The organism is Microbacterium sp. TS-1 (genome assembly GCF_000509385.1).
Taxonomy (GTDB): Bacteria; Actinomycetota; Actinomycetes; order Actinomycetales; family Microbacteriaceae; genus Microbacterium; species Microbacterium arborescens.
Genome location: NZ_BASQ01000001.1, coordinates 2,160,419 through 2,218,089 on the forward strand (window position 1 = coordinate 2,160,419; position 57,671 = coordinate 2,218,089).

47 protein-coding genes (2 of these 47 running past the window's edge) are annotated in these 57,671 nt (G+C 69.7%); 28 read left to right on the forward strand and 19 right to left on the reverse strand.

Annotation, left to right across the window (positions count from 1 at the left end; translation table 11 throughout):
- Positions 1–894, forward strand: the 3' portion of a protein-coding gene (locus MTS1_RS10065; RefSeq protein ID WP_023953569.1) for an LLM class flavin-dependent oxidoreductase. 135 nt of this gene lie to the left of the window's left edge; the window shows 894 of its 1,029 coding nt (coding positions 136–1,029); its start codon lies off the left edge, out of view; its stop codon occupies positions 892–894.
- 9 nt (positions 895–903) lie between these two features.
- On the opposite strand, the gene MTS1_RS10070 is transcribed toward MTS1_RS10065, so the two are convergent.
- A complete protein-coding gene (locus MTS1_RS10070) occupies positions 904–1,566 on the reverse strand; it encodes a peroxiredoxin-like family protein (protein ID WP_023953570.1) in 663 nt (220 codons plus the stop codon).
- Positions 1,567–1,747: 181 nt separating this feature from the next.
- The gene (locus tag MTS1_RS10075; RefSeq protein ID WP_023953571.1) at positions 1,748–4,966 is read right to left on the reverse strand and encodes a chitobiase/beta-hexosaminidase C-terminal domain-containing protein; all 3,219 of its coding nucleotides are present in this window, start codon (positions 4,964–4,966) and stop codon (positions 1,748–1,750) included.
- Between the two features lie 254 nt (positions 4,967–5,220).
- Here MTS1_RS10075 and MTS1_RS10080 point away from each other — a divergent pair, with 254 nt between their 5' ends.
- From MTS1_RS10080 to MTS1_RS10110, 7 genes are read left to right on the forward strand one after another with little or no spacing between them, the layout of a single operon-like run.
- Positions 5,221–6,891 (forward strand): ABC transporter substrate-binding protein, encoded by a 1,671-nt coding sequence (locus MTS1_RS10080; RefSeq protein ID WP_023953572.1) that lies wholly within the window; start codon positions 5,221–5,223, stop codon positions 6,889–6,891.
- 42 nt (positions 6,892–6,933) lie between these two features.
- Complete coding sequence (locus tag MTS1_RS10085; protein WP_023953573.1) at positions 6,934–7,923, forward strand: ABC transporter permease; 990 nt, start codon at positions 6,934–6,936, stop codon at positions 7,921–7,923.
- A 3-nt stretch (positions 7,924–7,926) separates the two neighbouring features.
- Positions 7,927–8,835, forward strand: a complete 909-nt coding sequence (locus MTS1_RS16475) for an ABC transporter permease (protein WP_023953574.1) — start codon at positions 7,927–7,929, stop codon at positions 8,833–8,835.
- Positions 8,832–9,683 carry an ABC transporter ATP-binding protein gene (locus tag MTS1_RS16480; RefSeq protein WP_023953575.1) on the forward strand — a complete coding sequence of 284 codons (852 nt, stop codon included), beginning with the start codon at positions 8,832–8,834 and terminating at the stop codon, positions 9,681–9,683. The genes MTS1_RS16475 and MTS1_RS16480 overlap by 4 nt, the downstream gene beginning before the upstream one ends.
- Entirely contained in the window at positions 9,680–10,468 is a 789-nt protein-coding gene (locus MTS1_RS10100; RefSeq protein WP_023953576.1) for an ABC transporter ATP-binding protein, read from the forward strand. Before MTS1_RS16480 ends, MTS1_RS10100 begins: the two co-directional genes overlap by 4 nt.
- On the forward strand, positions 10,465–11,757 hold the full coding sequence (locus tag MTS1_RS10105) for an ATP-grasp enzyme (RefSeq protein WP_023953577.1): 1,293 nt from the start codon (positions 10,465–10,467) through the stop codon (positions 11,755–11,757). Before MTS1_RS10100 ends, MTS1_RS10105 begins: the two co-directional genes overlap by 4 nt.
- Positions 11,741–12,928 carry an ROK family transcriptional regulator gene (locus tag MTS1_RS10110; RefSeq protein ID WP_023953578.1) on the forward strand — a complete coding sequence of 396 codons (1,188 nt, stop codon included), beginning with the start codon at positions 11,741–11,743 and terminating at the stop codon, positions 12,926–12,928. Before MTS1_RS10105 ends, MTS1_RS10110 begins: the two co-directional genes overlap by 17 nt.
- Here MTS1_RS10110 and eda read toward each other — a convergent pair.
- Genes eda through MTS1_RS10140 form a run of 6 tightly spaced genes read right to left on the reverse strand, consistent with a single transcriptional unit; the run spans position 12,919 to position 18,066 of the window.
- On the reverse strand, positions 12,919–13,545 hold the full coding sequence (gene eda, locus MTS1_RS10115) for a bifunctional 4-hydroxy-2-oxoglutarate aldolase/2-dehydro-3-deoxy-phosphogluconate aldolase (RefSeq protein WP_023953579.1): 627 nt from the start codon (positions 13,543–13,545) through the stop codon (positions 12,919–12,921). The two genes, MTS1_RS10110 and eda, sit on opposite strands and share 10 nt — an antisense overlap.
- A complete protein-coding gene (locus MTS1_RS10120) occupies positions 13,545–14,270 on the reverse strand; it encodes an SDR family oxidoreductase (protein ID WP_023953580.1) in 726 nt (241 codons plus the stop codon). Before MTS1_RS10120 ends, eda begins: the two co-directional genes overlap by 1 nt.
- Entirely contained in the window at positions 14,267–15,778 is a 1,512-nt protein-coding gene (locus MTS1_RS10125) for an FGGY-family carbohydrate kinase (protein ID WP_023953581.1), read from the reverse strand. Before MTS1_RS10125 ends, MTS1_RS10120 begins: the two co-directional genes overlap by 4 nt.
- 2 nt (positions 15,779–15,780) lie before the next feature.
- Complete coding sequence (locus tag MTS1_RS10130; protein WP_023953582.1) at positions 15,781–16,752, reverse strand: shikimate dehydrogenase; 972 nt, start codon at positions 16,750–16,752, stop codon at positions 15,781–15,783.
- Positions 16,749–17,468 (reverse strand): deoxyribose-phosphate aldolase, encoded by a 720-nt coding sequence (gene deoC, locus MTS1_RS10135; RefSeq protein ID WP_023953583.1) that lies wholly within the window; start codon positions 17,466–17,468, stop codon positions 16,749–16,751. The genes MTS1_RS10130 and deoC overlap by 4 nt, the downstream gene beginning before the upstream one ends.
- Positions 17,461–18,066, reverse strand: a complete 606-nt coding sequence (locus MTS1_RS10140) for a glucose-6-phosphate isomerase family protein (protein WP_023953584.1) — start codon at positions 18,064–18,066, stop codon at positions 17,461–17,463. Before MTS1_RS10140 ends, deoC begins: the two co-directional genes overlap by 8 nt.
- A gap of 133 nt (positions 18,067–18,199) precedes the next feature.
- Between MTS1_RS10140 and MTS1_RS10145 the strand changes: the two genes are divergently transcribed.
- Positions 18,200–20,662, forward strand: a complete 2,463-nt coding sequence (locus MTS1_RS10145) for a glycoside hydrolase family 2 protein (protein WP_023953585.1) — start codon at positions 18,200–18,202, stop codon at positions 20,660–20,662.
- Positions 20,663–20,692: 30 nt separating this feature from the next.
- Here the strand turns inward: MTS1_RS10145 and MTS1_RS10150 are convergent, their stop codons facing one another.
- The 3 genes from MTS1_RS10150 to MTS1_RS10160 are packed head-to-tail and all read right to left on the reverse strand — an operon-like array spanning position 20,693 to position 23,576.
- Entirely contained in the window at positions 20,693–21,670 is a 978-nt protein-coding gene (locus tag MTS1_RS10150; RefSeq protein WP_023953586.1) for a phosphotriesterase, read from the reverse strand.
- Complete coding sequence (locus tag MTS1_RS10155; protein ID WP_023953587.1) at positions 21,667–22,635, reverse strand: NAD(P)-dependent oxidoreductase; 969 nt, start codon at positions 22,633–22,635, stop codon at positions 21,667–21,669. The genes MTS1_RS10150 and MTS1_RS10155 overlap by 4 nt, the downstream gene beginning before the upstream one ends.
- On the reverse strand, positions 22,632–23,576 hold the full coding sequence (locus MTS1_RS10160) for an SIS domain-containing protein (RefSeq protein ID WP_233494918.1): 945 nt from the start codon (positions 23,574–23,576) through the stop codon (positions 22,632–22,634). The genes MTS1_RS10155 and MTS1_RS10160 overlap by 4 nt, the downstream gene beginning before the upstream one ends.
- A 62-nt stretch (positions 23,577–23,638) precedes the next feature.
- Between MTS1_RS10160 and MTS1_RS10165 the strand changes: the two genes are divergently transcribed.
- Positions 23,639–24,391 (forward strand): SDR family NAD(P)-dependent oxidoreductase, encoded by a 753-nt coding sequence (locus tag MTS1_RS10165; protein ID WP_023953589.1) that lies wholly within the window; start codon positions 23,639–23,641, stop codon positions 24,389–24,391.
- Positions 24,392–24,404: 13 nt separating this feature from the next.
- Here the strand turns inward: MTS1_RS10165 and MTS1_RS10170 are convergent, their stop codons facing one another.
- Positions 24,405–26,939, reverse strand: a complete 2,535-nt coding sequence (locus tag MTS1_RS10170; RefSeq protein WP_023953590.1) for an alpha-L-rhamnosidase — start codon at positions 26,937–26,939, stop codon at positions 24,405–24,407.
- Positions 26,936–28,252 carry a DUF3863 domain-containing protein gene (locus tag MTS1_RS10175; protein ID WP_023953591.1) on the reverse strand — a complete coding sequence of 439 codons (1,317 nt, stop codon included), beginning with the start codon at positions 28,250–28,252 and terminating at the stop codon, positions 26,936–26,938. Before MTS1_RS10175 ends, MTS1_RS10170 begins: the two co-directional genes overlap by 4 nt.
- Positions 28,253–28,433: 181 nt before the next feature.
- Here MTS1_RS10175 and MTS1_RS16090 point away from each other — a divergent pair, with 181 nt between their 5' ends.
- From MTS1_RS16090 to MTS1_RS10220, 9 genes are all read left to right on the forward strand, one after another.
- Positions 28,434–29,693, forward strand: a complete 1,260-nt coding sequence (locus MTS1_RS16090; protein WP_023953592.1) for an ABC transporter substrate-binding protein — start codon at positions 28,434–28,436, stop codon at positions 29,691–29,693.
- Positions 29,690–30,952: an ABC transporter substrate-binding protein gene (locus MTS1_RS10185; RefSeq protein WP_023953593.1), complete on the forward strand. Its 1,263-nt coding sequence runs from the start codon at positions 29,690–29,692 to the stop codon at positions 30,950–30,952. Before MTS1_RS16090 ends, MTS1_RS10185 begins: the two co-directional genes overlap by 4 nt.
- 118 nt (positions 30,953–31,070) lie before the next feature.
- Positions 31,071–33,170: a DUF6259 domain-containing protein gene (locus MTS1_RS10190; protein ID WP_023953594.1), complete on the forward strand. Its 2,100-nt coding sequence runs from the start codon at positions 31,071–31,073 to the stop codon at positions 33,168–33,170.
- Positions 33,167–34,159 carry a carbohydrate ABC transporter permease gene (locus MTS1_RS10195; protein ID WP_023953595.1) on the forward strand — a complete coding sequence of 331 codons (993 nt, stop codon included), beginning with the start codon at positions 33,167–33,169 and terminating at the stop codon, positions 34,157–34,159. Before MTS1_RS10190 ends, MTS1_RS10195 begins: the two co-directional genes overlap by 4 nt.
- Positions 34,156–34,992, forward strand: coding sequence for a carbohydrate ABC transporter permease (locus MTS1_RS10200; protein ID WP_023953596.1), 837 nt, complete (start codon positions 34,156–34,158; stop codon positions 34,990–34,992). The genes MTS1_RS10195 and MTS1_RS10200 overlap by 4 nt, the downstream gene beginning before the upstream one ends.
- Positions 34,993–34,995: 3 nt before the next feature.
- Complete coding sequence (locus MTS1_RS10205; protein ID WP_023953597.1) at positions 34,996–37,761, forward strand: sugar-binding domain-containing protein; 2,766 nt, start codon at positions 34,996–34,998, stop codon at positions 37,759–37,761.
- Complete coding sequence (locus MTS1_RS10210; protein ID WP_023953598.1) at positions 37,758–38,477, forward strand: peptidase E; 720 nt, start codon at positions 37,758–37,760, stop codon at positions 38,475–38,477. Before MTS1_RS10205 ends, MTS1_RS10210 begins: the two co-directional genes overlap by 4 nt.
- 2,001 nt (positions 38,478–40,478) lie before the next feature.
- Entirely contained in the window at positions 40,479–40,871 is a 393-nt protein-coding gene (locus MTS1_RS10215) for a DUF2256 and DUF3253 domain-containing protein (protein ID WP_023953600.1), read from the forward strand.
- A gap of 32 nt (positions 40,872–40,903) precedes the next feature.
- Positions 40,904–41,185 carry a hypothetical protein gene (locus MTS1_RS10220; RefSeq protein WP_023953601.1) on the forward strand — a complete coding sequence of 94 codons (282 nt, stop codon included), beginning with the start codon at positions 40,904–40,906 and terminating at the stop codon, positions 41,183–41,185.
- On the opposite strand, the gene MTS1_RS10225 is transcribed toward MTS1_RS10220, so the two are convergent.
- The 3 genes from MTS1_RS10225 to MTS1_RS10235 form a co-directional block, all read right to left on the reverse strand.
- Complete coding sequence (locus MTS1_RS10225; RefSeq protein WP_023953602.1) at positions 41,182–42,288, reverse strand: acetamidase/formamidase family protein; 1,107 nt, start codon at positions 42,286–42,288, stop codon at positions 41,182–41,184. The two genes, MTS1_RS10220 and MTS1_RS10225, sit on opposite strands and share 4 nt — an antisense overlap.
- Positions 42,285–43,019 (reverse strand): DUF1275 family protein, encoded by a 735-nt coding sequence (locus MTS1_RS16710; RefSeq protein ID WP_023953603.1) that lies wholly within the window; start codon positions 43,017–43,019, stop codon positions 42,285–42,287. The genes MTS1_RS10225 and MTS1_RS16710 overlap by 4 nt, the downstream gene beginning before the upstream one ends.
- Positions 43,020–43,107: 88 nt before the next feature.
- Complete coding sequence (locus MTS1_RS10235) at positions 43,108–43,842, reverse strand: FadR/GntR family transcriptional regulator (protein ID WP_023953604.1); 735 nt, start codon at positions 43,840–43,842, stop codon at positions 43,108–43,110.
- A 183-nt stretch (positions 43,843–44,025) separates the two neighbouring features.
- On the opposite strand from MTS1_RS10235, the gene MTS1_RS10240 reads away from it, so the two are divergent.
- Genes MTS1_RS10240 through MTS1_RS10250 form a run of 3 tightly spaced genes read left to right on the forward strand, consistent with a single transcriptional unit; the run spans position 44,026 to position 46,670 of the window.
- A complete protein-coding gene (locus MTS1_RS10240; RefSeq protein WP_036304738.1) occupies positions 44,026–45,273 on the forward strand; it encodes a dicarboxylate/amino acid:cation symporter in 1,248 nt (415 codons plus the stop codon).
- A 60-nt stretch (positions 45,274–45,333) separates the two neighbouring features.
- A complete protein-coding gene (locus tag MTS1_RS10245; RefSeq protein WP_233494944.1) occupies positions 45,334–45,726 on the forward strand; it encodes a helix-turn-helix transcriptional regulator in 393 nt (130 codons plus the stop codon).
- On the forward strand, positions 45,726–46,670 hold the full coding sequence (locus MTS1_RS10250; protein ID WP_023953607.1) for a cation diffusion facilitator family transporter: 945 nt from the start codon (positions 45,726–45,728) through the stop codon (positions 46,668–46,670). The genes MTS1_RS10245 and MTS1_RS10250 overlap by 1 nt, the downstream gene beginning before the upstream one ends.
- Before the next feature lie 17 nt (positions 46,671–46,687).
- On the opposite strand, the gene MTS1_RS10255 is transcribed toward MTS1_RS10250, so the two are convergent.
- Positions 46,688–47,434 (reverse strand): EI24 domain-containing protein, encoded by a 747-nt coding sequence (locus tag MTS1_RS10255; protein ID WP_023953608.1) that lies wholly within the window; start codon positions 47,432–47,434, stop codon positions 46,688–46,690.
- Between the two features lie 111 nt (positions 47,435–47,545).
- Between MTS1_RS10255 and MTS1_RS10260 the strand changes: the two genes are divergently transcribed.
- Positions 47,546–48,892, forward strand: a complete 1,347-nt coding sequence (locus tag MTS1_RS10260) for an APC family permease (protein ID WP_023953609.1) — start codon at positions 47,546–47,548, stop codon at positions 48,890–48,892.
- Here the strand turns inward: MTS1_RS10260 and MTS1_RS10265 are convergent.
- Positions 48,877–49,647, reverse strand: coding sequence for an IclR family transcriptional regulator (locus tag MTS1_RS10265; protein WP_023953610.1), 771 nt, complete (start codon positions 49,645–49,647; stop codon positions 48,877–48,879). The genes MTS1_RS10260 and MTS1_RS10265 overlap by 16 nt on opposite strands.
- 161 nt (positions 49,648–49,808) lie before the next feature.
- Between MTS1_RS10265 and MTS1_RS10270 the strand changes: the two genes are divergently transcribed.
- From MTS1_RS10270 to MTS1_RS10295, 5 genes are all read left to right on the forward strand, one after another.
- Complete coding sequence (locus tag MTS1_RS10270; RefSeq protein WP_023953611.1) at positions 49,809–50,744, forward strand: carbohydrate ABC transporter permease; 936 nt, start codon at positions 49,809–49,811, stop codon at positions 50,742–50,744.
- The gene (locus tag MTS1_RS10275) at positions 50,741–51,643 is read left to right on the forward strand and encodes a carbohydrate ABC transporter permease (protein WP_023953612.1); all 903 of its coding nucleotides are present in this window, start codon (positions 50,741–50,743) and stop codon (positions 51,641–51,643) included. The genes MTS1_RS10270 and MTS1_RS10275 overlap by 4 nt, the downstream gene beginning before the upstream one ends.
- A gap of 28 nt (positions 51,644–51,671) precedes the next feature.
- Positions 51,672–52,958 (forward strand): extracellular solute-binding protein, encoded by a 1,287-nt coding sequence (locus tag MTS1_RS10280; RefSeq protein ID WP_023953613.1) that lies wholly within the window; start codon positions 51,672–51,674, stop codon positions 52,956–52,958.
- A gap of 90 nt (positions 52,959–53,048) precedes the next feature.
- The gene (locus MTS1_RS10285) at positions 53,049–55,304 is read left to right on the forward strand and encodes an FAD-dependent oxidoreductase (protein ID WP_023953614.1); all 2,256 of its coding nucleotides are present in this window, start codon (positions 53,049–53,051) and stop codon (positions 55,302–55,304) included.
- Positions 55,305–55,333: 29 nt separating this feature from the next.
- Positions 55,334–57,373, forward strand: coding sequence for an alginate lyase family protein (locus MTS1_RS10295; protein WP_023953615.1), 2,040 nt, complete (start codon positions 55,334–55,336; stop codon positions 57,371–57,373).
- A 45-nt stretch (positions 57,374–57,418) separates the two neighbouring features.
- Here the strand turns inward: MTS1_RS10295 and MTS1_RS10300 are convergent, their stop codons facing one another.
- A protein-coding gene (locus tag MTS1_RS10300) for a zinc-dependent alcohol dehydrogenase family protein (protein WP_023953616.1) crosses the window boundary here: on the reverse strand, positions 57,419–57,671 show its final stretch. It continues 770 nt past the right edge of the window; only the last 253 of its 1,023 coding nucleotides appear in the window; the start codon falls outside the window, past its right edge; it ends in the stop codon at positions 57,419–57,421.

The window sequence follows — 57,671 nt, forward strand, 5'->3', positions numbered from 1 at the left end:
GTCCCCGAGCTGAACCTCAACGACATCAAGGGGCATAACGGCCCCGCCCTCGACGCCTGGGCCATCGCCACCGCGACCGCAGCCGTGACCTCGCGCCTGGAGATCATGGCCGCATTGCGGCCGAGCTACCACCCCGTCGCGCTCGCCGCGAAGCAGGCCGCCACGATCCAGGAGATCGCGCAGGGCCGCTTCACGCTCAACGTCGTCTCGGCGTGGTGGGCCGAGGAGGCGCGGCAGTACGGCATCTCGTTCGCCGACCACGACGACCGCTACGCGCTGACGACCGAGTACGTCGAGGTGCTGCACGGGCTGTGGTCGCAGACGCCGTACAGCCACGAGGGGCGTCACTTCTCGCTCGAGGGCACCCACCTCGAACCCAAGCCTGTGACGGCGCCGCTGATCTACGCGGGCGGTGAGAGCGAGGCGGGCCGGGCGGCGATCGCGGGCTTCGCCGACGCCTACGTCACGCACGGCGGCACGGTTGACGAGCTCCGGACGAAGATCGCCGACATGCGGGCGCGCCGCGAGCGCGTCGGCAAGCCCGCCTTCCGGCACTTCGGCATGGCGGCGTTCGCGATCGTCCGCGACACCGAGGAGGAGGCGCAGGCCGAGCTCGCGCGTATCACCGACGTGCGCTCGGGCGCGGCCTACGAGTCGTACCAGGACTTCGTGACCAAGTCGCAGCTCGACGTCGAGATCAGCCTGCGGGAGTACTCGGTGTCGAACCGCGGCCTGCGCCCAGAGCTCATCGGAACGCCGCAGCAGGTCGCCGACCGCATCCGGGAGTTCCAGGACGTCGGCGTCGACACCCTGCTGCTGCAGTTCTCGCCCGCGCTCGACGAGCTGGAGCGCTTCGCCGAGCAGGTTATCCCGCTCGTCAACGGGCGCGGATAGTCCCGGGCCTCAGCGCGCGTCGACGGCGGCGAGGATGTCGGCAGTCTCCGTGCGCGTCGTGTAGTCGATGTGAATGTCGACGAAGCGCACGACACGGTCGGCGCCGACGACGATCACCGTGGGATACGGGATCGCCGGGGTGTCGTCGGCGTTGCTGTCCTTGACGGCGAAGCCCAGGGCGGTGTGGGCGTCCTGAGCCTCGGCGCTGGGCGCGGTGACGATGCCGAGGGCGCCCGCGAACGCGTTGGCCGGGTCGGACACGACCGTGAAGCCGAGCTCCCCGTTGGTGACGGCGGCGGCCGAGCCGTCGGGTGTCTGTGGGCTGATCGCGATGAGCGAGACGCCGCGCTCGGCGAGTCCGGGGGCCAGCGTCTTGTCGTAGTGCCGGAGCGTGATGTTGCAGTACGGGCACCATGCGCCGCGGTAGAAGACGAGCACGGCGGGCCGGCCCGCGAGCAGCCCGTCGAGTCCGATCGGCGATCCGGACGTGGCGACGAGCTCGGCGGACGGCAGGACGTCGCCGACGGACACGGCGTTCTCCGGCCCTCCGGCGGCGCGCAGGTCGGCCTGCTCGCCGGCGAAGACGGCGCTGAGCTCGGGACCGATCGTCTCGGTGAAACCGACGTTGAACTCGGCGATCTGCGCACCGATGGTGGCGGGGGTGGTCGACATGATGCTCCTCGGATGGCGGGGCCCTGCGGTGGGTAGCGCGAGCATAGGTCGCGCATCGCGGCACCGATGGCGGACCCGTAACGGGGCGACATCCCGCGGCATCCCCCACGATGCGCCCACTCGACACCGCACGAGGCGGGTCCGGACGAAACCGGACCCGCCTCGTGGACGACGACCCGGCTCACCTCAGAGTGAACTCGACCGTCGTGGTGTTGCCGGCGACGTCGTGCACGACGAGCGTGTTCGCCCCCGACACGGCACCGAAGACCCCAGGCTTCACGAAGTTGACGTCCGACCACGCGTTGTTCGTCAGATCCTTCGTCACGCCGTTCAGCACGGCCTTGTCGATCTTGCCCGCGTCGTGCAGCTTGAAGCTCACCAGCGAGTAGTCGTCGCCGTCGCGGGCCGTGAACGACGCCCCGTCCTTCACCGTGACGGTCGGCGCGGTGGCGTCGATCGTCACGTCGAACGTCTTCGTCTGCGCGACATTGCCGGCCAGATCGTGCGCGTTGTAACGGACCGTGTAGGTGCCGTCGGGCAGCGTCACCGAAGCCGCGTGCGTCGCGGCTGCGGCGCCGTCCACGGCGGTCTGCGTGCTCTTGACGAGCGTGCCGTCACGGTAGACATTGGCCACGATGCGCGCGAGCCCGCGGTCGTCGGTCGCGTCGACCTTCAGCTCGAGCGACCGATGCGGACCGGCCGTCGTCGGAGCGGTGAGTGTCACCACCGGCTTGACCGTGTCGGGCTCGGGGTCCGGCGTCCCCGCCGCGATCACCTGGACGTCATCGACGAAACCGGTGTTGTCGCCCTCGGTCGTCGTCGCGACGAACGAGATCGTGTGCTCGCCTTCCGCGACGGTGAACGGTTCGGTCTCGTACGCGGTGTACTTCCCATCGCGCGTCGGCACGAAGTGTCCGAGCTTCTGATCGTCCACGAGAACATCGAACTCCTGCTGGCCGCCGAAGCCCACGCGGTTGGCCGCCGCGAAGGTGATCGCGAACGTGCCGGCCGGGAAGCGCACGGTCTGGTCGATGCGGCTCGCGAGCCCCGAGTCGCTCTTCAGGTACGCCGTGCGCTCTCCTTGCGGGGCAGGGAAAGCGGGCTGGAACACGCTGTTGTTGTGCTGGATGCCGGCACGTGCGCTGAACGTCCATCCGTTGACCATCGGTCCGTTCGACGTCCCGCCGGTGGCGGGCCGCTCGAAGCCGGCGTTGTAGATGGTGACGATCGGCTGCTCCTCGGGAACGTCGGGGTTGACGAAGCACCGGTTGTCGCCGTCCGGGTTCGGGTCGCCTCCGAAGCTCGCCGCGGTGCAGTCGACGCCGCCGGTGAAGGTGCCGTAGCGGAACAGGCCATCCGAGCCGAATGCGACACTCGCCTCGCCCTCGAAGGCGCATACGCCGCGGTCCTGGTACTGGCAGAAGGCGTACCCGTCGGGTGCGTTCTGCACGTCGCGCACCTTGTAGAGACGCGAGGTCACCCCCGAGTCCTCGAGCCCATCGCCGACGGCGATCGCGCGAAGGTACGTGGTCTTGAGCGGCGCGAGCACGATCTGCCCCGTGTAGAGCGTCGAATCCGCCGTCGGAACGCTGCCGTCCGTCGTGTACCGGATCTCGGCGTCGGGCGTCCCGGTCGTGATGCTCACTGCCTCGACCGACTCGTACAGCCCGGGCTCGAGGCTGAACACCGGGGCGTCAGCGACCCCCGGTTCGGACGCCGGTGTCACGAGCACCTGAGCGACGCCGTACACGCCGTCGTCGAGAGTCGCGCGGATCGCGACGGTGCGCTCGGTCGTGACATCCGGTGCCGTGAAGACGCCGTCCGCGTCGACCGCGCCGTTGTCGTCGCCGACGACGGACCAGGTCAGGTCGCCCGAGCCGTCGATGACGCGCGCGTCGAGGTCGAGCTGCTCGCCACCGGCGACGGTCGATTCGACCGGGTCGACGGCCACCTGGGTCGCCGCAGGCGAAGTCGTGTAGATGGCGAAGGTGTTCTCGTCGCCGATCGCGTCGTCGGTGAACGCGTTGCTCGTGGGCGTCAGCGTTCCCGACGAAGCGGGCAGCAGGGCGTTCTTCTCCCGCTCGACGATCGAGTCGGAGTACGCCAGGCGCGTGAACGACTCGGTGACGTCGCCTCCGGTGAATTCCACGCGTACGACCTTCGGCGAACCCGACTGGGTCTCGACGAGAACGGTGAGCTCGCCGTCGCGATCCCGGAACGCGGTGGCGCGGACGTCGTCGTGCGAGGTCTCGGTGCCCAGCACGGTGCTGTGCTCGGGGATGTACCGCATGAGCAGGCCGGCCTCGTAGAACGCGGCTGTCGGCTCGAGACCGAGGACGAGCGAGTCCCACAGGTTGTAGGAGCCGTTCGTGTCACCGGCCGGGTCGTGGGTCATGACGCCGTTGAGCTGCCACACGAGGTTGGAATGGATGCCGTTGTTGGCGCTGCCGATGATGTAGTTCGCATAGCCGGTCTCCCAGACGCTCGTGCCGGGGTTGGTCCACCCCATCTCGGAGAGGTTCAACGGCGCGTCGCCGATCGTCGACCGTCGCTGGTCGATCGCGTTGCCGAGGAACTCGTACGACTCGCCGTAGAGGTGGAACGAGTACTGGTCGAAGACGTCGCCCGCGTTCTCGGCCATGTACTGGGTCCAGTCGGGCGCGTTGACCTCCTCGGGGCCCCAGATCTGCACCTCGTCGCGAAGGCCGTCCGCGATCAGCTGGTCGTGGACCTTGCGTGCCATCTCGGCGTAGTACGCCTTCTGGTCGGCGGGGCCCTCGAAGTCCCAGCTGCCGTTGGGTTCGTTGTAGAAGGTCAGGAAGTCGATGTTGTCGTAGCCGCGCGCGTTGATCAGCTCGTCGAGCAGCGCCGATGCCGAGCGGCCGTAGGCGTCGAGGTCGCCGGGGGCGCTCTCGTAGGGCTTGGTCACACCGGGGTAGAGGAACCAGTCGTGGACGCGCTCGCCGACCTTCCAGCCGAAGTTCAGGAGGACCTCGGTTCCTGCCTGCTCGAACGCGTCGAGGTACCGGTAGAAGGCCCGCATCTCGGGGCTGTCGAAGTCGTACTGGCCCTTCTCCAGCTCCATCCAGTCGATCTGGAACCAGACACGAGCGACCTTCGGCTGCAGCGTCAGGATGCGTTCGACGTCGACCTCCCAGTCAGCGTCGTCGTAACCGAGGCGCGTGGTGCCCTCGAGCAGGCTCCACGGGATGACGTTCACGCCGATGCCGAGGTAGTCCTCCTGCACGGTCTCATCGAGTGCGACGGTGACCGTCCGCTGCTCTGCGGGCGCGGTGTCGTCGGCGGTAGCGGGAGAGACGGGTCCGAGCGCGCCGACGGACACGGAGCCGGCTATCACGGTGGCGGCCGCTGCGACCGCAGCGCCGATTCGTCGTTTCACGGGGGGATCTCCTATCTGCGTCGATGGAGCGCAGTCGCTTGCGGTTCGGGACCGTCGATGGCGACACCAGGTAGTGCGACTACGAACATCTGATGTCGAGCACCGTATATCAGTGCCGTTCGGGGCCACAAGAGCCCGATTGTCCGACATTCTTTGTAGTCGGGCTACCGATCCGAGCTAATTTCAGGTACTTTACTTTTCGCCGGACCACCCGGCCCCGAGCCCGCACATCGACGTGTCGGAAAGGAACGACGATGATCCTCCGTACCCCCTGGTCCCGTGCCGCGACGCCCCTCGCCGCGGGAGCCGTCGCGCTGCTGCTCGTCAGCGGCTGCGCTCCGCAGAGCGGCGACGACCGCGGCATCTCGATCTCGACCGGCGCGATCGGCGACATCACGAAGAACTTCAACCCGTTCTCGCCGAACGTGCTCCAGCCGACGCTCGGGGCCATCTACGAGCCGCTGTTCTTCTACAACAACCTCGCCGTGGGTGAGCCGAAGCCGATGCTCGGCACCGAGTATTCGTGGAACGACGAGGCGACCGAGCTGACGATCCAGGTGCGCGACGGGGTGACCTGGTCGGATGGCGAGGCCCTGACCGCGGAGGACGTCGCGTTCACGTTCGATCTCATCGCCGACACCCCCGAGATCAACACCATCGGATACACCGGCTCGGCCGAGGCGGTCGACGACGACACCGTCGTCGTCACATTCGACGAGCCGTCGCTGCCGATCGGCCCCGAGCTCATCGGCCGCACGGCGATCGTGCCCGAACACCTCTGGTCGACGTTCGACGACGTCGCCAACTTCGTCAACGAGGAGCCCGTCGGCACCGGTCCCTTCACGCTCTCGACCTTCACGCCCCAGAGCTACGTCCTGCAGAAGAACGCCTCGTACTGGCAGGAGGGCAAGCCCGCGCTCGAGACGCTGCGCTACGTCTCCTTCGCGAGCGGCGACGCGGCCACCACCGCGATGGTCAACGGCCAGCTCGACTGGAACACCGGCCTGGTGCCCGACTTCGCCGACGAGGTCGAGTCGCACCCGACGCTCAACCAGATCAACACGCCCATCAACCAGACCGCGTGGATCGCGTGCGCCGATGCCTCGCTGGGATGTTCCGGGCCTCAGACGGATCCCGCCGTCCGACTCGCCATCAGCCTCGGTCTCGACCGCCAGGAGATCATCGACATCGCCTTCGAGGGCCTCGGCGGCGCGGTCTCGCCGGCCATGCTGCTGCCCGAGCGCGACGCCGAGTACATCGCGTCGGACCTCGGCGACACGACCTCCCCGTCCGCCGACCCCGCAGCCGCCGCGGCCGTGCTCCAGGAGGCCGGATGGGCTCCGGGCGCCGACGGCATCTACGAGAAGGACGGCGAGCGACTGAGCGTCACCGTGCAGGTTCCGCAGGAGTGGACCTCCTACGTCACGGCCGTCGAGGTCGCCTCGCAGCAGCTCGCCGACATCGGCATCGATCTGAAGCCCGAGGCACTCCCGGGCGCACAGTGGAACGAGAACCGCTTCTCGGGCAAGTTCTCGTTCACGATGGACGGCGTCTACCAGGGGCCGTCAGCCGATCCGTACTACATCTACGCGAACTACTACACGACCGCTGCCACGGCGCCGGTGGGCGAGCAGGCTCCCACGAGCTACTCGCGCTACACCGACCCCGAGGTCGACGCCCTCGTGGACCAGGCGCGCGTCGAGGTCGACCCGGAGCGACGCCGGGAACTGTACTTCGAGATCCAGCGGATCATCGCGGCGTCGATGCCCTACATCCCCGTGCTCGTCGTGCCGACGGTCACCTACTACAACACCGACGACGCGACCGGCTGGCCGACCGAGGACGACTTGTACGCGTTCCCCGCCGCCTGGTCGATCTGGAACCTGGGCGTCGTGGCGGCGAACCTTCAGCCGGTCGGGGAGTGAGCCGGTGGGGATGAGGCGCCGGGTCGCGCGGGAGGCGCGGAGATGAAGTACTACGGAAAGAAGCTCGCGTTCTACGGCATCGCGCTGTGGGCCGCCGTGACCCTGAACTTCTTCATCCCGCGCCTGCTGCCGGGCAACCCGGTCGACATCATGCTCGCCAAGCTCGCGCAGAAGGGTCCGGTCAGCCCGGCGGCGCGGCAGAGCCTCGAGCTGCTGCTGGGAACCGGCACCGACGTGCCGGTCTGGGAGGCCTACCTCGGGTACCTCCGCAACGTGCTGACGTTCGACTTCGGGCCCTCGATCACCTACTACCCGACGCCGGTCGTCGACGTCATCTCGCAAGCGCTGCCGTGGACGATCGTGCTCGTGGGGGTGTCGACCGTGCTCTCGTTCGTGCTCGGCATCACCCTCGGCACGATCGCCGGGTGGCGCCGCGGCGGCTGGCTCGACAACCTCATCCCCATCACGACGATGCTGCAGGCGGTGCCGTACTTCTGGATGGCCATCATCCTGGTGTACCTGCTGGCGGTGATCTGGCCGATCTTCCCCGCCTTCGGCGGGTACGACATCTACAGCACGATGCCGGGCTGGTCGGCCGACTTCGTCGGCAGCGCCGTGTACTACGCCTTCCTGCCGGCCCTCACGATCGTCATCAGCTCGGTCGGCGGCTGGATGCTGGGCATGCGCAACATGATGGTCGCGACGCTGTCGGAGGACTACATCACCACGGCTGAGGCGAAGGGCCTCTCGCCGGTGCGGGTGCGGCAGCGGTACGCCGCGCGGAACGCGATCCTCCCCTCCGTCGCCGGCTTCGCCCTGTCGCTCGGTTTCGTCGTCTCGGGCTCGCTCGTCACCGAGCAGGTCTTCTCGTATCCGGGCATCGGATACGCCCTGCTGCAGTCGGTGAACAACAACGACTACGCGCTCATGCAGGGTCTGTTCCTCGTGATCACGCTGGCCGTGCTCGCCGCCAACCTCATCGTCGATCTCTTCTACGGAGTCATCGACCCCCGTACCCGGATCCGGAGGTAACGGATGTCGTCGCAATCGGTCACCGCCACCCTCGCGCAGCTGTCGCCGCGCCGCCGTCGTCGTCGCCCCGTCAGCACGAAGCTGGTGGTCGGACTGTCGATCACGGGCGCCATCGTGCTGTTCGGCCTCGTCGCCCCGCTCTTCGTCGGCGACCCGTTCCGCATCCGCCCGATCGGGATCACCCCGCCGAGCGCCGAGTTCTGGCTCGGCACGACGCAGAAGGGGCAGGACATCTTCGCGCAGCTCGCCGTGTCGACGACGAACTCGCTGCTCATCGGTGTGGTCGTCGGCGTGCTCAGCCTCGTGCTCTCGGCGTTCTTCGGCATCGTCGGCGCCTACCTGGGACGCTGGTTCGACGAGGGCTTCTCGCTCATCACGAACATCGCCCTGGTCATCCCGGGGCTGCCGCTCATCATCGTCGTGTCGAGCTACGTCGAGAGCCGCGGTCTCGGGGTCGTCGCCCTGATCCTGGCGCTCACGAGCTGGGCCGGCGGCGCGCGCGTGCTGCGCGCGGTCACCTTGAGCCTGCGCAACCGCGACTACGTCGCCGCTGCACGCGTCGCCGGCGAACGCACGTTCCGCATCATCACGGTCGAGATCCTGCCGAACCTGCTGCCCATCCTCGCGTCGTCCTTCATCTTCGGCGTCGTGTCGGCGATCCTCGCCGAGGCGGGGCTGTCGTACCTCGGCCTCGGTGTGACGGGCGACTACACGTGGGGGCGCATGCTCTATGACGCGCAGATGAACTCGGCACTGCGGGCCGGGGCATGGTGGTGGTTCGTGCCGCCGGGCCTGCTCATCGCGACGCTCGGTGCCGCGCTGTCGCTCGTCAACTTCGCCCTCGACGAGATCGTGAACCCCAAGCTGCGTCTGCCCGTCGCGGCGCGTCCCCGTCGGAAGGCCCTCTCGTGAACGACATCGTGCTGAGCATCGAGGACCTGCGCATCGACTACGCCTCGGACCCCGTCGTCCACGCCGTCGCGGGAGTGAGCTTCGAGTTGCGGCGCGGCGAGATCCTCGGCATCGCGGGCGAGTCGGGATGCGGCAAGACCACCCTCGCCTACGGCATCACGCAGCTGTTGAAGCCGCCGGCCGAGGTCGTCGGCGGGGCGGTCCGCTTCCTGGGCGGTGACCAGCCGGTGCGCGTCGACGAGCTCGAGGGCGCGGCACTGCGGGCGTTCCGCTGGGATCGCATCTCGATGGTGTTCCAGGGTGCGATGAATGCGCTCAACCCGGTGCTGCGCGTGCGCGCGCAGCTCGAGGACGTGCTGACGACGCACCGCCCGACGATGACGAAGCAGGAGCGCCGCGACCGCTGCGAGCACCTCATGCGCGTCGTGGGAGTGCCGGCCGAGCGGCTCGACGCGTACGCGCACGAGCTGTCGGGCGGGATGCGCCAGCGCGTCATGATCGCGATGGCGCTGCTGCTCGACCCGCCGGTGATGATCATGGATGAGCCGACGACCGCCCTCGACGTCGTCGTGCAGCGCGAGATCATCGCCGAGATCACCCGGCTGCGCGACGAACTGGGCTTCGCCGTCATCTTCATCACGCACGACCTGCCGCTGCTGCTCGAGATCAGCGACCGGATCGCGGTCATGCGGCGCGGCGAGATCGTCGAGCTCGCCTCGACGCGAGACATCTATCACCGGCCGCGAGACCCGTACACGCGTGAGCTGCTCGCCGCGTTCCCGAGCCTCACGGGCGAACGACTGGGGTATGCCGGCGCGGCGACCTCGACGACGGAGGAGGGCGCATGAGCGCGATCGAGGCCATCGGCCTGCGCAAGACCTACGGCACGGGGCGCGGCGCCGTCGAGGCGGTGAAAGGCGTCGACCTCTCGATCGACTACGGGCAGACCGTCGCGCTGGTGGGTGAGAGCGGCAGCGGCAAGTCGACGATCGCCAAGATGCTCCTGCTGCTCGAGCAGCCCAGCGGCGGCGAGATCCTGCTCGACGGCGAGAAGCCCCCGACGCGCGGCCGCACAGCACGCGAGTACCGCACCGCGGTGCAGATGGTGTTCCAGGATCCGTTCGCCTCGCTCAACCCGTTCCATTCGATCTATCACCACATCGCCCGTCCCCTCGTGATGTCGGGGCGTGCGCGGGGACGGGCCCAGGTGCAGCGGGCCGCCGCCGAGCTGCTCGAACGCGTGCAGCTCGATCCCGACGAGTACCTGCATCGGCGCCCGCACGAGCTGTCGGGCGGGCAGCGACAGCGGGTCGCCATCGCGCGCGCTCTCGCGCCGTCCCCGCGGGTGCTGATCGCCGATGAGCCGGTGTCGATGCTCGACGTCTCCATCCGGCTCGGCGTGCTCCGCCTGCTCGCCGACATCCAGCGCCAGGACGATCTCGCGGTGCTGTACATCACGCACGACCTCGCGACCGCGCGGCACTTCTCCGACGAGATCCTCGTGATGTATCACGGCGAGATCGTCGAGCGCGGGCCGGCCGATGACGTCATCCTGCATCCGCAGCACCCGTATACGCAGCGGCTCGCGGATGCGGCGCCCGACCCGCACCGCCGCTTCGCGGAGACCTCATGACCGGCGAGGCGCGTCGCCCACAGCGGGCGCACACGTGGGTGACTCCGAAGATCTTCGCCGACCTCGCCGATCCGCAGCCCGGAGTCGCGGCGTTCTTCGATCACTACGCCGATTGGTTCGACCGCGTCGACGAGGTCGTCGTCACCTTCTGCGCCGGTAACGGCGATCATGTGCTCGCATACCCGGGCACTGGGCACGGGGCGACGAGATTCGACTGGGGCCGCTACAACTCCTACGTCGGCACCGCCGTCTCGACGCGAGACCACAACGGCCACTGGCTGCGCGTCGCGCGGGAGGACCGGGTCATCGCGGGGAATCCGTACCACGCCGGTCCGGCGTTCGTGCTGAGCGAGCAGCCCATGGACTACGCGACGCTCGCCGCGATCTACCGATCATTCCGCGACGAGGCGCGGCGGCGCGGCATCCCGCTCGTGCTGCTCGAGTACCTCGAGCCGGGCTCGGAGTTCTGCGCGTGCGTGTGGAAGACCGAGCGGCACCCCGAGGCGGCGTCCGGATGGGTGGATGCCGGCGGCAACATCGCCCCGGGTCTCCTCGATGTCGCCGCGGTGCTCGACGCCGACTCCGAGGCGTACGCGGCGTATCCGAGCGGCATCCCGGCGGGCGAGCCGGTCGAGCGTTTCGCCGCACGCCAGATCGCGGCGTTCGTCGCCGACTTCGGGCTCGATGGCATCACGCTCGGGAATCAGTTCGGCCTCATCGGAATCTGGCATCCCGAGCACGCTGTGGAGTCGACTCCCGAACGGCGCGCGTCGGTCACGCGGTTCTTCACGCGGCTGCGCGAGTTGCTCGACGCTGGTGTGGGTGCGGGCACCGGTGCGGGTGCAGGTGCCGGCGCGCGGATCTACTGGCAGGACTCGTTCTGGCCCGTCGAGGTGGAGCAGGACGTCTGGGGCATGACCGACGAGGCGTATGCGGCGCTGAGCGGCATCGTCGTGTCGAACTTCGCCGTCCTCGCGCGCGAAGACAACATCGCCGAATCGGCTCGCAGCAAGATCGCGCTGCGCGATCGCCTCGGGGGCGAGCTCGAGATCATCTACTCGCTCGACTTCGTCGACCCCTGGTACTGGTATCGGGTCTACCTCGACTCGCCGCACTTCTGGCATCGCCAGCGGGCCGTCTACGGCGAGCTGAGTGGGATGCTGGACGGCGTCATGTTCTTCGCCAACGACACGTTCGGGCACTTCGTGATGCCCGACCCGCTCGGTACGACCCTCGCCCTGCTGCCGCGACGGGCCGCCGACAGGCACGCCGATGCGTCCCGGCCCTGAGCCGGATGCCGCGCCCGCGCGGCGCCCCACCCGCGCGGTCGTGCTCGAGCTCATCCGGGTGGCGGGCCCGATCAGCCGCACCGAGCTCGCGGAGGCGACCGCGCTGACACCCGCGACCATGACCACCGTCGTCCGCGACCTCATCGCCGACGGTCTCGTCGTCGAAACCGGCGTCGGGGAGCCGACCGGCGGCAAACGGCGGACGCTCCTCGAGGCGCGGCCCGACTCGCGCTACGCGATCGGCATCGTGCTGGGGTTCGCCGCGACCTCGTACGTCGTGGTCAACGTGTGGGGCGAGCTCGTCGCCGAGCGCTCCGGGCCGGGGGCCGACCGTCTCGAGCCGGCCGAGGTCGTCCGGCGCATCGCGGACGAGGTCGACTCGATCATCGCCGAGGCGGGCATCGAGCGCGAGATCGTCGCGGGTGTGGGCATGGTCGTGCCGGGGCCGATCGACATCCTGAGTGGAGCCGCCGTGCAGCTGCCGTCATCGCTGCCCTGGTCGGACTTCAGCATTCGCGACGCGCTCGCCGAGGCTCTCGCCCTGCCGGTCGTCATGGAGAACGACGCGACCGCCGCTGCCGCGGGGGAGTACTGGTCGCGCGCGACGAACGGCCAAGGGACGTTCGCCACGATCCACATGGGCATCGGTATCGGGGCCGGCATCATGATCGCGGGCGAGCTGCTTCGCGGCATCAGCGGTAACGCGGGGGAGATCGGTCACGTGTCGATCGACCTCGACGGACCGCGCTGCCACTGCGGCAACCGCGGCTGTCTCGAGCTGTTCGCCGCACCGCCCGCGGCGGAGGAACGCTACTTCGCCGTGTCGGGCGAGCGTCGCGATTGGATCGACATCGCGGCGCGCGCGGGCGGGGGCGACGACCCCCACGCCGTCGACACGGTTGCGCAGTCGGCGGATGCGCTTGCCGTCGCGGTGACGAGCCTCGTGAACCTCCTGGACCTCGACCTCGTCGTGCTCACAGGGGCCGGGTTCGCGGGCGCCGGGCCCGTGTTCGCCGAACGGATCGGCTCGGTCCTGGACGACACCTTCTTCGCGCGCCGTTCTCACCCCGTGCGGGTCGTGGCCTCGGCCGACCCGAGCCGCTCGGCCGCCCTCGGCGGTGCCGCGATCGTGCTGCGCGAGGCGCTGGCGGGTCCGCGGGCTCAGGTCTGAGCGGCGCGCGAGAGGCGCTCGACGGCATCCCAATCGCCGGCGCGGAGCGCGTCGGCCGGCACCATCCACGAGCCGCTGACGGCGAACACGGCGGGGTCGGCGAGGTACTCCGCGGCGTTGGCGGCCGAGACCCCGCCCGACGGCAGGAACCGCACGTCGGGGAACGGGCCGGCGAACGCCCGGACCGCGGCGAGGCCGCCGACGAGTCCCGCGGGGAAGAGCTTCAGATAGCGGAGGCCGCGGCGCAGCGCCGCCTGGATGTCGCTGGCCGTGGCGACGCCGGGCACGATCGGCAGGCCGCGCTCGGTGCAGCGGTCGACGACGTCCGCGTCGAAGCCCGGCGAGACGGCGAATGCGGCTCCCGCCTCGACGACCGCGTCGACCTGGTCGGGGTCGACGACGGTGCCGGCGCCCACGAGGATGTCGCCACGATCGCGCAGCGCGCGGATGGCGTCGATGCCCGCTGCGGTCCGCAGCGTGATCTCAGCGCACCGGATGCCGCCGGCCACGAGCGCGTCGGCGAGAGGGTGCGCGTCATCCGCATCGTGCAGCACCACGACCGGCACGATCGGTTCGCCGCGCAGCGGTCCGGCGTCGGGGATGCCCCCACGCTTCATCAGGCGTCCTGCGACGTCGGGGCGACCACGATCTCGCGGAAGCTGATGTGCTGGGGCAGCTGGTAGGCGGTCAGGATCGCCTGCGCGATGTCGCCGGGACGCAGGCCGCCGCCGATGCTGCTCTTGTAGTCGAGGTAGCCGTCGAGGACGGCGCCCTCGCCGGTGTTGCCGAGCAGACCGGTGTCGACCATCCCCGGGGCGACGAGCAGCACCCGCACGCCGTGAGCGGCGTTCTCGCGGCGAAGCCCCTCGGTCATGGCGTGGACGGCGTACTTCGTGCCGTTGTAGACGGTGTGGTCGGTGTACAGCTGCTTGCCCGCGATCGAGCCGATGTTGACGATCGTGCCGCGGCGGCGCGCCTGCATCCCGGGCAGCACGAGCTGGCTGTTCTTCATGAGCGCGACGCAGTTGACGTCGAACTGCTCCTGGACGAGCGCGGGATCCTGCTCGGCCACCGCCGACAGGGCCATGAGCCCCGCGTTGTTGACCAGCAGGTCGGCGGGGCCGAAGCGCTCCTCGGCGCGGGCGAGCGCGTCGGCCACCGCCGCGGTGTCCGTGACGTCGACGGCGGCGAGCTCGGCGTTCTCGAGGCCGAGCTCGACCATGGGCTCGAGGCGACGGGCGATGAGCAGCAGGGGGTGGCCTGCGGCGGCGAAGGCCCGCGCGGTGGCGGCGCCGATGCCGGAGCTCGCGCCGGTGATGACGACGAGGGGAAGGTCGGTCATGAGGAGTTCTCCTGTGTCGGGGTGAGGGAGGCGAGCGCCGAGACGGCCGCGTCGAATCGATCTCGGGCGCCGGCGTACGACTCGGGTGAGGTCGGCACGATCTCGTCGAGGCCCGTGTGCGCGGCATCCGTTCGCCCGTAGTCGTCCCAGATGCCGAGTCCGACGAGTGCGATGGCGGCCGCGCCGAGCGTCGCGGCCTGCTGGTCCACGGCCGAGCGCTGCAGGGGAGATCGCAGGATGTCGGCATAGATGCCGTTCCACAGAGGAGAACGACTGCCGCCGCCGGTGATGAGCAGCGCCTCGCGCGAGCCGCTGAGCTCGCGCATGAGCGTCAGGCTGCGGTCGAGCGAGAACGCGATGCCTTCGAGGCAGGCGCGTACGAGGTCGGCGGGACCGGCGCCCAGGTGGAGACCCGTGAAGCCGCCCCGGACACCGCTGCCGCCCTCGAGCGGAGTGCCGCCGGCGAGGGTGGGGACGAAGCTCACGCCGCGGGCCCCGGGGACGCTGCCGGCCGCGAGATCGATGAACGCCGCGGTGTCGGTGCCCGGCGCGAGGGTCGCGTGCAGCCACTCGAGGCTCGTGCCGCTGCTGAAGGTCGACAGGGCGCTGACGAACATGCCGGGGATCGCGTGCGCGAAGACGTAGGGACGCGCGTGCTCATCGATGACCGGTCGCGCCGAGGTGACGGTGATCCAGCTCGACGACCCCAGCGCGGCGTAGATGCGCCCTTCGGCGGTGCCGCGCGAGCCGAGTGCCATGGCCGCGTTGTCGACGGCGCCGGCGAACACGGGGATGCCGGTCGGCAGGTCGAGCGCTGTGGCGGCCGCCCGGGTGAGCGAGCCCACCCGCTCCGACGACGGCGCGATGCGCGGAAGAACGTCGCGATGGAGGTCGGCGGCGGCGAGTAGTTCGTCGTCGTAGTCGCCCGTCGCGAGGTCGTAGGCTCCGCTGCCCGACGCCATCGAGGGGTCGGTCGCGAGCTGGCCGGTCAGGCGCAGGTTGATCCAGTCCTTCGATCCGACGAGGTGCCGCGTGCGCGCCCAGGAGCCGGGGTCTTCCGCGCGGAACGCGGCGGCCTTCGTCAGCGGGTACAGCGCGGCCCCGAACCCGTTGCCGGTGCGCCGGTACCACTCGGCCTCGGACAGGTCGCCGAAGACGGCATCCGGGCGCCCGCGGGTGTCGGACCAGATCGGGGTCGTGGGAGCGACGAGCTCGCCGTCGTCGTCGATCTGGACGGCGCCGAGACTCTGACCCGACAGGGCGATGCCGGCGATGCGCTCGCGTGCTCCGGGGGAGCGTTCCAGCAGCTGCCGGGTCGACGCGGCGACGGCATCCCACCAGTCGGCCGGTCTCTGCTCGTTGCGTCCGGGCGCGGGATGGCTCGTCGGGTAGGGCACGACGGTCTCGGCGAGCATCGTCGCCGCGGGCGTCCACAACGAGGCCTTGCAGCCCCCGGTGCCGAGGTCGTAGGCCAGGACGAGGTCTGGCGCCGCGCCGAGGTCGGTCATCGTCAGCGCGTCGAGCCGGCGAGCTCGCCGAGCCGGTCGAACGACGCTCCCGAGGTGGGGATGTCGACGTCGAACACCTCGGCGATCACCTGCGTCCAGCCGTGCACGAAGTAGATCCATCCGTCTTCGACCTGTAGTGCGCGGGACTGCTCCTGCGCACGTGCCTGGTCGAGGAACACGAGGTCGCCGCGGTAGTTGAGGTCCCACGCGACGCCGTGCTCGGGGAAGACACCGGCGGCGGTGAGCGGCGAGCCGGGCGCGTCCTTGCCGAGACCGGTCGCGTTGACCACGAGCGAGCGCGGCGCGAGACCGGCGAGCACGCGATCGTTGTCTTCGGGCGTCGGAGTCAGGACGTACTCGAAGACGGTGTCGGTATCGAGCTCGGCATGGATCGCGCGGATGTGGTCGAGGCGCTGCGCCGACCGGTTGGTGACGATGATGCGCCGGGGGCGGTCGGCGCCCGACTCACGACGCGAGAGGTACCAGCTGATGGCGATCGTCGAGCCACCGGCACCCATGCAGAGGGCGTCGGCACCCGAGCCGTCCCAGTACCCGCGGGGCAGGAACGCGTCGAGGGCGAGGCCGCTCGAGATCGGGTCCTTCGCGTGGCAGATGAGCCGCCCGCCGCGCTTGGAGATGCAGCTCGTCTCGCCCATGAGGCGCGCGAACGGGTCGATCTCGTCGAACATGTCGGCGCAGGCGGCGTAGAGGTCGATCTTGTGGGTGGTGACGAGGGCGCCGAGGCTCAACGGGTCGTTCGCGATGAACTCGACGACCCGGCGGTAGTCCTCACGCGGTGCATGGAGGGGCAGGTCGATGCCCTGCAGCACGGCGCCGTCGAGCCCGAGCTCGTCGGCCCAGCGTGGGAACACCTGCTGGATCGACGATCGGCCGGTCGTCACGCCGATGAAGTAGAGCGTCGGGGTCTGCGCCGGCCGCAGCTCGGCCGCGTTCATGGTCTGGATGATGCTCATGCGTCGTCTCCCCGTTCGCCTGCCGCCGCCGCGACCGCCGCGACGGCCGAGTCGGCGTTCATGCCGAACCGGGTGACCCCCAGGGCCGCCATGGTCCGGATCGTCTCGATGTCGCGGATGCCGCCGGCGGCCTTCATGGCGGCGCGGCCGTCGACCTGGTCGGCGATGATCCGGATGTGATCGATCGTCGTGGGGCGGCCCGACCACCCGGTGCCCGTCTTGATCCACGGGATTCCGGCCGCGACGGCGGCATCCACGCCACGGCGGATCGCGGCCTCGTCGAGGTGCCCGACCTCGAGGATCGCGCGCAGCGGCACCCGTCCGCCGACCACGTCCGCGACCGCGGCGAGCTCGTCGGTCACGTAGTCGGTCTCGCCCGAGCGCAGGCGGCCGATCGCCACGACGACGTCGAGCTCCTGCGCGCCGAGATCGAGCAGCTCGCGCGCCTCGGCGACCTTCGTCGCGGTGGTCGCACCGCCGCTGGGGAAGCCGACGGGCGATCCGGCGAGGACGCGAGACCCGGTGAGCAGCTCGCGGATGACGGGGAGCCACCCCGGAAGGACATGCGCGCTGACGAAGCCTCCCGCGACGGCGCGCCGCGCGAGCTCCTCGACGTCGGCGCGCGCGTGCTGCGCCTGGACGCAGCTGATGTCGATATGCGCGGCGAGGTCGGCCAGGACGCTCTCGGCGCCGGGTGCGATGGTGGTGTCAGGCACGGTAGCCTCCGTGGTCCGGATTGGGGCGGGTGGTCCAGCCGCCGGTGTCGTCGGCGACCACGAGCTGGCTCATCCCGCCCGCGCGTTCGATGATGCCGTAGTCCTGCCCCGCCTCGGTCGCGTACGCGAACAGTGTCACGAGCAGCTCGTCGCCGACGTTGACGCTGCGGTGCACCCATCCGCCCGGCACGTGGACGGCGACGCCGGGTGCGATCGGCAGGGCCCGAGACTCTCCGTCGACGCTGTCGAGGAGCATGACGCCCGACCCCGAGATGCCGAAGTACAGCTCCGCGAATTCGGCCTGTGCGTGCAGGTGGCCGCGCGTCATCGCCCATTCGTCGCCGACTCGGCCGGGGCGCAGCACGCTGAGCCCGATCGTGAGGGCTCCGCGGCCGGTGTCGGGTGTGCTGCTGTCGACCCAGTACACGGGAGTCCCGTCATCGGCCGCGACGGCGGTCTCGAAGGCTTCGGCATCGCGGTAGAGGCCGCGCAGGTCGGCGAGGTGCTTCTCGTACCGTTCGGTGGGACCCGCGAGAGCTCCGGCGAGGGCCTCGACGGTGAGGGCGGCGGGTTCAGCCGGTCGTGCAGCGGCGCACATGCTCACATCCATTCATCACGACCCGGGTCTCGGATCGGTAGTGATACTACGTGAATAGGCGTGCGAGGTGCAACGAACGCGCGTAAGCGCGGCAGGAGGCGCGGTATTCCGGTAGTTGTGCTACTTCTAGAGGGTGACTTTCCATGCCCTGTATTCCGGCTGGCACCTCACGCACGTCGCTGGAGACGTGCCGGAGACCTTCGCCGAGACCACTCGTTCGAGCATCCCTGCGACGGTGCCCGGAGTCGTGCACACCGATCTGCTGGCCGCCGGCCTGATCCCCGACCCCTACATCGACGACAACGAGTCGGCGCTCGCCTGGATCGGTCACTCCGACTGGGCGTACGAGACGACCTTCGCCTGGTCGGACGACGGCGAGGCGATCCACGACCTCGTCGCGCACGGGCTCGATACCGTCGCTCGCGTGAGTCTGAACGGTCGAGAGCTGGGCCGAACCGTCAATCAGCACCGCACCTACCGGTGGCGGCTCGGCGCGCTGCTCCGCGAGGGCGACAACGTCCTGCGCGTCGAGTTCTCGTCGCCCATCGCCTACGCCCGTGAGCGGGAGGCGGTCCTGGGTGAGCGTCCGCACTCATACGTCCATCCCTTCAACACGATCCGCAAGTCGGCGTGCAACTTCGGGTGGGACTGGGGTCCCGCCGTGGTGACGGCCGGCATCTGGCGTGACATCGGCATCGAGGGCTGGAGCGACGTCCGCATCGCCGCCCTTCGTCCCGTCATCGGCGTCGATGACGACCCGCGGCGGGTCGACGTTCACGTCGAGCTTGAGTGGCAGGCGCTCGACGCGGATGCCGCCGGCACGGGGGCCCGCGAGATCGTGGCCGAGGTCGCGGGCGCGCGTGCTGCCGCATCGGTCGCGCACGGTGACGCTCGCGTGACCCTGTCGCTGCGCGCCGCGGATGCCGAGCTGTGGTGGCCCCGGGGCTACGGCGACCAGCCGCTGTACGACCTGCGGGTCGCGGTCGGCGAGGTCGAGGCCGGTCGTCGCATCGGCTTCCGCTCGGTGAGGCTCGACGTCGAGGCGGACGAGGATGGCAGCCCCTTCGCGCTCGTCGTCAACGGTCGTCCCGTGTACATCAAGGGCGCGAACTGGATTCCCGAGGACACCTTCTTTCCGCGCGTGACGCGCGAGCGTCTCGCCGAGCGATTCGACGACGCCGTCGACGCGAACATGAACCTGCTGCGCGTCTGGGGCGGCGGGATCTACGAGTCGGAGGACTTCTACGACCTCGCCGACGAGCGCGGCATCCTGGTCTGGCAGGACTTCCTGCTCGCGTGCGCGGCCTACAGCGAGGACGCCGAGCTGTGGGACGAGTTCGCCGCTGAGGCGCGCGACAACGTCGCCCGCCTGACCGGCCGCGCGAGCCTCGTGATCTGGAACGGCGGGAACGAGAACATCTGGGGTTGGGTCGACTGGAAGTGGCGGCCCCGGCTGCGCGGTGCGACGTGGGGCGACGGCTACTACCAGCGGCTCTTCCCCGAGATCGTGGCCGAGCTCGCGCCCACGACGCCCTACTCGCCCGGAAGCCCGTACGGCTTCAGCTCGTACGTGCACCCCAACGACCCCGCGCACGGCACGACGCACATCTGGGACGTCTGGAATCAGGTCGACTACGACGTCTACCGCACGTACCGCCCGCGGTTCGTATCCGAGTTCGGCTTCCAAGGTCCGCCCGCATGGTCGACGCTGTTCTCCGTCGTCCACGATGAGCCGGCCGACCCGTACGGCCCGCTCATGCTCGTGCACCAGAAGGCGCAGGACGGCAACGGCAAGCTCGAGCGGGGCCTCGGCGCCCATATCGCCGCGCCGCGCTCGATCGAGGACTGGCACTGGGCGACTCAGCTCAATCAGGCGCGCGCTGTGCGCTTCGGGATCGAGCACTTCCGGTCTCTGCATCCCCTCAACCAGGGTGCGATCGTCTGGCAGCTCAACGACTGCTGGCCGGTCATCTCGTGGGCCGCCGTCGATGGGCACGGTCATCGCAAGCCGCTGTGGCACGCGCTGCGCGCCGTGTACGCCGACCGCTTCGTCACCATCCAGCCACGCGGGCGGGGCCTGGCCGTCGTCCTGCACAACGACACGGATGCGGTGTGGGATGCCGCGCTGTCGCTGCGGCGTATCGGGTTCGAGGGTGCGGTCTCGGCCGACGAGCCGGCCACGGTGAGCATCGCACCCCGCCAGGCGGTGACGGTGCCGGTGCCCGACACAGTCGCCACGGCGTCGGATCCGGCCCGCGAGCTGATCGCCGCCGAGCTGTCGACCGAGGAGCGCGCACTCTGGTACTTCGCCGAGGACCCCATGCTCGCGCTCGAGCCCGATGGGTTCGAGGCCTCCGCGGTCGCGACCGATGCGGGCTACGAGGTGCGCATGACGGCTCGATCGCTCGTGAAGGACCTCGTGCTGCAGGTCGACCGCATCGACGCGACGGCGCGAGTGGATCGCGGCCTCGTGACGCTGCTTCCCGGAGAGAGCGAGACGTTCACCATCACGGCCCCTGCCGGGATCGATCCGCACGTCTTCACGGCGCCCGGCATCATCCGCTCGGCCGGCGATCTGAACCCCGTCCGCGTCTGACGGAAAGTCCCCGCCGCCGGCTCGCTCGCGTCAGACGCGCCAGGCTAGCCAGGCGGCGGGGTTCCGTCGCAGGACGCGATCGACGACGTCGTCGCCGGCGGCGTCGCGCAGGCGTGGCACGAAGCGGTCGCCGAGATAGCGCAGGCCCGGGATGCCGCCGTAGGCGCGGTACCGCGTCGCGCGGGCGACGTCGCCCCCGAGCAGCACGCGGTCGGCGCCGCCGCGCCGCGCGGTCTCGGTGAGGCAGTCGATCAGCACCGCGTCGGGCCAGTCGCGCGCCCGCGCAGCGCCGTCGTAACCGAGGAACGCGCCGCGCGCGGCGAGCTCCGCGTGCAGGCCCGGGTCGGGATTGCGGTCGATGTGGGCGAGCGCGACGCGATCGGCTGCGACGCCGACGGACGCGAGGGCGTCGAGGGCCTCGTGGGCGGCCGAGCCGTGCTCGAGGTGCACCATGACCGGGGCGCCGGTGTCGCGATGAGCGGCTCCGACCGCGGCGATCGCCCGGCGGGCGGCGTCATCGATGCGCCAATAGCCGAGGCCGGCCTTGAGCACCCCGGCGCGCGGCGCGGCATCCTGGTCGGGCTCCGAGTCGAGGGACGCCGGCGAGAGCCCCTCGGCGGCACCGACCGTCAGGTCGCGGTGGAATGCGGCCACGAGCTCGTCCTCGGATGCCCGGAGCAGCGGGTGGTCCGCGGCGTAGTGCTCGCGGCGGTGGACGCCGGTGGTCATGACGACGGTGAGGCCCGTGGCGCGCGAGATGCGGCGGATCGCGTCAGGTCGTCGTCCCAGGCCGAGCGGGGTCGCGTCGACGAGCGCGGCGAAGCCCGACTCTCGCAGCTCGGCTGCCTCGCGCCCCGAGGCGTCTTCGTCGTCGAGGTCGTCGCCCGGCAGCAGCGGGGAGCGCTGAAACAGGTGCTCGTGGTAGTTCACGGTGCCGAGGGCGTCGGGCTCGACGTCGCCCGTCACCGTGCGGACCTGCCCGCGCATCCCGGTCATGGCATCGCTCATGGCGCGACCGGGTGCCGCGGCTCACGGCCCTCGAGCACGGCACGCAGATCGGCGGTCGCCATGCGACCCATGCCGTCGACGCCCTCGCGGGTCTGGGCGGCGAGGTGGGGTGTGACGATGACCCGATCGGCGAGGTCGGGGGCGAGGAGGGGTGAGGCGCCCTCGCCATGGTTCTCGGTCGCCAGGGTGTCGGCTGCGTAGGCCCAGACGCGGCCGGAGCGCAGCGCGGCGGCGACGGCATCCTCGTCGATGAGGTCGGCGCGCGCGGTGTTCACCAGCAGCACCGGACGATCGGATGCGCCGAGCCAGGCGTCGTCGACGACGGTCTGGCCCCCGGGGGCGTGCAGGGTGACGACGTCGCACGATCGGGCGAGGTCGTCGGCGGACGCTCGCTCGATCTCGTCGAAGATCGGGTCGTCGGTCGGCACCCAGGGGTCGGCACCGAGCACGCGCGGACGGAATCCGCCGAGGCGCTCGATGACGAGGCGTCCGATGCGCCCGAGGCCGAGCACTCCGACGGTGAGGGCCGACAGCTCGCGTGCCTGCCAGCCCGACCAGTCGCCCGCCCGCACGCGGCGGTCGGCGGCGGGCACGCCCCGGAGGGCGGCCAGGAGGAGGGCGACGGTGTGCTCGGCGACCGCGCTCGAGTTCGCTCCGGGGGTGTTGGTGACGACGACGCCGCGCGCCGCGGCCGCCGCGACGTCCACTTTGTCGATCCCGACGCCGTAGCGTGCGACGACCCGCAGTGCGGGTGCGAGCTCGAGGTGCGCCGCCGTGACCGGGCCGGTGCCGGCGATCCATCCGTCGACGCCGGGCAGGAGCGCCTCGAGCTCCGCGAGGTCGTGAGCGGGGCTCGATCGCACGACTTCGTAGCCGGCGGCGTCCAGCTCGGCGGCGAAGTCGGTGCCGCCGCCGCCGAACGACCGCGAGGTGACCAGCACCCGGCGGCGCGCGGCCGACGTCACGACGCCTGCTCGCCGCCCGCGGCCTGCTCGTCGTCGGCGTCGCGGTGGCGCATCGACGCGAGCTCGCTTTTCATCCGCCGGATGGCTGCGGTGTGCTCGGGGCTGCGGCGCAGCGCGACGCCCGTGGCGAGGATGTCGATGACGACGAGACCGGCGAGGCGGCTGGTCGACGGCGTGTAGACGTCGGTGTCCTCGAAGGTGCGTGCGATCAGCGGCACTGTGGCGATCTCCGACAGCGGGCTCTGGCGTCCGGTGATGGAGATGACGGACGCGCCGGCCTTGCGCGCCGCCTCGGCGACGATCATCGTCTGCTCGGTGTGGCCGGTGTTCGAGATCGCGACGGTGACCGAGCGCGGGCCGCTCATCGTCGCGGCGATGAACTGCTGGTGGAAGTCTTCGGGTGCCTGGCACGGCACGCCGAAGAGGGGGAACTTCTGCTGCGCGTCCTGCGCGATGATGCCGCTCGCGCCGAAGCCGACGAACAGGATGTCGGATGCGTCGAGGATCAGCGCGATGGCGTCTTCGACCGCCGCGGCGTCGAGCGTGCGGCGAGCCCGATCGAGGCTCGAGATCGTGTGGTCGAAGATCTTCTCCGACAGGTCGGCGCTCGAGTCGTCGGGTGTGATCGACGAGTGCGTCACGGGCAGGCCGAGCGCGAGCGTCTGAGCGAGCTGGATGCGGAAGTCCTGGAACCCTTCGCACCCGACCGAGGCGCAGAAGCGCATCACCGTCGGCTCGCTCACCTCGGCGGCTTCGGCCAGCCCGGCCATCGTGAACTGCACCGCCCCGACGGGGTTGTCGAGCACGATGGCTGCGACGCGCTGTTCTGATCGCCGCAGGCTCGGAAGCTGCCGGGTGATGCGCTCCAGCAGCGTGTCGCTCGAGTCCTCCGTGCGTGCTGCCGTGGTGCCGGATGCGCCGGGTGCGGTGTCCGTGGTCACGGATCCCCCCTCCATGTAGTATCGCTACAAACCTTACCCCACCACCCCCGAAGGGCACAGAGATGTACCGCGAACGGCTCGAACTGGACGGCAGAGTGGCCGTCGTCACCGGCGGATCCCGGGGCATCGGACTCGCCTGCGTCACGGCGCTGCGCGAGTTCGGAGCGACCGTCGTCATCGCCGACCTCCTCGACGACGTCGGCCGCGCGGCCGCAGAATCATTCGACGGCGGGGTCGAGTACGTGCACCTCGACGTGACCGACGCGGCGGGGGTCGCCGAGGTGTTCGCCGACGTCGCCGCTCGCCACGGCCGGCTCGACATCCTGGTGACCTCGGCGGGCATCGCCAACCATCAGCCCTCCTCCGAGATCACGCGCGAGGCATGGGATGCGGTGCTCGCGGTCAACGCGACCGGAACCTTCTGGTGCGCCCGCGAGGCCGCCCGGCACATGACCCGTGGTGCGTCGATCGTCGCCATCGGCTCGATGTCGGGCGAGCTCGCGAACGCGCCGCAGAGGCAGGCCGCCTACAACGCGTCGAAGGGCGCGGTCCACCTCGCGGTGAAGTCGCTCGCCGTCGAGTACGTCGATGCCGGCATCCGGGTCAATGCCGTCGCGCCGGGCTACATCGGCACCGACCTGACGAAGGACGGGGTGCCTGGCGAGTGGTGGGACGACTGGATCCGGCGCACCCCGATGCAGCGACTCGGCGCGCCCGAGGAGGTCGCGTCGCTCGTCGCCTTCCTCGCGTCGGATGCCGCCTCGTACCTGACCGGGTCGATCGTGCTCGCTGACGGAGGCTACTCGGCCTGGTGACCGGGCCGGTGGCTCAGGCGTGACCGCGGATCGTGTGCACGCCTGAGCCGACCTCCCGCCGGACGCCGGGCAGCACGACCTCGGCGGTGACCCCGACGGGAACCTCGCAGGTGAGCTCGAGCTCGTCGGGAGCGAGACCTGCGCCTCCGCGTCGCCAGCGCACCGAGAGGTCGCCGTACGGCGTGCGCACGGCACCCTCGGCCTCGGACAGAGCGGTCGCCGTGACGCCCGGCTCGATGCGGGCACGTTGCCACCCGGGTGCGAGCGGGCGCAGACCGGCGACGTCGCCGTAGAGCCAGTCGTCGATGGTGCCGAGGAAGTAGTGTCCGCGCGAGCGCGACTCCGGCTTCCAGTGCTCCCACAGCGACGTGGCCCCGAGCTCGACCCAGTGGCCCCAGCTCGGGAAGGTCGTCTGCGTCGCGATCGCGACAGCGGCATCCGCATGCCCGAACCGCGTCAGCACGGGCAGGATGTGCTTCGTCGCGAGCGCGCCGGTCCACAGGTGGTCGCCTCGGTCGCGTACGTCGGCGGCGAGACGATCGGCGGCGGGCTGCCGGGCATCCTCGGGCAGGACGTCGAAAGCGAGGGCGAGAACCGCATGCGCCTGCCGGTACCCGTCGTCGCCGACGCCTCGCACCTCGGCGCGACCGGCATCCCAGAAGGTCGCGACGAACGCCGCGCGACTGCGCTGCGCCGCCGCGAGCCATTCGTCCGCGGGTTCGCCGAGCTCGACGGCGATCCTGGCGGCGGTGTCGCACATCGCGATGAGGAAGGCGGTCGCGGCGATGCGCGCGTCCTCGGGCGGGTTGCCGCCGCCGGCATCCGTGTCGGGAGCGACCCAGTCGCCGAGCGTCGTCTCGGCGATGCCGCCGGGCGATCGGTCGATCTCGAGGCGGAGGTAGTCGCGGGCGTCGGGCCACACCGCCGCGAGCACGTCTCGGTCGCCTCGCTGCAGGTGCACCTCCCACGGCACGAGGAGCAGCGCGGAGTGCCACGTCGGCGCGGGAGACCAGTCCATGCGCCATCCGCCGTGCGGTGCGATCACCTGCGGGGCGCCCGCACCGTGGCGGGAGTGGGCGATGTCGGCCGACCATTTGGCCAGCAGCTCGTGCGTGTCGAGGTTCTGGAGCATCATCCGCGCGCCGACCATCCCGTCGCCCGTCCACCCGTTCTTCTCGTACTTCGGGGTGTCGGTCGGGATGCCGTGCAGGTTGCTCAGGATCGTGCGCACCGTGAGCTCGTGGATCGTGTTCAGCAGCGGATCGGAGCACGAGAAGCGGCCGATTCGCGGGGCCCGGGTATGCACGATCGCCGCCCGCAATCGGGGAAGGCGGGGCGCGCGCACCTCGACGTAGCGGAATCCGTGCCAGGTGAATCGGGGATGCCAGCGCAGCGGGCCGGTCTCGCGCGTGTCGTCGAGGATGATGCGGTCGGTCTGGAAGCGGCCGTCGAAGTAGCCCTTCTCGTCTTCGTGGTTCGGCGTCCCGTCGGGCTCGAGGGTCTCTCCGAAGCGGAGCTCGATCACGTCACCGGCGGCACCATCGGCCTCGATCTCGACCCAGCCCGCGACGACCCGTTCGAAGCCTACGACCCAGCGGCCCTCGCCGAGCTCGACCACGGACTCCGGCTCGAGGTGCCCCGCGACGACGATGGGCGGCTGTCGCTGCGGCTCCGGTGCGCCGGCCGGGCCGGTCGCCACCCGAACGCGCGGCCAGTCGGAGACGTCGGTGCCGGCGGAGCCCGCTCCGACGACACGACGCCGTGCGTCGAAGTCCTCGCCGGCGTACAGGTCGTCGCTCGTGGTCGCGCCGTCGACGGCGCGCCAGGTGTCGTCCGTCACGACGACCTGTTCACCGTCGGCTCCCCGGATGACGAGCAGCAGCCGGACGCAGGGATCGTCGTGCCAGGGCGCGGTCTCCCAGTTCCAGGTGTTGCGGCCGAGCATCCCGTAGAAGCCGCGGCCGAGCTCCGCCGTCAGCACATGGGTGCCCGCTGCCAGCTGCGCGGTGACGTCGGCAACGGTGTAGTGGGTGACGACATCGTAATCGGTGAACCCCGGTCCGAGCACGGAGTCGTCGACGGGTCGTCCGTCGAGCTCGACGTGCGCGAGGCCGCCCGCGGCGATGACGAGGTAGGCCTCGTCGGGCGCAGCGTCGACCTCGAATGCGCCGCGCACGATCGGAGCCGCGGGGGTGGGCTGGGACGCGCCGATCCAGGAGGCGCCGCGCCAATCGGCATCCACCACTCCGGTGACGAACGTGCCCGCGCTCTCGGCGCGCCCGGCGGTCGTCTCCACCTCGATGGACCATCGATAGCGGGCGAGCGGTCGCAGCGGCGCACCCCCGTAGCCGATGTCGACCGAGTGATCGTCGGTGACGACGCCTGAGTCCCACACGACGCTTCCGGCGAGATCCCGCACCTCGATGCGCCGAGACCGCTGCCGGGTGTCGGGCTGATCGCTCGTGATCTGCCAGCCGAAGACCGGTCGCGCGCCGGTTCCGACGGGGTTCGCGGAGTGGTCGACGGTGAGCTCGCGCAAGGCGGTCATGCATCATCCTTCAGGCGCGACAGCTCGTCGCTGCCGCCGTAGTACTCGTTCAGGGCGGCGTCGACCGTCGGATGCGCGGCCAGGAACCGGAGCAGCGGCACCGGCTCGTCCTGCGGGCGCGTGCGCTTCTGATTGATCTCGCCGAGCAGGCTCCAGCGCCGGTCGCCGAGACCTGACGGTTCGACCGCGTCGCCGTCGTAAGCGGTGTAGTCGAACACCCGGATGCCGTCCGCGTCCGTCACGACCCCCAGGCGGAAGCCGGCCGTCATGAACCAGGTGACCGTCTCGCCCAGGCGCGAGGCCTGCACGCCGCTGCCGCTCTGCTCGAGCAGATAGGCCAGTCCCTCGTTGTCGGGGTGCCGGGTGCGCCACTCCTCGCCGAACTCGGCGATCGTCGGCATCCTCAGGTCGGGCCAGCGCTCCCGCAGGCCGCCGAGCCAGCCGCCCCAGGCCTCGAGCGTCGACGGGTCGGTCTCGAGTCCGCGGGCGACCTCGCTGATCTCGTAGTTCACCGTTAGCCAGCCGAGGCCGTTGCGCTCGACGTTCCGGTCGTTCAGGTGCGCCTCGCTCGTCGCGTCGAGCTCGCGGAGCGCCTCGCCGCGCGGCAGGCGGTGCAGCGTCTCGATGGGGCCGAGCCCGAGACGCGAGTTGTAGTGCGACGACATCCCGGCGGTGCGGGCGGCGACGAGATCGACCGTCCAGCCGTCGAGCTGGACGGCGTCGATGCGCTGGTCGCCTGTCCCCGGCACGAGGAAGTGGGATGACGACGGGTAGTAGGGGTAGGCGATCGAGCCGTCGCCGTCCTGGAGGTCGATGTCGAACTGGCTCCAGATGTTGCCCTGCACCGTCCGCATTCCGCGGGCGCGTGCGTCGGCGATGTTGTGCGCCGAGAGGAAGCCGGCGACGAGCGATCGGGGGGCGCGGCCGAACTCCTGCGCGATGAGGTCGGCGGCGTCGGTGATATCGCGCGAGACGTCCTCGCGTGAGCCGTACAGGTTGGCGAAGAACCCCCCGGGCACGAAGGCGACGTCGTCGCCGTGCGCCTCGGCCGCGCGGCGGACCGCGGCACGCACGTCGCGGTAGCGGGGCGACGCGTCGGTGAGCGCTCCCCATGACAGCGCCCAGGTGACGCGAGCATCCGGAATGGCCGCGCGTACGGTGTCGGAGAACCGCTCGACGAGCGCCGCGGAGTGGAGCTCGGATTCGTCCTCCCACAGTGAGCGGGTGCGGGTGGCCTCGATCTGGTGGCGCCGGACCACGGTGTTGACGGTGATGCGTCGGCCGATGGCGTCGGGCTGCTGGGAGGATTCCATGAGGCATCACCCTAGCCACGATCTCGGTCGAGAAAGTAGTGGCACTAGCGAAATTGTCGTGTTGAACGTCTCATTTCGGTAAACACGAGACGAAACGGCGGCTCGTGTGTAGTATCGCTACCAATACCCGGACGCCGCGCCTCCAGCGGGCGTCGACCATCGATGAAGACAGGGAGAAGCCATGAAGAAGTGGCTCAAGGGGACAGCATTCGTCGGAGTCGCGCTCGCGACCATCGGCACCCTGGCCGGGTGCGCGGGTGACGCCGCCGGCGGGAAGACCGAGATCAGCTTCCTGATGTGGGGCGACGGTGGCGACGCACAACAGGCTTACCAGGACGTCATCGATGCATTCGAGGACGCGAACCCGGACATCGCCGTCAATGCCGAGTTCTTCAACACCAACGACTACGACAACATCCTCAAGACCCGTCTCTCCGGCGGCGCCGGCCCGGACGTCTACGGCTTCGACCTCGGCAACATCGAGACCTTCGTCGCCGACGGCTTTGCGGCCGATCTCTCCGACGGCGGCGAGAGCTACCTGTCTAAGCTCAACCCCGAGGCGGCTGAGGATGCGCAGCGGGAGGGCGGCACCTACAACCTGCCGATCTCGCTCTCGGGGAACGGCATCATCTACAACAAGGCGCTGTTCGATCAGGTCGGCATCACCGAGGAGCCGACGACCTACACCGAGCTGCTGGCCGCCTCGGAAAAGCTGAAGGCCGCCGGCATCACGCCCTTCGCGATGAGCGCTCAGGACAACTTCTGGCCGCAGTTCATCATCTACTACGCCCTCGCGGAGCACGGGGCCAACGAAGAGCTGGGTGCCGAGATGGCGGCCGGCGAGGCCACGTTCTCCGAGAGCAAGGCGTGGGCTGACTCGCTCGACATCGTCCGCGAGCTGACGCCGTATTACATGCCCAACCCGCTCGGCACCAGCCAGACCGCGGCGCAGTCCGCGTTTCTCGCCGGACAGGCCGCGATGTTCCCCGCGACGTGGATCCTCTCCGACGCTCGCGACGCCGACCTCGATGTCGACTACATGAACTTCCCGACCACGGATGAGGGGTCCGACGCGATCTGGGGCACATACCAGGTGCGTTTCGGGCTGAACCCGAACAACGGCGACGCCAAGCTCGACGCGGGCCAGAAGTTCCTCGATTACTTCATGCAGGACGAGGTTTACAGCAGCTTCTTGGACAAGGTGAAGCTCTTCCCGACAACGACGGGCGTCGAGGTCGGCGAGGACGTCGACCCGCTGTTCCCCGACATGCAGGCGTCGTGGGAGGGCAAGCAGTTCATCGCGGCGTTCTCGCCGACCGATCCCAGCATCCAGGACACTCTGCTGGTCGGGCTGCAGAACATCATCGGTGATCGTCAGAGCACCGAGGAAGTGCTGACCGACCTCGACGCTGCCCTGGCGCAGTACGTCGCAAACCGATGACGCACGGTCCCCGTGTCCGTCTCGCGAGCGCGGCCGGTCTGGTCGCGCTCGCGGCGGCGGCACTCACCGGATGCGGCAGCGCGGGCGGTGGCGGCACGCAGCTCAGCTTCTTGATGTGGGGCGACGGCGGCGACAACCAGAAGGCGTACGAGAAGGTGATCGCGGCCTTCGAGGAGGCCAACCCCGACGTCACCGTCAACGCGGAGTTCGTCAACACCAACGACTACGACAACGTTCTGAAGACGCGCCTGTCGGGCGGTGCGGGGCCGGACGTCTACGGCTTCGACCCGAAGAACCTGACCGACTTCATCCAGGACGGCTTCGCCGCCGATCTGTCGTCGACCGACTTCCTCGGAAGGCTGAACGAGGCCGCGGCACTCGAGGCGACGCGCGACTCCGACGGTGAAGGCGCCTACTCCGTGCCGATCTCTCAATCGGGCAACGGGATCATCTACAACGCCGCGCTCTTCGAGCAGGCCGGCATCGACGAGGTCCCGCAGACCTACACCGAGCTGAAGGATGCCGCACAGAAGCTGTCGGACGCGGGCATCGTGCCGTTCGCGATGTCGGCCCAGGACAGTTGGTGGCCGCAGTTCATCGCGTACTACGCGATGGCGGAACACGTGTTCCCGGACAAGCCCGACATCATCGAGGAGCTGCTCGCGGGGGAGACGACGTTCGCCGAGACTCCCGGATACGAGAGTGCTCTGGATGTCGTGGAGGAGCTGGTGCCGTACTACATGCCCGACCCGGTCGGCACGAACCAGTCGGCTGCCAAGACGGCGTTCCTCTCCGGCAACGCCGCGATGTTCCCCGCGACGTGGATCCTCTCCGACGCTCGTGCGGCGGGCGTGGAGCCGGGCTACATGAACTTCCCTACCCTCGACGCCGACGTCGCCGACATGTGGGGGAGCTACCTCGTCGCGTGGGGCATCAACCCGGGCAACGACAAGACCGATGCGGCTGAGCGCTTCATCGACTTCTTCTTCCAGGACGACGTCTACGCCGAGTTCTTGACAGGGGTGAAGGCCTTCCCCGTGACCGAGGGCATCGACGTCTCGTCGGTGGATCCGCTGTTCGCCGATATGGAGGCCGCCTGGCAGGGCAAGACGTTCCGCCCCATGGTGCTGCCCGCCCACCCGCAGCTGCAGGAGAAGCTGCTGGTGGGTATGCAGAACCTCATCGCCGGTCGGACCGACTCGGCGTCGGTTGTCGCGGAGCTCGACGCGACGCTCGACGAGATACGCGCGTCGCGGTGAGCTAGGGGTAGCGCGGCTACCCAAGACCCCCGAAATTCGCTCGAGTCGAGCAATTTCGGGGGCCTTCACCCGTCATTCGTGTAGTCTGGCTACACAACGCAACTCAAGGAAGTGTTCCGTGACCCAGCTCCTCACCCTCGAGGACCCGCATCTGTCGATCGCCTTCGATGCCCGCACCGGTGGGCTCGTGCGATTCGATGATGGCAGGGTCGGTCCGTGGCTGGAAGAGGCGAGCGCCGGTTCGCTGTTCGTCGTCGAGATTCCGCGCGGCGGCGACCGCACCGTCGTCGTCCAGACCGCGCAGCAGTCGCTCTCCGGTCACGAGTTCACCGCCGACGGAAACGCCGTGACGCTGCGCTGGACCGACCCGATCACGTCCGCCGGCGAGACGCTTCACGGCGACATCACGGTCACTGCGGCGATCGACCAGGGCGGTCTCCGGCTCTCGCTCTCGCTCGCCCTCGAGGAAGGCGGCGTCGAAGCGGTACGGTTCCCGTCGATACGAGGCGTGCGTCCGGCGGCGCGCGAGCTCGAGCTTCGGGGGGTCGACTACTCGACCGGCACGCGCGTCGGCCTGCTGCCCGTGTTCGACAGCAACGCACCCTATTGGGGCACGATGTTCCCGGACTATGCCAGCGGCAACCTGCGGCCCGAGCTCGTCGGCAACCCCACCTCACCGTTCGTCGCCCTCGTGACCGATGCCGGCGGCATCACCGTCATGCCCGCGGCGCCGACGCTCGACTTCATCGGCTGGCGTGCATCGCTCGAGCCTGGGTTCGCCGACGGCCTCGCCCGCACCGCCGGGCCCGATGCCGCCGTCACGCTCGACGCCATCCACTTCCCCGCCGCGACCGGCGACCGCATCGAGCTGCCCGCGATGTCGCTCATGCCGTACGCGGGGGACTGGACCGGTTCGCTCGTGCCGTACCGTCGCAACCAGGCGCCCACCCGGCGCTCCCGCGCGGCCTGGCTCGCGGAGCCCCGGCTCTGGCTGCAGGTGCAGCTCATGTCGACCGAGGGCGAGCCCCGCTACGACTTCGACGACCTCGTCGACATCATCGAGGAGTGCGCGTCGACCGGGATCGGCGCGATCCAGATCGTCGGTTGGAACGAGGGCGGACAGGACGGCCTCGTCCCGTGGCACCGCCCGGCGGCGAAGCTCGGCGGAGCCGCCGGCCTGCAGCGGGCGCTCGATCGCGCCCGCGAGCTCGACGTCGCCACCGTGCTCTACGTCAAGTACGTGTGGGTCGAGAAGCCCGGCCCGAACTGGAATGAGCTCGAGCGCTTCGTATCGCGCGATCCCCACGGGCAGCCCTACGCGCAGCCCGGTCCGGTCTACCACTCCTCGCGCAAGCGCTACGGCATCAGCACGCCCTGGTACGTGCCCCTGTGCTTCGGCGTGCGCGAGCTGCGCGACCGCATCGCCGACGAGGTCGCCGAGATGGCATCCTGGGGCGCCGACGGCATCCTGGCCGACGAGTCGCTCTACCACGGTCGCGCTCTGCTGTGCTTCGCCGACGATCACGGCCATCCCGTCGGCGCGAGCGCCTTCACGTGGGACGCGGCGTACATCGACGACATGCGCGCTCGCCTCGGCGACGCGGCCGACACCTTCGTCATCGCTGCCGAGGGCGCTTACGACGCCCAGTTCGAGGACTACGACGTGTCGTACTTCCGCAGCGCATCGCCCCACCATCGGCCCGTCGGCAGGATGCTGCGTCCCGGCGCCCGCATCGTCACGGCGCTGACCGGTTTCGACGAGCGCGGCATGATCGCCCAGAGCCTGCTGGACGCATACGCGATGAGCCTCGAGCCTTTCAACTTCAAGGGACGCCCCCGTGACATGCCGGTCACCGTCGAGCGAGCGCGTCGCGCGGAGGAGGTGCGCGGCCGGTACGCCGACTGGCTGTGGAACGGCGAGCTCGTGGCCGACGCCGCCGTCACGGTGGCGGAGGCCGGTGCCTCCGGTTCGGCCGCGCTGGTTCGCCACACCGTCTGGCGCCGTGGTCAGGGCGACCCCTCGCGCGTCGTGGTCGTCGCCAACTTCGGTGACGCCCCCGCGCGAGTGCGCGTCGCCGGTCTCCCGGCCGGATCGCATGTCGTCCGTCTCGACGGCTCGGCTGAGACGGACCTCGACGCGACAGACGCGATCCTCACCATCGATCCCCGCGACGCCGCCGTCGTGGTTCCCCCGACCGACCCGATTGGAACGACATGAGCAGCACGCGCGTCGAAGATCCTCGCGTCCTCGCCTTGGACGACCCGGAGAACGTGACTGCGCTCCGCAAGCGCACGACGCTGAAGGAACGCCTCTGGACCGGCCGGAGCTCGGCCGGGAAGTTCTGGGTGGCGATCTCGCCGGCCCTCATCCTGTACCTCGTGTTCACCGTGTACCCGATGGGGCAGGTCGTCGTGGCGAGCTTCACCGACGCCCGCGGGTTCAATCGCGCGTGGGAGTTCCTGGGACTCGACAACTTCGTACGGATCTTCTCGGGCGACCCCGTGCTGATGGAGGCGGTGGGCAACACCGCGATATACGGCTTCTTCAAGATCGTCGTGCAGACGGTGCTGGCGTTCCTGTTCGCCGTGCTGCTGCACCGGCAGCTGCGACTAGGCAACATCTACCGTGCGATCTTCTTCGCGCCGATGGTGATCTCTCCGGTCGCGATCGTGTTCGTGTGGAGCTTCATGTACGACCCCACCACGGGGACGTTCAACACCATCCTCCGCAGCCTCGGGCTCGGCGGCCTCGCGCAGGACTGGCTCGGCAACTACGACCTCGCCCTGTACAGCGTCATCCTCGTCGATCTGTGGAGCGGTCTGGGCTTCAACATCGTCATCTTCCTCGCCGGGCTGTCGACGATCCCGGGTGAGATCCTCGAGGCGGCGAAGGTCGACGGGGCGCGCGGCTGGAAGGCCCTGCGCTTCATCACGCTGCCGCTGATGATCCCCTCGATCGGCCTGGTGCTGGTGCTGTCGATCAACGGTGCGCTGCGCGCGTTCGACACCGTCTACCTGATGACCAGAGGCGGGCCGGGCAACTCGACACAGCTGTATATGACCCAGGTCTTCCAGGAGGGCATGGTCAACAACAACTTCGGCTACGCCTCGGCCATGGCCGTGCTGGTCATCATCGTGCTCATCGCCATCGCCGCGGTGCAGAACCGCTTGAACAACCGCATCGCCGCGGAGGAGGAGGGCCGATGAACAGCCGAACCGCGACGCGTCTGCTGCGACGCGTTCCCGTCAACGTCCTACTGATCGTCCTCAGCATCCTGATGATCTACCCCCTCGTGATCATCGTGATCACGGCGTTCAAGCCCAACCTCGAGGTGCTGACGAACCCGACGGGACTGCCGATCTCGCCGACGTTCGACAACTTCGTCACCTCGTGGAACGAGGCGAACTTCACCAACCTGTTCGCGAACTCGATCCTGCTGACACTCGTCAGCATGACCGTCGCGACCTTCGTGGCCGCGCTCGCCTCGTACGCCATCGTGCGCCAGGCCACGAAGATCGGCTCGGGTATCTACCTGTTGCTCGCCGCCGGCATCTTCCTGCCCATGCAGCTCGCCCTCGTGCCGCAGTTCCGCGTCGTGCGCGACCTCGGGCTGATCAACAGCTACGCCGGCGTCATCCTCCTCTACATCGCCGGCGCTCTACCCTTCGGCGTCTTCCTGATGGCCGCGTTCATGCGGCAGGTGCCGCGCGAGATCGTGGAGGCCGCGGTCATCGACGGTGCCGGCTACTTCCAGTTGTTCTGGCGCATCTTCTTCCCCCTCGCGCGTCCCGCCGTCGCCACGTTCTGGGTGCTGCAGGGTGTGGGCGTGTGGAACGACTACCTCGTGCCGCAGCTGCTGCTCACCGACCCGGGCAAACGCACGCTGACGACCGGTGTCCTGTACTTCAAAGCGCAGTACCTCGCCGACTGGGGCAACATCATGGCCGCCGTGCTCATCATGAGCCTGCCTATCCTCCTGCTGTTCGTCTTCGCTCAGCGATACTTCGTCAGCGGTCTCTACGCGGGTGCGGTGAAGTAGCCGGTGACCGCGTCGCTGGACGGCATCGAACGGGAGCGGTGGCTGAGCTCGCCGCTGTTCGGAGACCGCTGGATCGAGCACCACGCGTCGGTCCCGTCTCGGGCAGCGCGTGTCTCGCGGGAGGACGCAGTCGCCGCGGCGCCCGCCGGTTCTCAGGCCGACGTCGTGTCGCTCGACGGTGAGTGGCTGCTCGCGGGGTCGCTTCCTGGGCGGGAGTTCTCGATCGAGCGCTGGCTCGGCGACCGATCGGATGCTGCGCGCCGCAGCCCCGTCGGCTGGCATCGCCCCGACACCGACCGCTCGACCTGGGTGACGGCGACGGTCCCGGGCACCGTCCAGGGCGCGCTGGCCGCGGCGGGAGTCATCGCCGACCCGCTCGTCGACGACAACACCTACGCCGAACTCGTCGAGCACGGCGTGCCCGAGAAATGGCCGTGGTACTTCCGCCGCACGCGGATCGAGCAGCAGGAGTGGTGGTACGCCCGACGCTTCCGCGTGCCCGAGGGCTGGCGGGGCGACCGCATCCGCCTCTCGTTCGACGGTCTCGACTACGCGGCATCCGTGTTCGTGAACGGCCGGCCCGTCGCGCGACAGGTCGGCATGTACGGCGGCCCGGATGTCGACGTGACGGCGGTGCTCGACCTCGAGGCCGAGAACGAGATCGTCGTGCGGATTGATCCGCCGCCGCACGACTGGCACGGCGTGATGAAGCCGTCGCCGGGCTGGGGCTGGCACTACGGTCATCTCATCTCGATGGGCATCTGGCGCGGCGTCCGTCTCGAGCGCGTACCCGAGGTCGAGCTCGCCGATCTCGCCGTCGTGGTCACCGACGCCCGGGAGGGCGCGGCACGGGTGCGCGTTCAGTGGGACGTCGTCGCGCCTCCGAGCCGCACGGAGCCGCTGCCGGTGTCGGTGACGATCCGCGATCCCGACGGCTCCGCCGTCTCCGAGCTCGAGCTGTCGGCCGACGTCGGTCCCGACTTCACACGACATCACGTCGAGATCGACGTGCCGGATGCGCGGCTCTGGTGGCCGTTCGGGTACGGCGAGCAGCCGATCTACACCGCCGAGCTACGGGCCGCCGGGCAGGTGCTCGCCACCACCTTCGGCATCCGCTCGGTGCGCATGGAGCCGCTCGTCGGCAATCACGGTCCCGACGTCTACGACTGGCGGTTCGTCGTCAACGGGCGCGAGCTGTTCCTCAAGGGCGCGAACTGGTGCTGGACCGATCCGATGGCACGCCGCGGGTTCGACGTCGACCGGCACATCCTCGACCTGGTCGAGCGCGGCAATCTGCAGATGCTCCGGGCGTGGGGCGGCGGGACGATCGAGAGCGACGAGTTCTACGACGAGTGCGACCGTCGCGGCATCCTGGTCTTGCAGGAGTTCCCGCTGACCTTCGGTCTCGATGCCACGGGCGCCGATCTCGCGACGATCGACGAGCAGGTCTCGCGCATCGTGCGCCGGCTGCGAAACCACCCTTCGCTCGTCATGTGGGGCGGGGGCAACGAGAATCCCGCGACCATCACCTCGGACGATCTGCTGACGGTCATCGGGCGCCGTGTCGCGCAGTACGACCCCGGGCGACCGTTCCACCGGACCGACCCCTGGGGCGGCAGCGAGCACTTCTACGGCGTCTATCACGAGGGCATGCCCGTCGAGGCGTACACCGGCTTGCTGCCTGCGGTCTTCGGCGAGTACGGCCTGTCGAGCCAGTGCGACCTGTCGAGCATGGCGCGCTTCCTCGACCCAGCCCTGCTCGAGCAGTGGCCGCCGCCCGAGCACGGGGCGATCGTGCAGCATCAGTCGCAGTTCTCGCTGTTCGATCTGTTCAAGCAGGCGCGATATGCCGCGTACGGGCCCATTCGCGACTGGCGCACGTTCGTCGAGTATTCGCAGCTGGGGCAGGGCGACGCGCTGCGGTTCGCATCGGAGCGGATGCGCGCCCACAGCGGCGACACGACGTCGGCCTACTGGTTCTACAAGATCGGCGAAGCGTTTCCGGGCGCGTCCTGGGCGGTCATCGACTACTACGGAGTACCGAAGCTGTCGTACTACCGTGCGAAGCAGTTCGGCGCCCCGGTGTCGGCGTATGCGACGTACGAGAAGTTCGACTGGTCGGTGACCGAGACGTTCCGCGCCCGCATCCACGTGTCGAACGACACGCCCTCGACGGTTTCCGGCGCCCGGTTGTTCGTGCGTCTGTACGACGCCGATCTTCGGGTCGTGGTCGAGAACGAGTCGAGGGTCGACGTCGCGGCCGATGGTCGGGTGGACGTCACCGAGATCGTCGCGCCGCTCGGCGGGCGGCCGGTCGAGCCACTCGTCCTCGCCGTGACGCTGCAGGATGCCGCGGGCGGGCGGATCTCGTCGCAGTGGTACCCGTTCAACCACCAGCGGAAGGACGCCGCGCTGCGCGAGCTGGAGGCGCGGCCCCTCGACGAGGCCGCGGCGACGCCGGTTGCCGAGCTGCTGCAGCCGTATGCGGACCTGACGTCGCCCCTGTCGGAGCTGCCGTCGACTGCCGTGTCGGCGCATGTCGAGGATGACGCCATCGTCGTTCGCAATGTCGGCGAACACCCGGCGCCGATCGTGCTGATCGATGGGTTCCCGCACGGGCTGGGGGCGGTGCTCGACGACAACGCGTTCGGGCTCGATGCCGGCGAGGAGCGCCGCGTCGGCTTCGCCCTGCCCGACGGCTCGGACGGCAACGGGCTCGACGGCGTTCGTGTGCGAGCCTGGAACGCACCGGAGGTGATGCTCTCATGAGCGAGAGGCGGACGATCCTGGCCACGTGCGGCGGGTGGAGCCCCGCGCAGTGGGGTGATGTCGAGTTCAGCCCGTTGCAGCGATATGCCCTGGATCTGACGGGTGTCACCGGACGTCGCCCGCGTGTCGCGTTCGTGAACACGGCGGCCGGTGACCAGCGCGTCGACGAGGGCCGGGAGCTGGCTGCGGCGCAGCAGCGCGGTGTGGATGCCGTCCACATCCGGCTGTTCGGGCGGAACCAGCCGGACCTCCGCGAGGCCGTTCTGGCGAGCGATCTCGTCTGGGTCGCGGGTGGCAGCGTCGCGAACCTGCTGGCCGTGTGGCGGGTGCATGGGCTGCCCGAGGTGCTCGCCGAGGCGGCGGATCGGGGGACTGTTCTGGCGGGGACGTCAGCGGGCGCGATCTGCTGGCACGTCGGCGGCCCCACCACGACGTTCGGCCCGGTCGCCGTGATCGACGACGCGCTCGGTTTCGTCGACCGATCCGTCGGGGTTCACTACGACTCGCAGCCCGACCGGCGCCCCGCGCTGCAACGCGCGATCGCCGACGGAACGTTGCCGAACGGGTTCGGCCTCGACGAGGGCGCAGCGGTGCTCTACGTCGACGGCGAGCCGGTCGAGATGCTCACCGAGTCCGCCGACGGTGCGGTGTGGGCCGTCGAGCGCGATGGCGACGGTGTCGCCGAGACTCGCTGCGAGACGCGCCTTCTCGCCTGATCCGATTCAGTCGGCAGCCAGCCGGCGCCGGTGAGCACCTCGAGCGCGATCTCGGCGGCGGATCGGCCGTCCGTGGCGATGCGGCGAATCCCGTCTCCGGCTTGATCGAGCCGCCGGGCAGCGGCTTCGCTGCGGCGGATGTGCTCGTCGAGTGCGGTCCCGATCTCACGACGGGCGAGCCGTTGGGCCGCGATTTCGTCGGAGGATGTCCGCAGGACCGCGGAACAGTGCACGTCTCCGCCCAGTGCGGCGAGGAGCGCCGGGATCCGGAGCACGCTGCGCTACACGCGCGTCTCAGCACACCCTGACGCACCGACGGCAGGCTTCGTTGTGGATGCCCTCACAGCATGAGAGGAGCGCACCGCCGCAACTGACGATGAAACAAGCGATGCAGACCCCCGTTCCGCTGCACGTCGCGCAGAGCGCGCACCCGGCAGCGCCCAGAACGCACGAAACGACGTTTCCAGTTCGGCATTCACCTCGCAGCTGCTGCCCCCCGACTTGGCAAACCCCGTTACAGCCCCCGCAGGGGTCCTTGCCGTCTCGGAGCGCGGCCGCCATCTTTGCTTCAGGTACTGGTGTCGGAACTTCCCCATTGAAACTACTGGCCAACACACGGAACCTCTCGGGTCGCGCGTTCTCAGCGTCCCAGCCGCTGAACTGAACTGCGAAAGCTGAGGACAACACACCATCGATAGGCTCGCTATAGACCGCATAACAGAGGAGTCGCTCGTTGGTCTCGTCGTACTCGACCACGAGAAGGCGTTCTATCCCACCCTCGAGGTCAGTCCGCAGTACGGTCGTCTCGACCGTGGGAGCAAGCGCCGTAGCTACCCCAAAGCGGGGCGATCCAAGCAAGCCCGCGAAGTCGCCGGCCGCAACCAACCCTGACGCTTCCGCCTCGTTTACAACATTCCGTACATCGATTGACTCCCACATCTTTCGGACCGCTTCGTCTGCGCTTTCACCAGTTAAACGTGATTCTGACAGTGCGCGCCGTGAAGGGGCGGCGGCGGCTGAACTCCCACGGCCGAACAACCCACCGCCATTGAAGAGTAGGACGCCCGCAGTCAGAGCCAGGCCCGCCTGAAGAGATGTCCTCCGGGTTATCTTGCGTGGTTGCGCTTGCCTACCTGGCCGGTTCGACGAACGGCCGAGTTCCTCGGCGCCGAGTGCGGACAGGGCGGCCATCGCTCTTTGTGGTCCAACCGCTCTGGTGAGCGCGGGTGCGATTCTCCAGCCGGTCCACCCTTGAACTGGCGATCCGTCGCCGACGCGTATGAGGGTCGGCGCCCAGGGGGCGTTGTCTCCCCACACTTCCTTGCGCCATCTTTGCATTCGCTCGTCTGTGAGCGGAACAGTGACTACTGCGTCACCTAGAGCGCGAGCAAGTGCACCTGCTATGTTACGGCAATAACTACATGAGTCATCGAAACCCAGGTATGTTTCTTGCCTATTCGGCATAGTTCCTCCTAGCGCCACGATGACGTATCAGTTGCCTATTTTCGCTCTGCCCGACGATCGCGTCCATTTGACTTGGCTCTCCAGGAGCCGATTAGCATCACTACGCCGACGAGTATTTGCCCAACCGCCAAAGCACGCGTGAATCCGTCCGTTGTCAGGGCGAGATAGAAGCCGATGGCGACGATGATTATGGAGGCAACGATTCTGACTGTCCTTGAGCGATTCAAATGACACTCCGCCGATGTGTGTTGATTTCGTGAGACTCTATGCAATCCCCTCGGTGGACGTCAAGGGGCGAACGAGGATGATCGCTTATCGCACGTGCGGCATATGTTTTTAGGTCGCTGGCATCTGCTTGCTCTCGTCGAGTCCTGTCGGGCTTCGCGACGAATGCCGCGTGGAACGTAGGTCGTTTGTCATGCTCGCAGAACCGGTGTCGCCGAGACTCGCTGCGAGACGCGCCTTCTCGCCTGACCACCTCCCGGGCTCCTGTCAACAGCCCGCCCCCAACGGCCGCAGCGCGCGCAGACTGGACATATGCCCCGAGCCGCCTCCGCCGCGACCCCGCCGCCGAAGACGTGCGCGTCGTGCGGGCGCGAGATGCAGTGGCGCGCGAAGTGGGCCCGGAACTGGGACGAGGTGCGCTACTGCTCGGACGCCTGCCGCCGTCGCGGCATCCGTCCTGTCGACACGCAACTGAGCGAGAAGATCCTCGAACTGCTGAGTGCTCGTGCCGCGGGGGCGACGATCTGTCCCTCCGAGGCGGCACGCGCCGTCGGCGGGGAGGAGTGGCGCGACCTGATGGAGCCCGCGCGCCGTGCCGCGCGACGGCTCGTCGCCGACGGCGAGGTCGAGATCACGCAGCGCGGTACCGTCGTCGACCCGTCGACCGCGAAGGGGCCGATCCGCATTCGTCGCGCTCGCCGGTAGCCGCGAGGAGCGACTCGCTCTAGCCTGTCGGCATGGCGGACGTCTTCGGCTGGGGCACCATCGTGCTCGTGCTCTCGGTGCCGGTGGTCTTCATCGGCTCCGCGTTCGCGACCCGACGCCGTGACGATGCATCTCAGCCGTCGTCGGGAGGGTTGCTCGGGTTCGACGAGTTGTTCCACCCCGCGGCACACAACGCCCGGCTCACCTGGGAGGTCGAGCAGGAGCTGCCGGTTCCCGCGCCATCTCCCGACAAGGGCCCGGGCGTGATCGACGCCGGGCGCCGGATCGTCATCGAGATCGACCCGCGCGCCTAGGCGCGGCGCGAGTCCCCGGCGCGCTGAGGCACCCGCCCGAAGTCCGACTCGCGGATGCGGGCGTGGATGCCGCAGACGATGTCCACGACCTGTGAGATATCGAAGTCGGTCGCCGCGCTCAAGTAGGCGTAAGCGAGGTGCTCGTCCATGCCCCACCGGGCGGTGATGACGTCGAGCGCCGCGCGTACGCACTTGCGCATCGCCTCGTCCAGGTCGGAGTCGAGCCCCATGGGCACGAGGAACTCGTCGGTGCGGGCGAGTGGGCCGGTGAGCTCACCGAACTCCGCGAGGGCATCGGTGCGCGCGACGACCTCGAATCGCAGCGTCGCCCGCAGCGAGGCCTCCAGAGCGGTGAGCGCGACTTCGCCGTCGCCCTGCGCGAAGTGCGGGTCGCCGACGTAGGCGAGGGCGCCGGGAACCTGCACCGGAAGGTAGAGCGCCGCCCCCTCGGTCAGCAGCTTCACATCGAGGTTGCCGCCGTGGTCGCCGGGTGGCACCGAATGGGGACGCTCGTCTCCGGCGACGGCCACGCCCATCGTTCCGAGGAACGGCGCGAGCGGGAACTCGACGATCCGGCGGCCGTCGTCGGTCAGCGGCATCGTGCCGACGAGGCCGCCCGGGCGTTCTTCGACCGGGGTGAAGACGCTGACGGGATGCGGGCCGCGCGGGAGCACGCCGACCAGCGCACCTTTGCCGTGCCGGTTGGAGATGACGCCATAGGGCACGCGCGGGACGAGGCGCTCGACGGTGATTTTCAGCAGGTCGCCGGGCTGGGCGCCCTCGACGTGGATCGGTCCCGTGACGACGTGCGGTCCGTCGTGAGCAGGGTCGCGCGAGAGCGACGCGGCGATCGCGACCGCGTCGTCGAGGACAGCCTCCGGGGCGACGCCGTGACGCCCGAAGTAGGCGCGGGGATCCTTGCCCTGATCCTCGAGGATTCCCTCGTGGCTGACGGTGTCGATCGTGACGGTCATGCCCGAGGCGATCGTGAGCACCGGCGCGTCGGCGGCGCACGGCAGCCGCCCCCACAGCACGGTGTCGGGACCGGCGGGGAGGTAGTGGTCGCCGGGGAGATCGCCCTCGCCGGGCTGCAGCACGCTCACGCGACGACCGCTTCTCGTCGCGCCGGCGTGAACAGCCGAAGATGCCCGAGCACGACGACGGCGAGCGTGAGCAGTGCAGCCAGGAGGAGCGGGACCCCCGGGGTGAGGGGCAGCAGGACGGTTCCGACCAGTGCGCCCAGGAAGAGAACGAGGATGGCGGCGACGCGGCGGTTCCAGATCCCGCGCAGGCCGTCGTCGACGAACGATTCGCTCGCGAGGGACGTGAGGGTCGAGGTGACCACCACTGTCGTCATGTCGGTGACGGCGAGGCTGCGGGCGACGGCCGCCTGCGCGCCCATCGCGGCGGCGGTGAGCGTGGATGCCGTGAGGACGACCGGCTCGGAGCCGACGGCTCCGGGGATCAGGAACGTCACGCCCAGACCCGCGAGAACGATCGCCCCCGCGGCCAGCAGGCCCGTCACCGCGCCACCCCATTCCTTGCGTCGTCTCCGCAGGAACAGCCCCGCCGCGAAGGCGGCGGCGGTGAACGCCGCCAGAGCGATCGCCGGGCCGAGAACCGGGAGGTCGTCGCCGCCGGCGACCGCCATGCCGAGGATGACGATGTTTCCGGTCATGTTGCCCACGAAGACGCGGTCGAGGGCGAGATAGCCGACCGCGTCGACCACGCCCGTCACGAAGGTCAGAAGCATGAGCGCGATGAGGGCGGTCCGGCGTTGTGCCGGCGCCACGTCGCGACGCGCGAGGCGTGAGGTCGAGGGATTGCGTCGCACGTTCGGCCTTCCGTAGGGGCCCGGGGCGGGCCGGTTCGAGATGACAGTAGCGGATGCCGAGCAGATTGGTCCTACCGGAGGGCAGAGCTCACGCGTCGCTGGCGGCATCCGCTCCGGACGATCCGGCCGATTCGATCAGCTGCCGGATCTCGGCCAGGTGGATGCGCATGGCGTACTCGGCGGCGTCGGGATCACCCGCGGCGAGGGCCGCGAGGATGCGCGCGTGGCCGTCGTGCGACAGGCGTCGCCCGTCGGCATCGAGGTGGGAGTACAGGCGGGCTGCGACCGTCCATGACGCCGTGAGCTCGCCGAGGGCCGCCAGCAGCGGGTTGCCGGTGGCCTGTGCGACGGCGGTGTGGAACGCGATGTCGAGGGCCGCCGATCCTTCGGCGTCGTTCTCGCCGCCGGACTCGAGCAGCTCGCGGAGAGCCTCGAGCTGGCTCCGGTCGACGCGGGCAGCGGCGAGGCGGACGAGCTGGGGCTCGATGACGGCCCGGAACTCGGCCGCGTTGCGGAACTCGGCCGAGACCTCGTTCATGCGTGCGGCCAGCGTCGCCGAGAGCGGAACCCTCCGGGCGATGCGGTTCGCGCTGCCCTGCCGACGCTCGATCAGCCCGAGTCCGGCGAGGCGGGTCAGGGCCTCGCGGAGAGCGTTGCGCGAGACGCCGAGGGTCTGCGCGAGCACACGCTCGGGCGGCAGCGGCGCACCCGGGCTGAGCTCGCCGGTCACGATGAGGCGCTCGAGGTGTCGCGAGATGTCGTCGGCGATCAGCGCGTGCGTGCGGGGGAGGGGGCCGAGGCTCGCTCCGGCGGGGTCGGTCACAGCGGATCCTCCTCATCTGGCGGGCCGGCTCAGTCTGTCACGCTCGCCGCCTCCTCATCCGACGTTCCGATCATGTAAACGGGTCGTTACGGTCCTACCAATTCTCCGCGTCGACGATCGGCGCCGACCTAGCGTCGATGTCACCGCCGTCCGGCGGGAAGGCTTCGAGAGGGACGGACGACCGTGAAGAGAGCATTGAAGAGCCCTGCGTTGCAGATCGGACTCGCGGCACTGCTGGGTATCGCGTTCGGGCTCGTGCTGGGCGACGCGGCGGCGGCGATCGCGTTCGTCGGTGACATCTTCATCCGCCTCATCCAGATGTCGATCGTGCCGCTGGTGATGTCGTCGATCATCTTCGCGATCGGCTCTCTCCGCGGATCGGGCATGGGCCGCCTCGCGACGCGGACCTTCGCGTGGATGCTCGTCTTCGCGGCGGTGGCCGCCGTGGTGGCCTGGATCATCGGCTCGGTCCTGCAGCCGGGGTCGGGAGTCGATTTCTCCGGAGCGGTCGATCCGTCCCTCGAGGATGCCGCCGGCGAGGCGCTGGGCTGGCAGGACACGATCGTCGGTTTCGTCTCGACGAACATCTTCGACGCCATGTCCGGTGCCGCGATGGTCCCGATCATCGTCTTCTCGCTGCTGTTCGGCGCCGCGCTGAACGTCTACGTGACGGCCAGCGGCAACCGGCTCGTGCTCGACTTCTTCGATCAGATCCAGCAGGTGGTCCTGACGATGATCCGTTTCGTGATGCTGATCGCGCCGATCGGCGTCTTCTGCCTCCTCGCCGACCTCGCCGGTACGGTCGGATTCGGGGTCGTGATCGGCGGGCTCGGCTATCTGGGCTCGACCCTCCTCGGCGTGCTCGTCCTGCTCATCCTCTTCGTCGCCGTGGTGTGGGCGCGGACGCGCGTCAACATCGCCTTGCTGCCAGCCAAACTCGCTCAGCAGACGCTGATCGCCGTGACCACGACGAGCTCGGCGGTGACGTACCCGACCGTGCTCAAGACGGCGATCGAGAAGATCGGCGTCGACCGCACCGTGGCCAACTTCACCCTCTCGGTGGGGCTGACGATGGGGTCGTACGGCGCCGTGCTCAACTACGTGATCGTCGTGATGTTCCTCGCCCAGTCCGGCGGCGTCCACCTCGACGCGGGCACCCTCCTGCTCGGGATGGGGCTGGCGATTCTTCTCAACATGGGCACGATCACGGTACCGGGCGGGTTCCCCGTCGTCGCTACCTTCCTCGCCACCTCGCTCGGGCTGCCGTTCGAGGGAGTCGGGCTCCTCATCGCGGTCGACTGGTTCGCGGGCGTGCTGCGAACCTTCCTCAACGTCAACGGCGACACGTTCGTCGCCATGCTGGTCGCAGACGACCGGAAGGAGCTCGATCGCGACGTCTACGAGGGGAGGGTGCGGGCCCTGGCCGTCTGAGCCCGGGCCGCCCGAGCCCTGGCGGATGCGCCTGGCCAGCGATATCATCGCCGTGTGACGATGAATCCCGAGGCCTCCCCGCGGATGGCGACGCAGCTCGACGAGCGGGCCACCGAGATCTACGCGCACCTGTTCCAGGCACTCGCCGATCCGACCCGCCTCGCGGTGCTGCAGCACCTGTCGTACGGCGAGCACCGCGTTCGCGACCTCGTCGAGCACGTCGGCCTCGCTCAGTCGACCGTCAGCAAGCACGTCGCCTTCCTGCTCGAGTGCGGGCTCGTGACCCTCCGTCCCGAGGGGCGCTCATCCTGGTACGCCCTGGCCGAGCCCGACGCGACGGCGGGGCTCGTCGACGCCGCCGAGGCTCTGCTGCGCGCGACCGGTACCCGTGCCACGCTGTGCGCCCACCTCCGCCGGCCGCGGCCGGTGACCGACGTCGCGGTGGCCGGCTGATGGGTGCGGGGCACAGCCACGCGCCGGCGGGTGCGATCCCGGCGGGGCAGCCGGCCGACTTCCGTGTGAAGCTGTGGATCGCGTTCGGCATCACCGCCGCGATCGTGGTGACCCAGGCGGTGGGCTCGATCGTGACGGGCAGCCTCGCGCTGCTCACCGACACGGCGCACGCCCTCACCGATGCCTCCGGTCTGCTCGTCGCCCTCGTCGCGGCGAACCTCATGATGCGTCCCGCGAATGCCCGCCGGACGTGGGGTTTCCGCAGGATCGAGGTGATCGCCGCGTTCGCGCAGGCGGCGCTGCTGCTCGTCGTCGGCGTGTACGCCGCGATCGAAGGCATCCGGCGCCTGTTCGAGCCGCCGGAGGTGCCCGCGATCGAGCTGCTCGTCTTCGGCGTCGTCGGGCTCGTCGCCAATATCGTGGCGATCGCCGTCCTCTCGTCGAGTCGCGGCGCGAACTTCAACATGCGCGCGGCGTTCCTCGAAGTGCTCAACGACGCCCTCGGCTCGGTCGGCGTCATCGTCGCCGCGATCGTGATCGCGACGACCGGATTCGCCCAGGCGGATGCCGTCGCCGGCCTGTTCATCGCCGCCCTCATCGTGCCCCGCGCGGTGAAGCTGATGCGCGAGACGGCCTCGGTGCTGATGGAGTTCACGCCCCGCGGGCTCGACCTCGACGATGTGCGCGCGCACATCCTGCGTCTGGACCATGTGACCGACGTGCACGATCTGCACGCGTCGACGGTCGCAACGGGGCTGCCCACGATCACGGCTCACGTCGTCGTCGAGGACCGATGCTTCAGCGACGGCCACGCGGCCGAGGTGCTGCAGGAGGTGCGCTCGTGCGTCGCGGAGCACTTCGAGGTGTCGGTGCTGCACTCCACCTTCCAGATCGAAAACGAGCACATCCGCGATGAGGAGCCCGACTCGATGCGGCACGCGTGAGACCGGCCGCCTGAACCTCAGTCGCGCGCGTCGAGCACCGCGCGGGCCAACCGGGTCGAGCCGGCCACGGCGGCAGGCATCGTGACCACAGCCCCGAGCGGGATGAGGAAGCACAGCTGCGTCGCGATCCCGAAGCCCAGGAACCGGGCGCGGTGGGAGCGCCGCAGGCGGCGACGGTCGGCCGCCAGGATGCCGCGCGCCGACAGGGCGCGCGAGGTGAGCTCGTCGGCGAGGAGCCAACCCGTGAGCGACACCGCGGTGACCGACCCCAGCACGCCGCCCACGACCGGGATGAGGCCGACGAGGGCGGCCAGAACGGCGGCCAGCAGACCGCGGGCGATCAGCCCGATCGCATCGCCGACCGATCGCCAGAACCCTCCCTCGCTGTCGGGAACGGCGCCGCCGAGGTCGGCTTCGGCCGCACGCCAGATGCGGTCGTAGAACGGCTCGCCCACCATGAGGGTGAGCGCGGTGAACGACACCGCGACGAGCACGATCGCCCCGCCGAGCAGGGCGGTGCCCGCGGCGATGCGCACGATCGTCGTCCACACCTCGGGCCACGCGTCCGCGAAGGGCGTGAGGGCGTCGACGATCTGAGGCAGGAAGGCGCCGAGGGTGATGAGTCCGCCGAGGAGGACGAGCCCGACGATCGCGGCGGGGATGAGTCCGAGCGCCATGACCCCCGGCCGGCGCGACCAGAAGCCGAAGCCGCGCGCGAGGTCGGCGGCGCCGCGGAGGAACGAGCGGGCGGGGGCATCGGACATGTCTCTCATCCTGCCTGCATCGGGCACCGGCCAGCGGCAGGTTCACAACCACAGATCGCGCGCCGGCGCCAGGGGTTGTCCGAATTCGGGATGTGGCGCTGGAGTGTTGCGATGACCAACGACACCAGTGCGCCGATCGCCGACGATCGGCCCGGGCTGAAACGGGCCATCGGAACCCCCCTCCTGTTCGCATTCATCGTCGGCGACACCCTCGGCGCCGGCATCTACACCCTCGTCGGAACGATGGCGAACGACGTCGGCGGCGTGATCTGGCTGCCGCTGCTGATCGCGCTCGTCGTCGCGCTGCTCACCGCCGGCACCTATGCGGAGCTCATCACGAAGTACCCGCACGCGGGCGGTGCCGCCCGCTACGTCGACAAGGCGTTCGGCATCCCGTTCCTGTCGTTCCTCGTGGGGTTCCTCATGATGGCGTCGGGCATCACGACGGCGGCGGCGCTGGCCAACGCGTTCGCGGGGGACTACTTCGCCGCGCTGTTCGACATCCCGCCGATCCCGGTGGCGATCGCCTTCATCGCCGTGCTCACCGTCATCAACCTGCGGGGTGTGCGCGAGTCGCTCGCAACGAACTTCGTGGCATCGATCATCGAGGTCTCGGGTCTGGTGATCGTCATCTTCGTCGCGGCGATGGTGTTCGCCGGCGGCGGTGGCGAGCCGGCGCGCGTCTTCGAGTTCGCCCCGGATGTGCCCCCGCTGCAGGGGGCGTTCGCGGCATCCATCGTCGCCTTCTTCTCGTTCCTCGGCTTCGAAGCGGCGGCCAACATGGCCGAAGAGGTGAAGAACCCCTCGAAGTCGTACCCGCGGGCGCTCTTCGGCGCCATCATCACCGCGGCTGTCGTCTACCTGCTCATCGCGATCGGTGCCGTGATCGTGGTGCCGCCGGCCGAGCTGGCCGAATCGACCGGTCCGCTGCTGGATGTCGTGACCGCCAGCGGCGTCGCCATCCCGCCGTGGCTGTTCAGCCTCATCGCCCTCGTGGCGATCGCCAACGGCGCCCTCCTCTTCATGGTCATGGCCAGTCGCGTGGGTTACGGCCTCGCCGAGTCGGGTCTGCTGCCGCACGCCTTCGGCCGCGTGTTGTCGAAGCGCCGCACGCCGTGGGTCTCGATCCTCGTCGTCGCCGGCGCCACGATGCTCCTCACCGTGCTCGGCGACATCGGAACGCTCGCCGAGACGACGGTGCTGCTGCTTCTGCTCGTCTTCCTCTCGGCCAACGTCAGCGTTCTGGTGCTGAAGAAGGACAAGGTCGAGCACGAGCACTTCTCGGTGCCCCGGGTCGTGCCCGTGCTGGCGATCATCGCCAGCATCGTGCTGCTCACCCAGCAGACCGGCCCGGTGTGGCTCGGTACCGCCGGCTACATCGTGGTCGGGACGGTCCTGTTCTTCATCGCGCGGGCGGGGCGCCGCCGCTCGGACCGCAAGGCTCAGGCCGGGCCCTGATAGCCCAGGCCTGAGCTGATGCGGTCGGCGGTCTCGACGACCGTCCGGCCCAGCTCCGCGCCGCGCGTCTCGAGATCGATCGCCGTGAGCGGCCCGGAGATGGATACGGCCGCGATGATCTTTCCGCTGCGGTCGAGGATCGGCGCGGCGGTCGAGGCCCGTCCGAGCACGAACTCCTCGACCTCGATCGCGTACCCGCGTCGCGCGGTCAGCGCGACCTCGCGGTCGAGGTCATCGTGCGTCGTGATGGTCGCCTCGGTGAATCCGGGCAGCTCCGGCAGCAACCGCTGGCGCTTCTCGCGATTCGTGCCGATGAGCGTGGCCTTGCCGATGCTGGTCGCATGCAACGGGACGCGCTGACCCATCAGCGTGTGCGACTTCGGTGAGAGCGGCCCCTCGAAGTTGCAGAGGTAGACCAGCTCCGCACCGCGGAGGAGGGCGATGTTGACACCGAGGCCGATCTCACCGGCGAGGCTCTGCGCGATCTGACGACCGACTCGGTGCACCCGGTTCTGATTGATCGCGATGCCCGCGAGGGTCATGAGCTCGGCGCCGAGGAAGTAGAGCGACGTCTGCGGGTCGCGCTCGACCAGCCCGCCGGCCTCGAGGGTCGCGAGCAGACGGGATGCGGTCGACTGGCCGATCCCCGCTTCGCGCGCGACATCGCTCACGCGCATGGGCTCGCCCCCCGAGAAGGTCTCGAGAACCGTGATCGCCTTCTCGACGCTCTGATTGGCGCCCTTCTCCGCAGCCATGCTTCCTCGCTTTCGCCGCCGATGTTCGTCACCCTATTATGCACATAGTGCATGGCAGTTGCGCACTGTGCGCACGTCGTGCACTCTGAGTTCGGCGACGCGGATGGTCGCCGCCCCGGGAGTCGCAGACGACGGCCCGGACGACGAAACGAAGGACGACGATGACCTCTTCGAGCGTGACCGCTCACGAGAGCCCCGGGCGGGGCCGACTCGGCTCGCGGCTGAGCGAGCGCACCTTCCTGGTCTTCCTGCTGCTGCCCGGGTTCGTGCTGCTCTGCGCGATCGTGCTCTATCCGCTGCTGCGGTCGCTCGTCTCGGCGTTCTTCGACGAGAACCTGCTCTATCCGGGCATGGAGTTCGTGGGGCTCGAGAACCTGTCCGCCGTCCTCGCCGACGACTTCGGTCGTCTCGTCTGGCAGACCCTCATCTTCACCGTGGGCGCGACCATAGCGCCCTTCCTGATCGGGCTCGCGCTCGCGCTCGTGCTGAACCAGCGCTTCCCGGGCCAGCGCATCCTGAGGGGCGCCTTCCTCATCCCGTGGCTGATTCCCGGCGTCGTCGTCTCCTTCCTCTGGATGTGGATCTTCGATGCCAACTACGGCGTGCTCAACGGCATCCTCATGAGCCTCGGCGCCATCGACAGCCCGGTCGCCTGGCTCTTCCAGACCGACACCGCTCGCGGCGCCCTCATCATCGCGAAGACGTGGAACACGTTCCCCTGGGTGATGGTCATGCTCCTGGCCGCGCTCCAGACGGTCCCCGGCGAACTGCACGAGGCGGCCTCGATGGACGGAGCCGGCGTCGTCCGCCGCTTCTTCGCCGTCACGTGGCCGCACATCCGCGGCGTCGCAGCCCTCGTGGTCCTGCTCGAGTTCATCTGGAACTTCCAGCACTTCGACACGATCTTCGTGCTGACCGGCGGCGGCCCCGCCGGCACCACCAGCACCTTCGCGACAGAGGTGTACGACACCGCCTTCCGCGGGTACGACCTGGGCCACGCCGGCGCGCTCGGCATCGTCTGGATGGCGCTGCTGACCGTACTCGTCGTGGTGTACGTCTGGCTCTCCGAGCGCGGCGAGAAGGAAGGCTCCCGATGAGCACCATCACCCCCGTTCCCGCGCCCGTGGCAGCGGCCGCGACGACCCCCGAGTCCCCGCGTCCGACACGACGCCGACGCACCCGCATCCGCTGGGGAATGTGGACCGCGCTCGCCGTCATCGTCCTGTTCGGGTTCGCCCCGGTGTACTGGCTCCTCGTGACGTCGCTCACGCCGAGCGACCGCGTGTTCGCCTTCCCGCCGGCCATCTTCCCCACCCAGGTGACGTTCGAGCACTATGCGACGGTCTTCGGCAACGAGCAGATCTTCGGCTACCTCCGCAACAGCGTGATCGTGTCGGTCGTGACCGCCGTGCTGTCGGTCGTGGTGTCGATGTACATGGGGTACGCCTTCTCGAAGTACCGCTTCGCCGGTCGCAAGTCGCTGATGTACTTCGTGCTCTCGAGCCAGATGTTCCCGCAGGCGCTGTTGCTCGTCACGCTCTACCTCGTCTTCGCCCAGTTCGGTCTCCTGAACACCTACCTCGCGCTGATCCTGTCGTTCACGACGTTCACGCTGCCGCTGTGCGTCTGGATGCTGAAAGGCTTCTTCGACGCGCTCCCCGACGACCTCATCGAGGCGGCGCGCATCGACGGCGCCGGTCCGTGGCGCATCTTCCACTCGGTCGTGTTCCCGCTGGCCGCGCCCGGTCTGGTCGCGGCGGGGCTGTTCGCCTTCGTCCGCGGGTGGAACGACTTCATCTTCGCGCTCACTCTCGCCGGGCCCGATCGGCAGACGCTGCCGCCCGGCCTCGTGAACACCTTCATCTCCGAGGCCAGCACCTCGTGGCCCGCGCTCATGGCGGCATCCCTCGTGGTGTCGGTGCCGGTATGCGTCGCGTTCATCCTGCTCCAGCGCTTCCTCGTCGGCGGCATCACCGCCGGCGCGGTCAAGGGCTGACCCACCCACCCGATTCGAAGGAGAATTCATGGTCCAGGACATCTCGCGGCGCACGCTGCTGCGTTACTCGGTGTTCGGCATCGGCGGCGCGGCCGTGCTCGGGCTCGCCGGCTGCGCCCCGGGAGGCTCCGGTGCGCCGGCCGCGACGCCGGGCGGCGGCACCGCCACCGACTTCACGTTCTCGTCGTGGAGCCTCTCGGAAGAAGCGGCGAAACCGGCGATCGAGTCGGCCCTGTCGGGCTTCCGGCAGGCGCAGGGCATCGCGATCGACACGGTGGCCTACCCGTACAACGACTACCTCAACCAGCTGACGCTGCAGGTGCGGGGCGGTCAGTTCGCCGGCGCCGCCCAGCTCGACGTCGCCTGGCTGTCGGCGCTCGCCGCGCTGGGGAAGCTCACCGATCTCTCGGCGTTCGCGCAGGGCAAGGGATACACCGATGCCGCGCTGGGCGCGGGGAAGTCGGACGGCAAGCAGCTCGGACTGCCCTGGACGATCGGCGCCGTGGGTCTCATCGGCAACGCCGAGCTGTTCGACCGTGCCGGGGCGTCGCTCACCCCCGCCACGATCGAGGAGTTCGAAGAGGGCCTGCGTGCGCTCAAGGGCATCGGGGTGATCCCGTACGCGGCGAGCACGAAGGCCGCGCAGCTCAAGGACATCGTCGTGTGGATGCAGACCTTCGGCTCGCCGATCGTCGACGGCGACGCCTCGGCGATCGGCGACGAAGCGTCGATCAAGGCCGTCGAGTGGTACAAGAAGCTCTACGACGAGGGGCTCATCGCGCCCGACGTCGACCGTGCCGCCGCCCGCACCCTCTTCGCACAGGGGTCGACCGCGCTCTACGACGACGCGCCCGTGGGCAAGTCGGCGGTGCTGTCGCAGTCGCCCGACGCTTCGCTCGGCGACAAGATGACCCCCATCGCCCGGCCGGTGCTGAAGGCGGGTCAGACCCCGCAGCACGTCCTCTGGGGACACCTCGTCGTCGTCGTCGACGGCGAGGGGGCGCAGACGGCGGCCGACTTCGCATCGTGGCTCACGAGCGACACCGCGCAGAGCGAGACGTACTTCACCGCGCTCGGCCTACCGCCGACGACGGATGCCGCCCTCTCGTCGAACGCGGTCACCTCGAACACCTTCGTCGAGGCGTTCACGTCGTCGATCACCGCGACAGCGAAGCCCAGCCCGCTGTGGAAGTACCCCGCGTACGGGCAGATGGAGACCGCGATCGCCGAACAGGTCCAGGCGGTGCTCATCGGCCAGGCCCAGCCCGCCGCGGCGATGAAGAGCGCGGGGGAGGCGATCTCCCGCCTGCTCTGAGCCCGCTCGCCTCACCGCTCGACCAGACCGCCATCCGACCGGCGGGAGCCGTCTCGCTCCCGCCGGTGTCCCCCCTGCCCTGAAGGAACCATGCGCACTCAGAACATCGAATCCGACATCACCGTCGTCGGCGGCGGCCTCGCCGGCGTCTGCGCGGCGATCAGCGCCGCGCGACTGGGGAAGCGGGTGGCGCTCATCGGCAACCGGCCGGTGCTGGGCGGCAACTCGTCGTCGGAGGTGCGGGTCTGGGTCGTCGGCGCGACGTCGCACGGCATCCAGCGGTTCGCCCGCGAGAGCGGCGTGATCGGCGAGCTCTATGTCGAGAACCAGTACCGCAACCCGGAGGGGAACCCGATCATCTGGGACGAGGTGGTGCTCGACGCGGTGCGGGCCGAGCCCAACATCCGGTTGTTCCTCAACACGGATGTGCGCGAGATCGACACCGACGACGTCGACGGCGAGCGGGTCGTGACGGCGGTGCACGGGTGGACGATGGGGTCGGAGATCGCCACGACGTTCCGCAGCCCGTACGTCCTCGACTGCACCGGCGACGGCCTCATCGGGTACCTGGCCGGCGCCGACTTCCGGATCGGCCGCGAGGCCCGCGGCGAGTTCGGCGAGGCGTGGGCGCCCGAGACGGCCGATGACGAGCTCCTCGGTTCGACGATCCTCTTCTACACCAAGGATGTGGGCAGACCGGTCGACTTCGTCGCGCCGGACTCGGCGAAGGACATCACGACAACCCCGATCCCGACGTCGCGGATCCTGCGGTCCGGCGACTCGGGCGCGCACTACTGGTGGATCGAGTGGGGCGGCCACCTCGACACAGTTCACGACAACGAGGCGATCCGCGACGAGCTGCGCTCGGTGATCTTCGGCATCTGGGACTACATCAAGAACTCGGGTCGCTTCGACGCCGAGACCCTCGACCTCGAATGGGTCGGCACGATCCCGGGCAAGCGCGAGTACCGCCGATTCCTCGGTGACCACGTGTTGACGCAGAACGACATCCTCGATCAGGTCGACCACCACGACGACGTCGCGTTCGGCGGCTGGTCGATCGACCTGCATCCGGTCGAGGGCATGTACGCCACCGAGGCCGGGGCGCACCAGCGGTACTCGAACGGCATCTACGGCATTCCGTTCCGCAGTTACTACTCGCGCAACGTCGCGAACCTGCTCGTGGCGGGCCGCGACATCTCGGCGAGCCACGTGGCATTCGGCTCGACCCGCGTCATGGCCACGTGCGGCGCGGGCGGCGAGGCGGCGGGAACCGGCGCCGCCCTCGCGCTCGACCTCGGGGTGCGTCCGCGGGCGCTGGCGGCCGATCACGCCGACGAGCTGCGCCAGGTGCTCCTGCGCCAGGACGCCTCGGTGTTCGGCGTGCGCAACACCGATCCGGCCGACCTGGCGCGGCACGCCCGCGTGTCGGCGTCGTCAGCAGCAACCACGGTCGATCCCGTCAGGCTGGTTCCGGATGCCGCTGTCGCTGAGCACCCTCTCGATTCCGACCTGGGCGTGCTCGTTCCCGTGGACCCGCGGCTCGACGGCCTGGATGTCCTGCTGACGGTGGCCCGCGACACGACCCTCACCGCCGCCCTGTGGACCACCGGGCGTCGGCAGAACGCGGTTCCCATCGACGAACGGTCGCGGGTCTCGGTCGATGTGGCGGCAGCCGCCGATCCGCAGTGGGTGCGGTTGCCCCTGGCATGGACACCGGACGAGCCCGAGAACGTCGTCGTGGTGCTGGGTGCCGACCCCGACGTGAGCGTCGTGCTGGCTGAGGCTCAGGTGCCGGGAGTGCTGACCCTGCCGCACCGGCCTCAGGCCGACGGCGATCAGAACGTCGCCGTCGACGAGTCGGAGAGCGTCATCGCGTGGCCGGCGATCCCGATGCGGGGACGGACCCCGCGCGTGCGCCTGCACCCCGACACCGCGGCGTTCGCGGCCCCGCAGGCGGTCGGCGGCTACCAGCGGTTCTTCGGCGGTCCGAACCTGTGGATGTCGCGTCCCGACGACGCAGCACCGCACCTCGCCCTCGCGTGGGATGACGCGCAGTCGATCAGCACCGTGCGCCTGGTCTTCGACGACGACACCGACGTCGAGTTGAACACTCTGCACCATCACCGCACACCCGATCGCGTGTTCCCCGAGCTCGTCCGCGACTACGTCGTGGAGACCTGCGGCGCCGACGGCGTCTGGGTCGAACGGGTCAGCGTGACGGCGAATCGCCGACGCCAGCGCGTGCACGAGGTCGAGGTCGACGGGGTGACGGGCCTGCGAGTGCGGGTGACGGCCACGAACGGTGCCGCGCAGGCGCGGATCGTCTCGCTGCGCGTGATGTGAACACCGAAAACCCCGACGAAAGGTAAGACATGAAGAATCGATGGAGATTCTCGCTCGGTCTGATCGGCGTCGTCGCGCTGACGATGGCAGCCCTCCCGGCGACCGCCGCGCCGACACCGCCCGCGACGATCGACGAGGCGTTCGACGAGCTGACGTCCGAGTGGCTGCCCGCAGCCGGGACGTGGGAGGCAGCGGACGGCGTCGCGAGAGTCGTGCAGCCGGGGTCGTCACGAGGTTCGATCCTCGCGCTGACCGGCCGCGGCCTCGACCAGGCGGCGACCGCGACGGTGACCTTCTCCGCTGCGGGCGGGGGAGCCAGCGCGTGGGCGGGCTTCACGGTGCGTCGCACCGGAACGGCCGACGACTACACGCAGTCCGGTTACACCGTTCTCGTCCGCAACAGCGGTGAGCTGGCGGTCATCCGCGCCGCCGGTGACGGTCAGGTCGCCGTACTCGGCACCGCGCAGACCGACGCTCGCCCCGGGTCCGGCCCGGTCACGGTCACGGCGTCGCTCGACGGCGAGCGGATGCGGGTCGGCCTCGGCGGCGTCGGGGAGGCGACGACGCTGATCGACGTCACGGACGGCGCCTTCTCGGGCAGCGGGTTCGCCCTCGCGGCGCACCGAGACGTCCGGATGTCGGCCGCCTCCGTGCAGCTGTCGGGCGTCATCGATCGGGCCGAGCCGGTGCCGACCGACTGCGTCGGCTGGTCGGGGACGCCGGCGACGGATGCCGGCCGCGGCGAGGTGCTCGTGAGCGACGCCCGCGTCGAGGCGGTATCGGCGCGCATCGCGGCGGGCGAGCAGCCGCAGGCGTTCGCGTACGCGCGTTTGCTCACCGCTGCCGACGCGGGTCTCGAGCGAGCGCCCGCCCCGCCGACGACGTTCTTCGTGCCGTTCTTCTACAACGATCCGACCGCGCACCGTGCGGCACGGGATGGGCTGCAGAACGACGCGAACACCGCCTACGAGCTCGCGTTGGCGTATCGCCTGTCGGGCGATGCCCGCTACGGTGCGCATGCCGCGCAGTTCATCGACGCCTGGACCACGACGGTCGAATGCGTGCGCACCCGCGAAGATTCCGCGCTCGCCTTCAGCTACCACTTCCCGGCTTTCGTCCATGCCGCCGAGCTGCTGCGCGGCACGTCGGTGTGGAGTGCGGCCTCGGAGGCCGTGTTCGCCGGCTTCCTGCGCGAGACGGCGACGCCGGTCGCGGCGTCGATCCTTCACCGCACGAACAACTGGGGCAGCTGGGCCCTCGAGACGACGACCGCCGTGGCGGCGTACCTCGACGACGAGGCGGGGCTCGACGCGGCGAACGCGCGCGCCGTCGAGCTGCTCGAGCACCAGATCGACGAGAACGGGCACCTCCCGGAGGAGGTCGATCGGAACAACGGCGTCGGAGACTACGGCATCTGGTACACCCATTTCTCGCTGCTGCCGCTCTTCCTCGTCGCCGAGACGCTGTCGGCGCACGGGTACGACGTACACGCTCACGTCAACGCGAACGGGCGCGGGCTCGCCGACGCCGCGGACGCCGCGACGGGATGGGTCGCCGACCCGGCATCCTTCCCCTATTACACGGGCGACCCGGCGAAGCTCGCGAATGTGCGAACCATCGACTACCTGCGCGACGCGGGGGTCCTGGCGCACAGCATGAGCTACTTCGAGCTGGCGCAGAACCACTTCCCGACGGACCAGCGCGCGGCGCTGCTCGCCGAGGAAGGGCCGATGACGACGATCCACTCGGCGCCGTACCTGAGCCTCACCCACGGTGGACTCGCCGACGTCACGGCGGCACCCGGTGAGGGTGAGCCGGGCACGGGCGAGCCGGGAGGGGGAACCCCCGGCGGCACGGGTTCGCCGGGAGGGTCGTCGGGAGGCTCGTCGGGCACCGGTCCGGCCGGGGCGCCGGCCGGTGGCTCGGACGCCCGGGCGATCGGCTCGCTCGCGGCATCCGGAGGCCAGGTCTCGCCCGCGCCGCTGGCGCTCGCCGCAGGGCTGAGCCTCGTCGGCCTGCTCCTCATCGTCGCGCGGGTGCGCCGGCGAGCGGTCACGACGCGGGGCTGATCCTGGACGGGGTGTCGGATCGGATGCCGTGCATCCCGGTGCCGGTCAGAGGGTGAGCAGCACCTTCGTGGCGCGGCGCTCGTCCATGGCCCGGTAGCCCTCGGCGGCGTCGTCGAGCGGCAGCGTCAGGTCGAAGACGGCGCCCGGGTCGATCGCCCCCGACATGATGAGTTCGATCAGCTCGGGGAGGTACTGCCGCACGGGAGCCGGCCCGCCGTGCAGGTGCACGCCCGATCCGAAGAGCTCGGCGCCGGGAAGCTCGACGTCGTGCGAGACCCCGACGTATCCGACGTGACCG

Coding starts and splice junctions, on each gene's coding strand:
- MTS1_RS10070 (WP_023953570.1), bottom strand. CDS start 1,566: ATGTCGACCACCCCCGCCACCATCGGTGCGCAGATCGCCGAGTTCAAC.
- MTS1_RS10080 (WP_023953572.1), top strand. CDS start 5,221: ATGATCCTCCGTACCCCCTGGTCCCGTGCCGCGACGCCCCTCGCCGCG.
- MTS1_RS10085 (WP_023953573.1), top strand. CDS start 6,934: ATGAAGTACTACGGAAAGAAGCTCGCGTTCTACGGCATCGCGCTGTGG.
- MTS1_RS16475 (WP_023953574.1), top strand. CDS start 7,927: ATGTCGTCGCAATCGGTCACCGCCACCCTCGCGCAGCTGTCGCCGCGC.
- MTS1_RS10100 (WP_023953576.1), top strand. CDS start 9,680: ATGAGCGCGATCGAGGCCATCGGCCTGCGCAAGACCTACGGCACGGGG.
- MTS1_RS10105 (WP_023953577.1), top strand. CDS start 10,465: ATGACCGGCGAGGCGCGTCGCCCACAGCGGGCGCACACGTGGGTGACT.
- MTS1_RS10110 (WP_023953578.1), top strand. CDS start 11,741: ATGCGTCCCGGCCCTGAGCCGGATGCCGCGCCCGCGCGGCGCCCCACC.
- eda (WP_023953579.1), bottom strand. CDS start 13,545: ATGAAGCGTGGGGGCATCCCCGACGCCGGACCGCTGCGCGGCGAACCG.
- MTS1_RS10120 (WP_023953580.1), bottom strand. CDS start 14,270: ATGACCGACCTTCCCCTCGTCGTCATCACCGGCGCGAGCTCCGGCATC.
- MTS1_RS10125 (WP_023953581.1), bottom strand. CDS start 15,778: ATGACCGACCTCGGCGCGGCGCCAGACCTCGTCCTGGCCTACGACCTC.
- MTS1_RS10130 (WP_023953582.1), bottom strand. CDS start 16,752: ATGAGCATCATCCAGACCATGAACGCGGCCGAGCTGCGGCCGGCGCAG.
- MTS1_RS10140 (WP_023953584.1), bottom strand. CDS start 18,066: ATGTGCGCCGCTGCACGACCGGCTGAACCCGCCGCCCTCACCGTCGAG.
- MTS1_RS10150 (WP_023953586.1), bottom strand. CDS start 21,670: ATGAGCGATGCCATGACCGGGATGCGCGGGCAGGTCCGCACGGTGACG.
- MTS1_RS10165 (WP_023953589.1), top strand. CDS start 23,639: ATGTACCGCGAACGGCTCGAACTGGACGGCAGAGTGGCCGTCGTCACC.
- MTS1_RS10170 (WP_023953590.1), bottom strand. CDS start 26,939: ATGACCGCCTTGCGCGAGCTCACCGTCGACCACTCCGCGAACCCCGTC.
- MTS1_RS10175 (WP_023953591.1), bottom strand. CDS start 28,252: ATGGAATCCTCCCAGCAGCCCGACGCCATCGGCCGACGCATCACCGTC.
- MTS1_RS16090 (WP_023953592.1), top strand. CDS start 28,434: ATGAAGAAGTGGCTCAAGGGGACAGCATTCGTCGGAGTCGCGCTCGCG.
- MTS1_RS10185 (WP_023953593.1), top strand. CDS start 29,690: ATGACGCACGGTCCCCGTGTCCGTCTCGCGAGCGCGGCCGGTCTGGTC.
- MTS1_RS10195 (WP_023953595.1), top strand. CDS start 33,167: ATGAGCAGCACGCGCGTCGAAGATCCTCGCGTCCTCGCCTTGGACGAC.
- MTS1_RS10200 (WP_023953596.1), top strand. CDS start 34,156: ATGAACAGCCGAACCGCGACGCGTCTGCTGCGACGCGTTCCCGTCAAC.
- MTS1_RS10210 (WP_023953598.1), top strand. CDS start 37,758: ATGAGCGAGAGGCGGACGATCCTGGCCACGTGCGGCGGGTGGAGCCCC.
- MTS1_RS10215 (WP_023953600.1), top strand. CDS start 40,479: ATGCCCCGAGCCGCCTCCGCCGCGACCCCGCCGCCGAAGACGTGCGCG.
- MTS1_RS10220 (WP_023953601.1), top strand. CDS start 40,904: ATGGCGGACGTCTTCGGCTGGGGCACCATCGTGCTCGTGCTCTCGGTG.
- MTS1_RS10245 (WP_233494944.1), top strand. CDS start 45,334: ATGAATCCCGAGGCCTCCCCGCGGATGGCGACGCAGCTCGACGAGCGG.
- MTS1_RS10250 (WP_023953607.1), top strand. CDS start 45,726: ATGGGTGCGGGGCACAGCCACGCGCCGGCGGGTGCGATCCCGGCGGGG.
- MTS1_RS10255 (WP_023953608.1), bottom strand. CDS start 47,434: ATGTCCGATGCCCCCGCCCGCTCGTTCCTCCGCGGCGCCGCCGACCTC.
- MTS1_RS10260 (WP_023953609.1), top strand. CDS start 47,546: ATGACCAACGACACCAGTGCGCCGATCGCCGACGATCGGCCCGGGCTG.
- MTS1_RS10265 (WP_023953610.1), bottom strand. CDS start 49,647: ATGGCTGCGGAGAAGGGCGCCAATCAGAGCGTCGAGAAGGCGATCACG.
- MTS1_RS10270 (WP_023953611.1), top strand. CDS start 49,809: ATGACCTCTTCGAGCGTGACCGCTCACGAGAGCCCCGGGCGGGGCCGA.
- MTS1_RS10275 (WP_023953612.1), top strand. CDS start 50,741: ATGAGCACCATCACCCCCGTTCCCGCGCCCGTGGCAGCGGCCGCGACG.
- MTS1_RS10280 (WP_023953613.1), top strand. CDS start 51,672: ATGGTCCAGGACATCTCGCGGCGCACGCTGCTGCGTTACTCGGTGTTC.
- MTS1_RS10285 (WP_023953614.1), top strand. CDS start 53,049: ATGCGCACTCAGAACATCGAATCCGACATCACCGTCGTCGGCGGCGGC.
- MTS1_RS10295 (WP_023953615.1), top strand. CDS start 55,334: ATGAAGAATCGATGGAGATTCTCGCTCGGTCTGATCGGCGTCGTCGCG.